The 57,671-nt window shown below is 64.6% G+C and carries 46 protein-coding genes (2 of these 46 running past the window's edge); 36 read left to right on the top strand and 10 right to left on the bottom strand.

Annotated features, from left to right (window positions below; genetic code table 11):
• Together ACFPPB_RS08285 and ACFPPB_RS08290 are read left to right on the top strand one after the other, a co-directional pair.
• Nucleotides 1-587, top strand: partial view of an ABC transporter permease gene (locus ACFPPB_RS08285; RefSeq protein WP_377326213.1) — the 3' portion only. The gene continues 727 nt to the left of window position 1, outside the view; only the last 587 of its 1,314 coding nucleotides appear in the window; its start codon lies off the left edge, out of view; it ends in the stop codon at nt 585-587.
• 10 nt (nt 588-597) lie between these two features.
• Nucleotides 598-1,824, top strand: coding sequence for an ABC transporter permease (locus ACFPPB_RS08290; RefSeq protein WP_377326216.1), 1,227 nt, complete (start codon nt 598-600; stop codon nt 1,822-1,824).
• A gap of 289 nt (nt 1,825-2,113) precedes the next feature.
• On the opposite strand, the gene ligD is transcribed toward ACFPPB_RS08290, so the two are convergent.
• Entirely contained in the window at nt 2,114-4,687 is a 2,574-nt protein-coding gene (ligD, locus tag ACFPPB_RS08295) for a DNA ligase D (protein ID WP_377326217.1), read from the bottom strand.
• Between the two features lie 515 nt (nt 4,688-5,202).
• On the opposite strand from ligD, the gene ku reads away from it, so the two are divergent.
• The 3 genes from ku to ACFPPB_RS08310 all read left to right on the top strand — a co-directional run bounded on the left by ku (nt 5,203) and on the right by ACFPPB_RS08310 (nt 7,342).
• The gene (gene ku, locus ACFPPB_RS08300; protein WP_377326219.1) at nt 5,203-6,144 is read left to right on the top strand and encodes a non-homologous end joining protein Ku; all 942 of its coding nucleotides are present in this window, start codon (nt 5,203-5,205) and stop codon (nt 6,142-6,144) included.
• Nucleotides 6,145-6,276: 132 nt separating this feature from the next.
• Complete coding sequence (locus ACFPPB_RS08305; protein ID WP_377326221.1) at nt 6,277-6,522, top strand: hypothetical protein; 246 nt, start codon at nt 6,277-6,279, stop codon at nt 6,520-6,522.
• A gap of 193 nt (nt 6,523-6,715) precedes the next feature.
• The gene (locus tag ACFPPB_RS08310; RefSeq protein WP_377326223.1) at nt 6,716-7,342 is read left to right on the top strand and encodes a GIY-YIG nuclease family protein; all 627 of its coding nucleotides are present in this window, start codon (nt 6,716-6,718) and stop codon (nt 7,340-7,342) included.
• A 981-nt stretch (nt 7,343-8,323) separates the two neighbouring features.
• Here ACFPPB_RS08310 and ACFPPB_RS08315 read toward each other — a convergent pair.
• On the bottom strand, nt 8,324-8,815 hold the full coding sequence (locus tag ACFPPB_RS08315) for a universal stress protein (RefSeq protein ID WP_377326225.1): 492 nt from the start codon (nt 8,813-8,815) through the stop codon (nt 8,324-8,326).
• A 287-nt stretch (nt 8,816-9,102) separates the two neighbouring features.
• Here ACFPPB_RS08315 and ACFPPB_RS08320 point away from each other — a divergent pair, with 287 nt between their 5' ends.
• A complete protein-coding gene (locus ACFPPB_RS08320; RefSeq protein WP_377326227.1) occupies nt 9,103-9,906 on the top strand; it encodes a universal stress protein in 804 nt (267 codons plus the stop codon).
• A 369-nt stretch (nt 9,907-10,275) separates the two neighbouring features.
• Complete coding sequence (locus ACFPPB_RS08325) at nt 10,276-10,956, top strand: Crp/Fnr family transcriptional regulator (RefSeq protein ID WP_377326229.1); 681 nt, start codon at nt 10,276-10,278, stop codon at nt 10,954-10,956.
• Between the two features lie 6 nt (nt 10,957-10,962).
• On the opposite strand, the gene ACFPPB_RS08330 is transcribed toward ACFPPB_RS08325, so the two are convergent.
• Together ACFPPB_RS08330 and ACFPPB_RS08335 are read right to left on the bottom strand one after the other, a co-directional pair.
• Nucleotides 10,963-12,996, bottom strand: coding sequence for a PAS domain S-box protein (locus ACFPPB_RS08330; RefSeq protein ID WP_377326231.1), 2,034 nt, complete (start codon nt 12,994-12,996; stop codon nt 10,963-10,965).
• A gap of 8 nt (nt 12,997-13,004) precedes the next feature.
• The gene (locus ACFPPB_RS08335) at nt 13,005-13,742 is read right to left on the bottom strand and encodes a response regulator (RefSeq protein ID WP_377326233.1); all 738 of its coding nucleotides are present in this window, start codon (nt 13,740-13,742) and stop codon (nt 13,005-13,007) included.
• A gap of 158 nt (nt 13,743-13,900) precedes the next feature.
• Between ACFPPB_RS08335 and ACFPPB_RS08340 the strand changes: the two genes are divergently transcribed.
• A complete protein-coding gene (locus tag ACFPPB_RS08340; protein ID WP_377326235.1) occupies nt 13,901-14,971 on the top strand; it encodes a zinc-dependent alcohol dehydrogenase family protein in 1,071 nt (356 codons plus the stop codon).
• Nucleotides 14,972-14,993: 22 nt separating this feature from the next.
• On the opposite strand, the gene ACFPPB_RS08345 is transcribed toward ACFPPB_RS08340, so the two are convergent.
• The gene (locus ACFPPB_RS08345) at nt 14,994-15,671 is read right to left on the bottom strand and encodes a host attachment protein (protein WP_377326237.1); all 678 of its coding nucleotides are present in this window, start codon (nt 15,669-15,671) and stop codon (nt 14,994-14,996) included.
• A 286-nt stretch (nt 15,672-15,957) separates the two neighbouring features.
• On the opposite strand from ACFPPB_RS08345, the gene ACFPPB_RS08350 reads away from it, so the two are divergent.
• From ACFPPB_RS08350 to ACFPPB_RS08375, 6 genes are all read left to right on the top strand, one after another.
• Entirely contained in the window at nt 15,958-16,611 is a 654-nt protein-coding gene (locus ACFPPB_RS08350) for a BON domain-containing protein (RefSeq protein ID WP_377326239.1), read from the top strand.
• A 267-nt stretch (nt 16,612-16,878) separates the two neighbouring features.
• Nucleotides 16,879-17,466 carry an OmpA family protein gene (locus tag ACFPPB_RS08355; RefSeq protein ID WP_377326241.1) on the top strand — a complete coding sequence of 196 codons (588 nt, stop codon included), beginning with the start codon at nt 16,879-16,881 and terminating at the stop codon, nt 17,464-17,466.
• A gap of 40 nt (nt 17,467-17,506) precedes the next feature.
• Nucleotides 17,507-18,904 (top strand): alpha/beta family hydrolase, encoded by a 1,398-nt coding sequence (locus ACFPPB_RS08360; RefSeq protein ID WP_377326243.1) that lies wholly within the window; start codon nt 17,507-17,509, stop codon nt 18,902-18,904.
• An 86-nt stretch (nt 18,905-18,990) separates the two neighbouring features.
• The gene (locus tag ACFPPB_RS08365) at nt 18,991-19,434 is read left to right on the top strand and encodes an Hsp20/alpha crystallin family protein (RefSeq protein WP_377326245.1); all 444 of its coding nucleotides are present in this window, start codon (nt 18,991-18,993) and stop codon (nt 19,432-19,434) included.
• Nucleotides 19,435-19,634: 200 nt separating this feature from the next.
• Nucleotides 19,635-20,834: an erythromycin esterase family protein gene (locus ACFPPB_RS08370; RefSeq protein ID WP_377326308.1), complete on the top strand. Its 1,200-nt coding sequence runs from the start codon at nt 19,635-19,637 to the stop codon at nt 20,832-20,834.
• 177 nt (nt 20,835-21,011) lie between these two features.
• Nucleotides 21,012-21,605, top strand: coding sequence for a hypothetical protein (locus ACFPPB_RS08375; protein WP_377326247.1), 594 nt, complete (start codon nt 21,012-21,014; stop codon nt 21,603-21,605).
• A gap of 150 nt (nt 21,606-21,755) precedes the next feature.
• On the opposite strand, the gene ACFPPB_RS08380 is transcribed toward ACFPPB_RS08375, so the two are convergent.
• Both ACFPPB_RS08380 and ACFPPB_RS08385 read right to left on the bottom strand, forming a co-directional pair.
• Nucleotides 21,756-22,175 carry a DUF3775 domain-containing protein gene (locus ACFPPB_RS08380; protein WP_377326249.1) on the bottom strand — a complete coding sequence of 140 codons (420 nt, stop codon included), beginning with the start codon at nt 22,173-22,175 and terminating at the stop codon, nt 21,756-21,758.
• Between the two features lie 39 nt (nt 22,176-22,214).
• Entirely contained in the window at nt 22,215-22,889 is a 675-nt protein-coding gene (locus ACFPPB_RS08385) for a nitroreductase family protein (RefSeq protein ID WP_377326250.1), read from the bottom strand.
• Nucleotides 22,890-23,343: 454 nt separating this feature from the next.
• On the opposite strand from ACFPPB_RS08385, the gene ACFPPB_RS08390 reads away from it, so the two are divergent.
• Together ACFPPB_RS08390 and ACFPPB_RS08395 are read left to right on the top strand one after the other, a co-directional pair.
• Complete coding sequence (locus ACFPPB_RS08390) at nt 23,344-24,888, top strand: thymidine phosphorylase family protein (RefSeq protein ID WP_377326252.1); 1,545 nt, start codon at nt 23,344-23,346, stop codon at nt 24,886-24,888.
• On the top strand, nt 24,885-25,796 hold the full coding sequence (locus ACFPPB_RS08395) for a ribose-phosphate diphosphokinase (protein ID WP_377326254.1): 912 nt from the start codon (nt 24,885-24,887) through the stop codon (nt 25,794-25,796). Before ACFPPB_RS08390 ends, ACFPPB_RS08395 begins: the two co-directional genes overlap by 4 nt.
• Before the next feature lie 125 nt (nt 25,797-25,921).
• Here the strand turns inward: ACFPPB_RS08395 and ACFPPB_RS08400 are convergent, their stop codons facing one another.
• The gene (locus ACFPPB_RS08400) at nt 25,922-26,338 is read right to left on the bottom strand and encodes a universal stress protein (RefSeq protein WP_377326256.1); all 417 of its coding nucleotides are present in this window, start codon (nt 26,336-26,338) and stop codon (nt 25,922-25,924) included.
• Between the two features lie 407 nt (nt 26,339-26,745).
• On the opposite strand from ACFPPB_RS08400, the gene ppsA reads away from it, so the two are divergent.
• The 13 genes from ppsA (at nt 26,746) to hypE (ending at nt 39,634) form a co-directional block, all read left to right on the top strand.
• Nucleotides 26,746-29,160 carry a phosphoenolpyruvate synthase gene (ppsA, locus tag ACFPPB_RS08405; protein ID WP_377326258.1) on the top strand — a complete coding sequence of 805 codons (2,415 nt, stop codon included), beginning with the start codon at nt 26,746-26,748 and terminating at the stop codon, nt 29,158-29,160.
• Between the two features lie 58 nt (nt 29,161-29,218).
• Nucleotides 29,219-29,482: an STAS/SEC14 domain-containing protein gene (locus ACFPPB_RS08410; protein ID WP_377326260.1), complete on the top strand. Its 264-nt coding sequence runs from the start codon at nt 29,219-29,221 to the stop codon at nt 29,480-29,482.
• A gap of 85 nt (nt 29,483-29,567) precedes the next feature.
• The gene (locus tag ACFPPB_RS08415; RefSeq protein ID WP_377326262.1) at nt 29,568-30,728 is read left to right on the top strand and encodes a 4Fe-4S dicluster domain-containing protein; all 1,161 of its coding nucleotides are present in this window, start codon (nt 29,568-29,570) and stop codon (nt 30,726-30,728) included.
• Nucleotides 30,715-31,173, top strand: coding sequence for a cyclic nucleotide-binding domain-containing protein (locus tag ACFPPB_RS08420; RefSeq protein ID WP_377326264.1), 459 nt, complete (start codon nt 30,715-30,717; stop codon nt 31,171-31,173). The genes ACFPPB_RS08415 and ACFPPB_RS08420 overlap by 14 nt, the downstream gene beginning before the upstream one ends.
• Before the next feature lies 1 nt (nt 31,174).
• Nucleotides 31,175-32,014, top strand: a complete 840-nt coding sequence (locus ACFPPB_RS08425; protein WP_377326266.1) for an FAD/NAD(P)-binding protein — start codon at nt 31,175-31,177, stop codon at nt 32,012-32,014.
• Nucleotide 32,015: 1 nt separating this feature from the next.
• A complete protein-coding gene (locus ACFPPB_RS08430; RefSeq protein ID WP_377326268.1) occupies nt 32,016-32,792 on the top strand; it encodes an NADH-quinone oxidoreductase subunit B family protein in 777 nt (258 codons plus the stop codon).
• Complete coding sequence (locus ACFPPB_RS08435; RefSeq protein WP_377326270.1) at nt 32,782-34,071, top strand: Ni/Fe hydrogenase subunit alpha; 1,290 nt, start codon at nt 32,782-32,784, stop codon at nt 34,069-34,071. The genes ACFPPB_RS08430 and ACFPPB_RS08435 overlap by 11 nt, the downstream gene beginning before the upstream one ends.
• Nucleotides 34,068-34,574 carry a hydrogenase maturation protease gene (locus ACFPPB_RS08440; RefSeq protein ID WP_377326271.1) on the top strand — a complete coding sequence of 169 codons (507 nt, stop codon included), beginning with the start codon at nt 34,068-34,070 and terminating at the stop codon, nt 34,572-34,574. The genes ACFPPB_RS08435 and ACFPPB_RS08440 overlap by 4 nt, the downstream gene beginning before the upstream one ends.
• A 56-nt stretch (nt 34,575-34,630) precedes the next feature.
• Entirely contained in the window at nt 34,631-34,909 is a 279-nt protein-coding gene (locus tag ACFPPB_RS08445; protein ID WP_377326272.1) for a hydrogenase/urease maturation nickel metallochaperone HypA, read from the top strand.
• Between the two features lie 9 nt (nt 34,910-34,918).
• On the top strand, nt 34,919-37,231 hold the full coding sequence (hypF, locus tag ACFPPB_RS08450; RefSeq protein ID WP_377326274.1) for a carbamoyltransferase HypF: 2,313 nt from the start codon (nt 34,919-34,921) through the stop codon (nt 37,229-37,231).
• Nucleotides 37,231-37,470 (top strand): HypC/HybG/HupF family hydrogenase formation chaperone, encoded by a 240-nt coding sequence (locus ACFPPB_RS08455; protein ID WP_377326276.1) that lies wholly within the window; start codon nt 37,231-37,233, stop codon nt 37,468-37,470. Before hypF ends, ACFPPB_RS08455 begins: the two co-directional genes overlap by 1 nt.
• Nucleotides 37,467-38,588, top strand: coding sequence for a hydrogenase formation protein HypD (hypD, locus tag ACFPPB_RS08460; RefSeq protein WP_377326278.1), 1,122 nt, complete (start codon nt 37,467-37,469; stop codon nt 38,586-38,588). Before ACFPPB_RS08455 ends, hypD begins: the two co-directional genes overlap by 4 nt.
• Complete coding sequence (gene hypE, locus ACFPPB_RS08465) at nt 38,585-39,634, top strand: hydrogenase expression/formation protein HypE (RefSeq protein WP_377326280.1); 1,050 nt, start codon at nt 38,585-38,587, stop codon at nt 39,632-39,634. The genes hypD and hypE overlap by 4 nt, the downstream gene beginning before the upstream one ends.
• Nucleotides 39,635-39,728: 94 nt before the next feature.
• On the opposite strand, the gene ACFPPB_RS08470 is transcribed toward hypE, so the two are convergent.
• Nucleotides 39,729-40,304, bottom strand: coding sequence for a GNAT family N-acetyltransferase (locus ACFPPB_RS08470; RefSeq protein WP_377326282.1), 576 nt, complete (start codon nt 40,302-40,304; stop codon nt 39,729-39,731).
• A 242-nt stretch (nt 40,305-40,546) separates the two neighbouring features.
• Here ACFPPB_RS08470 and ACFPPB_RS08475 point away from each other — a divergent pair, with 242 nt between their 5' ends.
• The 6 genes from ACFPPB_RS08475 (at nt 40,547) to ACFPPB_RS08500 (ending at nt 54,210) form a co-directional block, all read left to right on the top strand.
• Nucleotides 40,547-40,843, top strand: a complete 297-nt coding sequence (locus ACFPPB_RS08475; RefSeq protein ID WP_377326284.1) for a hypothetical protein — start codon at nt 40,547-40,549, stop codon at nt 40,841-40,843.
• Entirely contained in the window at nt 40,824-41,177 is a 354-nt protein-coding gene (locus tag ACFPPB_RS08480; protein ID WP_377326286.1) for a UBP-type zinc finger domain-containing protein, read from the top strand. Before ACFPPB_RS08475 ends, ACFPPB_RS08480 begins: the two co-directional genes overlap by 20 nt.
• A gap of 836 nt (nt 41,178-42,013) precedes the next feature.
• Entirely contained in the window at nt 42,014-45,208 is a 3,195-nt protein-coding gene (locus ACFPPB_RS08485; RefSeq protein ID WP_377326288.1) for a TonB-dependent receptor, read from the top strand.
• Nucleotides 45,209-45,519: 311 nt separating this feature from the next.
• On the top strand, nt 45,520-47,913 hold the full coding sequence (locus tag ACFPPB_RS08490) for a GH92 family glycosyl hydrolase (RefSeq protein ID WP_377326290.1): 2,394 nt from the start codon (nt 45,520-45,522) through the stop codon (nt 47,911-47,913).
• A gap of 37 nt (nt 47,914-47,950) precedes the next feature.
• Nucleotides 47,951-49,819 (top strand): glycoside hydrolase family 2 protein, encoded by a 1,869-nt coding sequence (locus ACFPPB_RS08495; protein ID WP_377326292.1) that lies wholly within the window; start codon nt 47,951-47,953, stop codon nt 49,817-49,819.
• 959 nt (nt 49,820-50,778) lie between these two features.
• Nucleotides 50,779-54,210, top strand: coding sequence for a hybrid sensor histidine kinase/response regulator (locus ACFPPB_RS08500; protein WP_377326294.1), 3,432 nt, complete (start codon nt 50,779-50,781; stop codon nt 54,208-54,210).
• A gap of 24 nt (nt 54,211-54,234) precedes the next feature.
• Here the strand turns inward: ACFPPB_RS08500 and ACFPPB_RS08505 are convergent, their stop codons facing one another.
• Nucleotides 54,235-55,008: a response regulator transcription factor gene (locus ACFPPB_RS08505; protein WP_377326296.1), complete on the bottom strand. Its 774-nt coding sequence runs from the start codon at nt 55,006-55,008 to the stop codon at nt 54,235-54,237.
• 280 nt (nt 55,009-55,288) lie between these two features.
• Here ACFPPB_RS08505 and ACFPPB_RS08510 point away from each other — a divergent pair, with 280 nt between their 5' ends.
• A protein-coding gene (locus tag ACFPPB_RS08510) for a YDG domain-containing protein (protein WP_377326298.1) crosses the window boundary here: on the top strand, nt 55,289-57,671 show its beginning. It continues 8,963 nt past the right edge of the window; the window shows 2,383 of its 11,346 coding nt (coding positions 1-2,383); its start codon is at nt 55,289-55,291; its stop codon lies beyond the right edge, outside the window.

Genomic DNA, 57,671 nt, shown 5'->3' on the forward strand with positions numbered 1-57,671 from the left:
TTCTGCGTTCAGAGTGTGTATGGCTCTCCTACATGGTTGAACTCGATAGTCCAGCCGGTGCGCGGGCGTATCGGCAATACCTCGATGCGTATGCCAGCGAGCAGCAACAGCTGGGCCGCTTTCAGTGGCGGCCGAACAATCGCCTGCGCGACGTGTCGGCATTTCTCGACTACCAGCACGTGGTACCCGACAACACGCGAGTGTCGCTATTGGTGGCGCAAGGCCTGCTGATCGTGTGCTTGGTCAATACGGTGGCGCTGCTGTTGGCCAAGTTCCTGCGGCGCAGCGGTGAGATCGCCGTGCGGCGCGCACTCGGCGCATCGCGGGCGTCGATCTATGCCCAATTCCTCACCGAGGCGGGATTGATCGGAGCCGGTGGCGGCATCCTCGGGCTGCTGTTCACTACCATCGGCGTGCTGGGTGTCGGCTTGGTGATGCCAGCACGGCTCGCCGCGCTGGCACGAATCGACCCCATCTTGCTTTTGCTCACGCTGCTGCTTGCCGTGACTGCCACCCTGCTTGCCGCTGTCTACCCTTCGTATCGGGCGTCGCGCGTGCCGCCTGCGTTGCAACTCAAAGCAGCATGAGGACCACGCCATGAACGTTTATCCAATCCTCGTGGCCTTGCGTCGACACAAGGCCGCTACGCTTCTCATCGTGTTGCAAATCGCACTGACGTTGGCGATCGTCGCCAATGCTTTCTTCATTATTGGCCATACCATCGAGCGAATGAGTCGCCCGACCGGCCTAGAGGAAGGTGGCCTGATCTGGATTTTGCAGAAATTGCCAGCCCCCTCTGGTGGCGATGATGCCGCCAAAATTGAGACGCTCGATGCCCTGCAACGTACAGATCTGGAAACGCTGCGGAATCTGCCGGACGTGCAGAATGTCGCGGCATCGACAAGTATTCCTCTCCTCCAAGGCGATGACGCGGGCGATATTTCTCGTGATGCGGATCGCAAAGGCAAAATCGTGCGTGCGGCCTACTATTACGGCGACGAGCACTTGCGGGCGACCTTCGGCCTGCACCTGATCGCCGGCCGCGACTTTTCCGCCAGCGAGATCCGGCACGGACAGGGTGGCCCCGGCTCACCTGTCGTGATCGTGAGCAAACCCGTCGCTGATCAACTCTTTCCAGGTAGCAACGCACTCGGCCAGACGGTGTACCAGGATGGCAAGCCGGCCAAGATTGTGGGCATCGTCCAGCGGTTGCAAACACCGACGTGGGCGGATAGCACATGGGCCTTCAACTCGGTGATCGAGCCGCTGCGAGATGATGTTCTTTGGGCGGGCTATGTGGCGCGCGCGCGCGTCGGCCGCACGACGGAGGCGATACGCGAAATCCACAAGGCACTTTTTGCAGTGAACCCAATGCGCCATATGCCGACCGGCATCCATTCGTTTTCCGAGATGCGCGCCAAGGCTTATGGCCAGGAGCGCGGCATCGCGCTGCTGATGAGCATCATTTGCGTCATTCTGCTGAGTGTTACCGCCGCGGGCATCGTCGGTCTGACCAGTTTCTGGGTGAGCCAGCGGACCCGGCAGATTGGTGTGCGGCGAGCACTTGGTGCCAGAAAGATCGACATACTGCATTACTTTCTTATTGAGAACCTGCTGATCGCCGGAGGCGGCGCGGTAGTCGGCGCTCTGTTTGCCTTTGGCCTCAACGAATGGTTGATGAGGCATTACGAAATGATGCATCTTCCGCTGTTCTACGTGGCCATAGGCGTAATTGCCATGCTCGTACTCGGTCAGGTAGCTGTACTGGTTCCGGCGCGCCGTGCTTCCAACGTGGCGCCGGTCGTGGCGACACGATCGGTTTGAGCACTGAATCCTCGATCAGCAGAGTTCGGTCTTTCTAGTCGAATTCATCAGCTCTACGCAGAGAGCGGCTTTCCAGAAAGCAGCCGTTCGTCACGGTCAGCGACGGGTCGACAATCGACCATCAGTCGGATGGCCGTCCGGTTGGCGATGGGGGGTCAAGTTGTTCGGCGAACCTGGTCAGCTGTGCTGGAAATCTGCAGAAGACATGGGATGACCTGCCATGCGGCTGTCGAAAATCGCGGGGACGACGAAGTCGAGGTTGATCAGACCATTCCTGGCGAGGCCTGATTCAGCGCAACTTCCGCGTCATGTTGTTGAGGTCCTGCCGCACGTCGTCGATGCCGACCCATGGATCCGAGCGCAGGCGTGCCATCCGTTTGGGCGCGGAACGGATATCGAAGTCGCGTCCGCTCCTGAGCTTGCCCAGCTCGCTCCAGCGCAACGGCATGGCCACCGGAGCCCCGCTGCGCGCGCGCAGCGAATACGACGCCACGCTGGTGGCGCCTCGGCTGTTGCGCAAGTAGTCCAGGTAGATCTTGCCGCCGCGTTGCGCCTTGGTCGCGGTCGCGATGAACTCCAGCGGATGCGCTTGCGCCACGGTCGCGGCAAAGGCTTGCGCAAAGTCTTTCACCTGCGGCCAGGCGCAGCCCGGGTTCAACGGAACGACGACGTGCAAGCCCTTGCCGCCGGTGGTGCGCAGGAATGATTCCAGGCCGAGCTGCGCGAGCAGCTTGCGCATCAATCGCGCGGCCGCCACGACACGCGGCCAGGCCACGTCGTCGCCGGGATCCAGGTCGAACACCACGCGGTCGGCCAGATCGGGTTGTGCGATGGTCGAACCCCAGGGGTGGAATTCCAGCACCCCGAACTGCACCAGCTCGATCACCGAATCGGCATCCAGCGGATAGATGTAAGTTGCTAGCGCACCGGACTCCTCCTTCAGCTCCGCACTGCCCACGTGTTTCAGACCCTGGATCATGTGCTTCTGGAAGAAACAGGCCTTTGCCGTGCCTTCGGGACAGCGGATCACCGAGGTCGGGCGATGCACCACGCCGGGCAGAAACCACTTCATGATGCTGGCGTAGTAGTCGGCCACGTCCTGCTTGGTGTAGCCATCGTCCGGAAACACCACGCGATCAGGATGCGTGATCTCGATACCGGCCGATCCCCGAGAGGACGGCTTCGAAGCGGATGGCTTGCGCCCCGCAATTGGAGCTTTCGTCGCCGGCTTGGGCTTGCCGCCGGCGCGATCGGAGTCGGCCAGATCCGCAGGTGTCTTGTCGGTACGCATGGTCTTCAGGCTCGGTTGGCGCAGCAAGTTCTTGTTGCCGATGCCGCGGTAATACACCTCGGCGACCGCCGCCGGCCTGACCCATCGCGCACCGCGCAGCAACGGATCGATGGCGGCTAGCTTCACTGTGGGTTGGGTGCTGCCCTTGTCGGCGATGGCCTCGCTCAGTTGCCGCAGCTGTTCGTTCGAAAAGCCCGTGCCCACCCGTCCGACATAGATCCAGCCGGACTTTACATGCGGATCGGGCCTGGCCAGCAGCAGCGAGCCGAAGCCGCTGCGGCTGCCCTTGGGAGGCGTGTAGCCCACCACGGCAAACTCGTCGCTCTCCAGCCGCTTGATCTTCAGCCAGTCGTCGCCGCGACCCGGATGGTAGGCCGCATCGATGCGCTTGGAGACAATGCCTTCCAGCCCCTGGTCGGTCGCCATCCGGAATATAGCCTTGCCGTCGCCGATCGCATGCGTGCTGAAGCCGAGATGTTTCGGTGCGTGCGCCAGCAGCTTCTGCAACAGCTGCTTGCGCTCCAGCAGGCCGACCCGTGACAAGTCGCTGCCTTCGAGGTAAGGGAGATCGAACAGCATGTAGACCAGCGGCAACTGCGCTTCGCCCGAAAGCGTCTGCTGCAGCCCGTTGAAGTCGCTGTGTCCGCGCGCATCCAGCGCGACAACTTCGCCATCGAAGCGGGCGGAGTGCAGGCCCAGCGATTCCAGCGATTGCACGACATCCGGCAGCTTGTCGTTCCATGGCAGCGCGTTGCGCGACCACAGCTTCACCTCGCCGTCCGCGATCGCCGCGAGGATGCGGTAGCCATCCCACTTCACTTCATGCAGCCATTGCGCTCCTTCGGGTGGAGATTCGCGCAGGCGCGCCAGCTCGGGTTTGAAGAATTTGCTGCTTGGCACCGCCGGCTGCGCGCCGCTCAAGGCGGCTGCCGCCCTGGCCAGGTGCAGGCGGGGCAGTTTCCTCATCCTGGGAACGGTCTTCTTGCGGGCGGTCGATTGCTTCACCGCCGCCCTGGCCGCCGGTGTCTTCGCCGCCTCGCGGGTGCTGCGCGTCATCTTCGCGTCGAGCAGGTCATCCGCCTCGACATCGCCGGCGAACGCGTCCTTGGCCTTGATCAGGAACCACGCGGGCTGACGCTCCCTGCGGCTGCTGCGTACCAGCCGCCAGCCGCCCTTGAGCCGCTTGCCGAACAGCTCGAAGCTCAGATGACCCTTCCGCAACTGGGCTTCCGCATCGCCTTGCGTGGTCCACACGCCGCGGTCGAACCGATCGACATGGCCCTTGCTGTAGCCGTGCTCGATGTCGCCTTCGAAGTCGGCGTACGAAACAGGATGATCCTCGACCTCGACTGCCAGCCGTTTTACTTGCGGGTCATAGCTGGGCCCCTTCGGCACCGCCCAGCTCTTCAGCACGTCGCCGACTTGCAGGCGGAAGTCGAAATGGCGCCGGCTGGCGTGATGCAGCTGCACCACGAAGATCGCGCGGCGGTCTCCTGCCGGAACGTCATCGGCCGCGGGTTCGCGTGTCCTGGAGAAATCGCGCTTGCGTCGGTAGTCCTGCAGGCTGTTCATCGCCGTCCATTCGCTGCAGAAGAAGAATCGTCGAATCGGCAATGCTAGCGAATGCGTCGTGCGTCCGGGGTGAAGCGTTCATCATCTAGGGACGCCCTGATCTATTCAACGCAGGCGTCACCGGCTCTGTCTGCCCGCAGATCAAGGTGCGTCGACGAAGGCAGGCTGGCCGCCTGTCGAGGAGGTGCGCCGCGGAGATGGGGGCAGACAGAACCGGCCCAACCGATTGAAAACAAATGACGGGGTGATGTCCAGAAGGCCCGCAGGCGGCAGCGCGCGGCTTGCCAAGGCAACCAGCCTTGGCGGCGCCACACACCACCACCTGCGAACCTTCTGGACATCATGCCGCCTGCGTTGAATAGACCAGGGCGTCCCTAGGTGTATTTGACAGCTCGTCGACGGCATAAGGGGAATAGTCCGCATACCGCTGCCGGTGGAGAGCTGCGGAGAAAGCAGTAACGACGCGCGCCAGGCACGCCTCCTGACCCAGGCGCCATCATCGGAGAACCTTCGCCATGGCACGTCCCATCTGGACCGGAACCCTTTCGTTCGGGCTGCTCAACGTACCGGTCTCGCTGATGTCGGGCGAGCGCAGCGTCGACCTGCATTTCCGCATGCTCGACAGCCGCAGCAACACGCCGGTGCGCTATGAGCGCGTCAATGCGGAAACCGGCGAGGAAGTGCCGTGGAAGGAGATCGTCAAGGCCTTCGAATACGAGAAGGGCAACTACGTCGTGCTGCAGCCCGAGGACATCAAGTCGGCCGACCCGGAGGGACGCGAGGCGGTCGAGGTCGAGGCCTTCGTCGATGCGCAGTCGATCGGGCCGGAATATTTCGAGAAGCCTTACGTGCTCGTACCGGGCAAGAAAGCCGAGAAGGGTTACGTACTTTTCCGCGAGACGCTCAAACGCAGCGGCAAGATAGGCATTGCGCGCGTGGTGATACGAACCCGCGAATACCTGTCGGCCGTCATGCCCAAGGGCGATGCGCTGATGCTGATGCTGATGCGCTATCCGCAGGAGCTGCTGGACACCGACGACTACAGGATTCCCGCAGGAGCGGCATCGAAATACCGGATCTCGGCGAAGGAGATGCAGATGGCCGAGCAGCTGATCGACTCGATGAGCGATGACTGGAAACCGGAAAACTATCGCGACGAATTCCGCGACCGCCTGCGCAAGGTCATCGAGAAGCGTCTCAAATCCAAAGGCGTGGTCACGCCGCCCCAAGACGAAACGAACACGCCGGAAAACACCGCGACCAACGTGGTGGATTTCATGGCCTTGCTGCAGAAGAGCCTGGCCAGCAGGAAACGCACGCCGGCGAAGGAAGCTGCCGCGAAGCCGCCTTCCAGGGCGGCCCCGAAGAAAGCCTCCGCCGCGAAGAAGCCTGCGGCGAAAAAACCGACCGCGAAGAAGGCCGCCAGGAAACGCGGACCGTCCCGCAAGGCAAGCTGACATGCAACCGGTGCGGCGCTTCGGAACGCGTGCCTAGGTGGGCGAACTCATCGGCAATCATGCTTGCACGCTCTGTAAACGCGAGCAGGAGAAGTATGGCCGAATCTTCGGCGGCAATGTACGGAGGACCTCATGGGCAAGACCAACCTTCCTCGGTTCGGCGCGATCGGTACCAGCGACAGCACGGATACACTGGTCGGCGATGCCCCGCTTGCCAAGGAACAGAAGAAGCGACGTGAAGCGCGGAAGCATGGTGTCGGGCCGGCACCCGGCCGTCCCGCGAACGCACCTGAGCGGATTCCCGGCCAGGACCGCGATCCGGACGCAGAAAGGCCTGCGAAAAAAAGTCGCACAAGCCGGCAGGCGCCTCCGGACTGAGCGAGCGCGAGGCCATGGGCGGCCATGCGAACAGCGGCCATTCACCTTCGGATGCCACCTGAGGTCGGTTCTGCGGCGGCCTCGCTCTGGAGCGGAGCAGGGTTGTTCTTTCGGCAGCGGGATGAGATGTATGGTGCGGCGATACCGGCCGTTAGGCCATCGATGACTCCACCGTTCGCATGCAGGTGTTCTTGTGGAAGAGGAAGGGTTTTATCCGCGTTTTGCCAGCCGCGGGCGCACATTCGTCTACGTGTTGCCTTGCCGCGACGAGGACATCCTCAAGGTCGGCTTTTCACGTGACCCGCCGAACCGGTTCCGCACGCTGCATCGGCGCTTTTTCGAATTCTTCGACCTGGATCGCGGGCTGCTCATCCAGACCGATCAACTGCGCGATGCGCGTCGCATCGAGCGCTTGTTCATCACCAGGTTTGCCGGGCACCGGGCGCCGGCGCCGCTGGTGGTGCGAGAAGCGGCGGCCGGATATACCGAATGGTTTCGCGGCGTTTCGCCGCCGGCCGAGGTGCTGGCGCGCGAGGTGTGCGCGGATCAGGGGTTCCCGCTGCATGCGCCGCTGAGTTCCTGGCTGCGCGAACGTTTTGTCGAACGCAGCACGCTGTTGTACAGCTGGTCGGCCCGCATGCTGGAAGCGCTGGAGTACGAATACTTCAATGTGCCGGGTCCGGCACGAAGCGGACATGGCGCGAAAGTGCTGCGCGATGTGCTCGACGCCTGCGCAGCGCTGGGCATGGAGATTCGGGCCCTGGTGCCGGCGCAGGTGCTTGACTGGTATCGCAGCGACGACTATTTCGGTGCGCACTGAACCGGATGCCCGCTACTTCTTCTTGCTTCCTTGCACATGGGTGGCCTCGCATTCCCGGTGCCCGCACCGGCAGCCTTCGGGCTCGCTGGAAGTCGAGCGCTTGCCGCTCAGCCGCATCATCCCCAGCAAGATGATGTAGCTCGTCGCCGGGATGCCGGTTTGCCCGTGGGAGCGACTTCAGTCGCGATGGCCGCGACAACGGCCTGCGGCATCTCGGCGTTGCGGCTGCGCGGTGCACAGCAGGAGGGCGCATCGCACCGCCACGCAGTCGCGACTGAAGTCGCTCCCACGAAACAGGCCGGGGCCGGTGTGCGCTTTTCTGCGAACTGCCTCGGACTTCGTCGTTTCGGGATGGTCTGAATAAGTCCGAATTTTCCAATGCCGGCCACCGGCGCGCCTGGGTATGCCGGCGTCGTCTCCGGCGAGCGAAGGAGATCGAGCTGCTGATCTGCGTATCGAAAAGTCCCGGCGATTCAATGGCGGAGTCGAGTCCATGATTCCGTTTGGCCACGCCCGCTCTCGTCTCTACGCCAGCGGCTTGAGCCGAACTCTTCATCCGGTGCTCGCTTTTCTTCAACAACATGGGCCGATAAGCTTTAGCCATGTACGTCGTCCCCGAGCTTGAAGCCCTCTTAGAGCGGTCCGGGCTGCTCCTGGCGCTGGCGGTGGAGCACCTGTAGCGGGTGCTTGCAGCAGGACTCGATGCGACGGACGCGCAGTGGACTGTCGACCGGCGTTGCCGTTATATCGAGCGCCTTGAACTGCAGCACGACCGGGTGCTCATGCATCGATTGGCCATGCATCGGGCTGGCATGATGACAGTCCGACCGCGACCAAGCCGGAGCTGGACGACCCGGATCACGCCTAGCTTCCTCGACGTGCGGAATCGGGCTCCAACACTTGATGCTGCCCGGAGCGGGAAAGTCGGGCCTGGACCGCATCCCGCCGCCAGGAAGCGTCGATCCTACGTCCGTGGGGGGCTTATCGGCAGACCAGCACCGGGATCTTGCTTTGCAGCAGAACCTTCTGCGTTTCGCTGCCCAGCATCAGCCGGTTCAGGCCATGCCAGCCATGGGTAGCCATGACGATGAGGTCGCAACGATGTTCGTTGACGGCTTCCAGAATGGCTTGATGGGGACGTTCGCCGAAGGCGTAGTGGCATTGGCAGGGCACTCCGGCGGCCTTGGCCAGTGCTTTGGCCTTATCCAGGTAGCGCGAGGCGCTTTGCACGGCTTGCTGGCTGTAGCTCAGCTCCGCTGCGGCAAGCACTTCAGCCATGTAGGCAATGGAGTTGAATGGCGGCACGACATGCAACGCCAGCACCTTGGCGCCGAAAGTTCCGGCCAGTTCCAGGCCCATGCCGAAAGCCCGCAGCGACAGATCCGATCCGTCGAGCGGCAGAAGCAAGTGCTGGAACAGCGCCTTTCGTTGCACATGGGCAGGTTCCGGACTCACGGCGGTTTCGGTGGACATGAACAGAGCCTTCTGCGTCTTGAGGTGTCGCGCCTGTACCCGGTCGCGTCAGGCGTCATGTTGGCTTGAGCGATTGCCGGGATATTGATCGCGGTCAACTTGTTGCGTAATAGCCAGTTGGACCGGATGTCGCCGTGCGGGGGTCCTGCACGGCGATCGGCTGAAACGGAGCGCGCCCTGGCAGCCCACGTGCCCGAGTCGCGTCGACGACGGTTGATCCAGATCAAGACGAATTCCCCGCGCCTGGATGAGTGTCGGTGCATAGAATCCAGTCGAGGGGCGCCGTCATGTTCGAGATCCTCGTCAACATGGAAGAAATGCGCGACGACAATCCCGTGATGCAAGCCGGCCTGGCGCTGGCGGGCCACCTCGACGCCTATGCGACGGGGCTGCATATCGTCGAGGTATTTCCCTCGACCATGGCCATGCCCGAAGTCATGACCGTGCTGGAGACCGAGGAACACGAAGCCAGGCAATACGATGCCTGGTGGATGAATCGATGCCGCGAACATGGTGTCCAGGGCAACTGGGAGGTGATTCGCGGTGTATACGTGCCGGTACTGGCGCGGCGTTCGTGCATGGCGGATATCACGGTAAGCCGTCTGCCGAATCGTGAAGCGGGCTATCCCACCGGCATGGACTATGTGACTCGGGTATTGCTCACGGCAGCTTCCCCGATGCTGCTGGTTCCGCCGAAGTGGGACGGGACATTCCGGCAGGCGAGAATTCTGGTGGCCTGGAACAGCACGCAGGAATCCATGCGTGCCTTGCGTGCGGCCTTGCCGCTTCTGCGCAAGGCCGAAATGGTATGCCTCGTCGATGGCGCCAGCGACGTCTTGCCCGGCATCACGCCGCCGCCGCTGCCGGTGCGTGACTGGCTCACGCGGCAAGGCGTCATCCTGCACGAGATGCGACAGTTTCCGGCGACAACCAGCGCCGGTGAAGCTTTGCTCGATCAGGCGCATGCCATGCATGCGGACCTGCTGGTGATGGGGGCATGGGGTCACTCGCGAGTGAGCGAACTGATGCTGGGCGGCACGACACGCCATGTGCTCCAGCACGCCCCATTGCCGGTGCTGACGGCGCATTGAGCTTGCGATGTATCGAGCGGTTACGGCCTCATTTGAGCGCGTGGTGCCGGCAAAAATAGCTGCTTGATCGAACGATCTCTCCCCCGGCGAGTGCGCTCGCCGCGGCGTCCTTCATCCATCGTGCCGCATGGCGATCCCTAGAACGGAATACGCGATGAGTCCTGGGCTGGCGCGATACGGGCGGCGATTCGAGCGTGCGTCGAGAGAGCGGGACGCTGTTACAAACCGTTACAGAACCGAACTATTGCCGTTACGGAACGGACCTAGAGTCACGCCTCAGTCAACATGGACTGCATCGCGGAGATACGTGTCATGACAGTGCTGGCAACAGACAATCGCGTCGCACAGGCAGGTGGGCTCCGCGCTTCCATGGCCCAACCGGCTTCCGGCAACGGCCTTGGCATCGACATCGAAGCGATCCGCGAATACGTTCAGGTGCAGCGCCGCAAGCACCTCGCCGGGCAGAGCATCTGCCATGCCGGCCAGCCGTTCCATGCGATCTATCTGGTGCATGCGGGCTCCTACAAGATCTGCGAGCTGGCTGACGATGGCCGCGAACAGATCTCCGGCTTCCGCATGCGCGGCGAACTCATCGGCGTGGAATCGATCGGCCTGAAGGCCTATGCGAGCGATGTGGTGGCCCTGGAAAACAGCGAGGCGTGGGAGCTCCCATACCCGGCTGTACTGCGTGCCTGCCTGCATGTGCCGGAACTGCAGTCGCACCTGACCTCGGCACTGGCCGCCGAAATCCGCTGCGATCGTTCATGGATGCTGATGCTGGGCACGCTGGCTGCGGAACGTCGCGTGGCCGCTTTCCTGCTCGACGTCGCCGCACGCTACGCCCGCCTGGGTTACAGCGCGAAACACTTCATCCTGCGCATGAGCCGCATCGACATGGCCAGCTTCCTGGCTCTCAAGCATGAAACCGTCAGCCGCGCGCTGTCGCACTTGCACGACATGAGCTACATCGACGTGCAGCGCCGCGAAGTTCGCGTGCTGGATGTCGACGGGCTGCGTTCGATGGCGGGGATGAGCACTGCGTTGAATTGAGCGGTGTCACGCGCTGTTGTCGCGATCGAGCACACGGCGGACGGCGGCGCCGAGCTGTTCGCGGCGATAAGGTTTGCGCAACAGTTCGAACGCACCGAAAGCACGGGTGTCGATATCCATCGATGCGTATTCGTAACCGGAAGTGAAAAGCACGGGAAGGTGCGGCTGTCGCTCGCGTGCCTTCGCCGCCAGTTCAAAACCAGTCATACCGCCGCCCAGCACGATATCCGTAAACAGCAGGTCGATGTTACGGTGCTTCCTCAGCTGCTCCAGCGCCGTGACGGCATCGCCGGCTTCGCTGGGCAGGTAACCCAGTGTGCGCAGAAAGGCGACGGAGACCCGCCTTACCTCCGGTTCGTCCTCCACGACCAGAATGGACTCGTGACCACGGCGCGAAGGGGAAGGCGCCGCTTCTTCCGCCGCCGCTGAAGGCGCGGCAGGCAGGAAAAGCTCGACACGCGTGCCGAAGCCTACCTGACTCTCGATATTGAAATGTCCGCCGGACTGCTTCACGAACCCGTAGACCATGCTCAGGCCGAGCCCGCTGCCCCGGCCGGCTTCTTTCGTGGTGAAAAAAGGCTCCAGCACATGCTCCAGAATATTCGGCGGGATGCCTTCGCCCTTGTCCGATACGGTGAACACGACATACGAGCCAGGCGCGAGCCGGGTGTCTTCCTCGGCATGGGCGACGTTGTACGAGCGTGCCGTGATCGCAAGGCGGCCGCCGCGCGGCATCGCATCGCGCGCATTGAGCGCCAGATTGATCAATGCCGCCTCCAGTTCTCCCTCGTCGGCGTATACCGCAGGCACCTCGTTCGTGCACTCGGCGGTCACGGCGATGCGTTCGCCCAGCGTGCGCCCCAGCATCTCGCTCAGATCGGCCAGCAGTTGCACGGTGTGCACGGCACGCGGCAACAGATGCTGGCGACGTGAGAAGGTAAGCAGCTTGCGGGTCAGCGCCGCGCCACGCTCGACCGCACGCGATGCGCTGGCAAGGGTTTTTCGTGGCGACGGATCATCGGGTATGTCGGCCTCCAGCAACTGCAGGTTGCCGGAAATGACCGTCAGCAGGTTGTTGAAATCGTGGGCAATGCCGCCGGTGAGTTGACCGAGCGCGTCCAGGCGCTGTGAGTGCCCCAATTGCTCTTCGCTGCGCCCGCGTTGAATGAATGCCGCCACGATGTTGCCGACCGATTGCAGAAAATTCAGCCGGTCCCGGTCGAAATAGTCCTTCTGGGGCGCCAGTGCCAATAGCAAGCCCATGGGGCCATGCCGATCGGGCAACGACACGAGGGCGGCGTCCTGGTAATCGCTGCTCAGGGATGGGCATATCTTGCGAAGGAACTCGATGGCGGCATTTTGCAAGGGTGGCTGCTCACCGACCTGCAGCGTCTCGTTGCGCACCGTGTCGCGCATGGCGGGGTCGCCCGACAACGTCTCCAGTACCGCCTGCGGCAGACCCGTCGACGCAAGGACGTGCAAGCTCCTGTGGTGTGGATGGCTCAGGATGATCGCCGCCGCGCGAATGCCGAGGGTGGTTGCCACTAGCTCGGTAACTTCGTCGATGGCTTTTTCGTTGATCGTCGCCACCAGCAGACGCCGGCTCATCTGGGCGATGGCGGTGTCGAAGCGGGCGCGCTCCAGGGCCTGGCGGGCGCGCTGTGTTTCGGAGATATCGCGAATCGACGCGGCGTACAGCGTCCCTTGCGATGCGACGATGGGACTCAGCCCGATCTCGACCGGAAACGATTGGCCGTCGGCGCGTACACCGGTCAATTCGTAGCCGGCGCCCATCGTGCGCTCGCGAGGATGAGACGTGTATCGGTCGCGATGGGCGATATGCGCCTGACGCAGAGCCGCCGGCAGCAGCGCTTCCACCTGCAATCCGGTAAGCGCATCGGCTTCGTAGCCGAACAGCCGCTCAGCATGCGCGTTGGTCAGCACGATGATGCCCCGCCGATCTACCACGATCATGGCGTCCGGTGCCGCTTCGAATAACGCGCGGAACAGATTCGCGTCGGGGGCTTGCTTGCTGAACACGTCGGCGCCTATATCCGCTGGACCGTCGGCGAAAAGAGATAGCCCGAGCCACGAATCGATTTGATCCGTTGCGGATGGGTCGGGTCGAGCTCGATCTTGCGGCGCAGGCGTCCGATCTGCACGTCGATCGAGCGATCGAACGGTCCCGCGTCGCGGCCGTGGATATGCGTCATCAGCTGGTCGCGGGTGAGCACCTGCTTGGAGTTCTCGACGAAAATCCGCAGCAAGGCGAATTCGCCGCTGGTCAGCGGGATGGGTTCGCCTTGCGGCCCGAACAGGCTATGCGATTGCAGATCGAGCACGCAGCCATCGAACGACAAGCGCCCGGTATCCGCCTTCGGAGGAGAAGCGGCCCGGCGCAGGACGCTGCGCACGCGGGCCAGCAACTCGCGCAGATCGAACGGCTTGATGATGTAGTCGTCCGCACCGAGCTCCAGCCCCACGACACGATCCACCGAGTCGCCGCGCCCGGTCACGATGATCACCGGACCATGCCAGTGCTCGCGAAGGCTTCGGGTCAGGCTGAAGCCGTCTTCACCGGGCAGCCCGATGTCGAGCATCACGATATCGACCGGGCCGCCGTCGAGGACGCGGCGCATCTGAACGCCGTCGCCGGCGGTACTGACGCGAAATCCTTGGCTGCCGAAGTAACGGCTGAGGATATGGGCAATCTCGGTGTCGTCATCGACCACCAGCAGATGTGCCGGCTCGATCGTAGATGACACAGGACTGGACGAGACGGCCATCTGAATCCTCTATCCGCGGTGGTGCCCGGTCAAGTGGGGCATGCAACTCGGAGCATACCCCGGCGCCGGTTGGCTTGCAGCAGCGGACCCGGGTGCCCGCCGGGTGACTCCGAATGCGAAATCACCGGATTTCGCTCGAATATGGCGGGAAGGCAGCGATGGCTCGAGCCGGCGTGTTGAGCCATGTCAATCCGGCCAGGCGCCGCTTGCGCGATGATGCGATCGTTCGGAACGAGGACGTGACCATGCGTGCCATGGTGCTGAACAAGATCGGCGAGCCGCTGACGCTCCAGACACTGCCCGATCCGTTGCCGCGCGACGGCGAGGTGCGGTTGCGGGTGGAGGCCTGTGGCGTATGCCGCACGGACCTGCACGTCGTCGATGGCGAGCTGCCGGATATCGTGACGCCGCTGATCCCGGGGCATGAGTGCGTCGGCATGGTCGAGGCGCTGGGCGCCGGTGTTGCCGGATTGAAGCTGGGGCAGCGGGTAGGTGTGCCCTGGCTGGGCGGCAGCTGCCATCATTGCGAGTACTGTCGCGAAGGTCGTGAAAACCTGTGCGACACGCCCGAGTTTACCGGCTATACGCGCCCTGGCGGTTTCGCGAGCCATATCGTCGCGCGGGCGGATTACTGCGTGCCGTTGCGCGACGATGCCGATCCCGTCGCCACCGCCCCGTTGCTGTGTGCGGGCCTGATCGGCTGGCGTTGCCTGGCGAAAACGGGGCGGGCGAAAAGTATCGGTCTCTACGGTTTCGGCGCGGCGGCGCACATCGTCACCCAGATCGCCTGCCGGCAGCAGCGCAGGATCTACGCCTTTACGCGAGCCGGAGATATCGCCGCGCAGACTTTTGCGCGCTCGCTCGGTGCCGAATGGGCCGGTTCATCCGGCGAGCCGCCGCCCGAGCCGCTGGACGCGGCGATCCTGTTCGCGCCCGTAGGCGATCTGGTTCCGCAGGCGCTCCGTGCCGTCAGGAAAGGCGGCAGGGTGGTATGCGGCGGCATCCATATGTCCGATATCCCCTCATTCCCTTATCGCTGGCTGTGGGAGGAACGCGAGGTGGTTTCCGTCGCCAATCTGACGCGTGCCGATGCACACGACTTCTTCGCGGCACCGGAGCGCAACGACATAAAGACCACCACGCGCATCTATCCGCTCGAACGGGCCAACCAGGCTCTGGACGATCTGCGCGCGGGACACTTCAGCGGTGCCGCGGTACTCGAACCATAGTGGGATGCAATGGCACGCCGGCTCAGGTCGGCAGGTACGCGCGAAGCTCGGTGGGGGAGAGCGCAAGCAGGTCGCTGCCGACCTCGGCCACGATGCACTTCAGCGCCTGCTCGTCGAGGCGGTCGCGCAGCACGCCGAGAAATCGCGGCGGCGCCATCAATACGAGATGGTCGTATTGTTTCTCTAGGCGTCCTTGCCGAATCGTGTTGCACAACAGGTCGGCAAACTGCATCGCATGTTTTTCACGCAATGAAGTATGCGGTTCGACGGCATGGCGCGCCGAGTTCGCGCTTTCGTTGGTGCGCCCCAGTCGCCCGTGCTCGGGATGCTGCCCCGGCGAGCGGGCATTGGGATGGGTGAAGCATGCGATCTCGATCAGATCCGCGCCTTTCTTGGGTATCCCGAACAGGCGTGCCTTGGCGGCATCGGCGACCAGCAACCAGGTCTTCGACATGTTGGCGTTCTCCACGTGACCATTACGACCGCGGCTACTCGAAGCAGCTGGCGGCATCGGTACCAGAAAGTTTTGTCTGATCCATCGCCCGGCTCTCACTGAAGCGACGATGCAGTTGAACTCTATGACCATGGCAAAGCATGCATCTTGACGCCGGTCAACAACCGCCGAAATCCATGCCACCCGCGATTCTTCGTTGGAATGTATCGCGCGGTTGACATGGATCAATACATGGGCGTGCGGCATTTCTACAGTGACAAAGGATGCTCTGATCCATTCGACGCAAGTGGCTCGATGTCCGGAAGGCCCGCTGGCGGCGCTGCCTGGCGCAGCCAGTGCAGATCGTCTTCCTTCTCCTCAAAGCCGAGTCCAACCGCGACCGCTCCCCGCATGCGTCGGCGCACGTTGGCAGACAGAGACCGCGATGCCTGCGTTGAATAGATCAGAGCATCCGTGAGCATCGATAGCCGCCTTTCCGCGTGCCTAACCTCGGTGTGTTGCACCTCCGCTCGTGAAATTTGAGGAAGAACTCATGAAAAATGATCGTCAACTTCAGAAAGACATCCTGAACGAACTCGACTGGGAGCCATCGGTGGACGCCAGCCGCATCGGCGTCGAGGTATCGGACGGAGTGGCCACCTTGTCGGGCCATGTCGACAGCTACACGCAGAAATGGGCCGCCGAACGCGTGGCACAGCGCGTCGCCGGGATCAAGAGCGTGGCGGTGGAACTGGATGTGATTCTGCCTGGGCCACATCAACGCAACGACACCGAGATTGCCCAGGCGGCCGCCAACGCCATCGACTGGAACGCTTCGATTCCGAAAGACACGGTCAGGCTCGTCGTCGAGAAGGGATGGGTGACGCTGTCCGGCGAAGTCGAATGGGCTTTCATTCGGACCGCCGCCGAAACCAGTGTCCGCAACTTGTATGGCGTCAAAGGCGTGGTCAACAACATTGCCATACACCCAAGAGTCGAGCCGCGCGGCGTCAAGACCAAGATCGAGGCGGCGCTCTACCGGCGCGCGCACCTCGACGCCACGGGCATCGTCGTTGACGTGAAAAGGGGGACGGTGACCTTGACGGGCGAGGTCGATTCGTTGGCCGAGCGCAATACGATCGAATGGGCGGCGTGGAGCGCACCCGGCGTACAGAAGGTCGTCGATAACCTGGTGGTCGCCAATTGACGCTGCTTGCGTGATGAGAGAGGTCGCTTCGACGCGACCTTCCTCTTCACGCGGGCGTCACTTGCCGAATCCATCGCCACGTTGTTCCACGCGGCAGGCTATTCGAGAGTCGATACGTACCGGGACGGTTATGCCTTTCGCGACCGAATTGACTTGAATCAACACGCCTCGCCGTTCTCTGCGTAAATTGGCAAATCCCGCAGGAGCGAGGTCATCGGTCCGTCGAGTATTCGCCGGCGCATGCATTCCATCCGGGAGAAACCCATCATGTATTCCTATCGCCGTATGGCTTATACGTCGCTTGGCGTGGCGCTGATTGCCCTGAGCGGATGTACTGGTTATGTGAAAAAGGCCGATTTCGATTCGGCGGTGAGCGAGTTGCGCGCCAACGACCAGAAACAGCAACAGGAGATCGACAATATTTCGCAGCAAATGCAGCAGCGTTTCGCTGCCTATGACGCCAGGATCGCCCAGATGGGCGGGCGCGTCCGCGTCGACGCCATTTCGCGTTTCGCTTTCAACGACGCGACCCTGCGCGACGAGGACAAGCCGCTGCTGGATGATTTCGCCAAAATCGTCTCGACGCATTACCCGCAGGCAGTGGTGACGGTGGAGGGTTTTGCCGACGCGGCAGGTGGCAGGCGCTACAACGTTCGACTCGGGCATGCACGCGCCGAAGCCGTACGCGACTATCTGGTGAAGAACGGCGGACTGGCTGCCGACAAGGTGCGTACCGTCAGCTACGGCAGGGCGGAGAACCGTCAGGTGCTCAAGGGCAAGTGGGGCGACGGCGCCGAACCGAATCGCCGGGTGACGCTGGTAGTCGATTTCGCGGGTTCTCCGACAGCACCCTGAACAAGAGCCGTCGATCGCATGGCTCGTGGAGTTGATGAAGATGGCGCACTGGCAAGCCGATCGTTTTCGCGACCGGATAGACGCGGGAAACAAGTTGGCGGATGCGCTGTCCTCGCTGCGTGGCCAGCATCCGCTGATACTGGCCATCCCACGAGGTGGCGTACCGATCGGCAGAATCGTCGCCGATCGGCTGGACGGCGAGCTCGATGTCGTGCTGGTGCGGAAAATCGGCGCGCCAGGCAACCCGGAGTACGCGATCGGCGCCATCGATGAGTCCGGCACGGCCCAGTGGTCCAGTGACGCACGCCTTGCCGGTGCCGATGACCGCTACATCAAGCGCGAAGCTGCCGAGCAGTTGGCCCTCATACGAGCCCGAAGACAGAGCTACGGTCTTGGCCAGCCTTCCATCGATCCCGCGGGACGTACCGTGGTCGTCGTCGACGACGGGTTGGCGACCGGGGCCACGATGCGTTCGGCGCTGTTGGCGGTACGTGCTCGCAAGCCGTCGCGGCTGGTTTGCGCCGTGCCCGTGGCATCGCCGCGCGGCCTGGTATTCGTGGAGGACGTGGTGGATGATCTGGTTTATCTGTCGGCACCCGAGCACTTTCGCGCGGTAGGTCAGTATTACGTGCAATTTCCGGCAGTCGACGACAGCGAAGTGGTGCGCCTGTTGATGCGATCTCCTTCCGGCTCGGCCGCATCTGCGGGCTCCGAGGACATCCAGATTTCCGTGGATGGGTTGCTGCTCGATGGCGACTTGCAGGTGCCGAAGGGAGCCTCCGGTCTGGTCATCTTTACGCATGGCAGCGGAAGCAATCGCAACAGCCCACGCAATCGCCGAGTGGCTCAGGCCATGCATGCGAAAGGCCTGGCGACCTTGCTGTTCGATTTGCTGAGCGAAGAGGAGGCCAGGAACACCTCCGCGCGTTTCGATATCCCCAGACTCGCGGCACGGCTCGACGCCGCCGTCCGGTGGGTGATGACTCATCCGCATGCGCAGTCTTTGTCCATCGGCCTGTTCGGTGCCAGTACGGGAGCAGCGGCGGCTCTGGTGCTTGCGGCACGTTATCCGATGGTGATCAAGGCCGTCGTGTCGCGCGGCGGCCGGCCCGATCTCGCCGGACGCGCGGCACTCGCGCGAGTGAAGGCGCCCACCTTGCTCATCGTCGGCGGTGCGGACAGTGACGTCGTCGCGCTGAACCGTTCCGCCTTGTCGATACTTCCCTGTCATGCCGAACTGGTGCTGGTTCCGAATGCCACGCATTTGTTCAAAGAGGAGGGTGCGATGGAGCGCGTGGAGGAGCTCGCCATAAGCTGGTTCCGGCAGTGGCTGCCGAACCGGAGCCGCGGCGTCACTACATCCACCGACTCCACGAGAAATTTTCCGAATCTTGCGCAGGGTGACCTGGGTCAACCGCGACCCGGTTCGCCCTCGTAAGCTTGTCGATGGACCCAGCTTGTCCGGACTGGCAGGCCGATGGCCCACCCCTGCGACATTGAAATCCCTGTGTGGAGGAATTGTTCATGGCAAACCTTACCCGTTGGAGTCCCTTCAAATCCCTGTCACGGTTCGAGCAAAACGCTCCATTCGACGACATTTTCCGCGGCTTCGGCCTGCGTCCGCAGTGGTCTGAGCTGGAGGCGCCGGATGTCCGCATCGACGTTTCCGAAAACGACGGCGCTTATCGCGTCAAGGCGGAAATGCCCGGCGTTGACAAGAACGATATCGACGTCTCGATCAATGGCAACCAGGTCGCCATCAGCGCCGAGATAAAACGCGAAAGCAAGAAAAAGGACGACGAGCGCGATATCTGCACGGAGCGTTATTACGGACAGGTCTATCGATCCTTCAGTCTTCCCGACGAGGTGGATAGCGGCAAGGCCAGTGCCCACTACGAAGGTGGTGTGCTCACCCTGGAACTGCCCAAGCAGAAGAGCAGCAGCGCACGCAAATTGACGGTCAGCTGATTGTCCCCGCGCTGCCCTCAGTTCGGTGATTCCTGCGGGAGGGCAGCGCGGGCTGTATCAATTATGCCGTCTTCGCGATAACGCCGATGCCGAAAACTTTCCACCCAGCGCCTGATGTCATTCGCAGCGAGGCCATTCGGCTGGATGGCGACGCGCGCGATTACGATGCACTGCTCGACAGCATCGGTGAGCAGAGCTTTGTGTTGCTGGGCGAGGCCACGCACGGCACGCAGGAGTTTTACCGGATGCGCGCCGAGCTGACGCTTCGCCTGGTGGTTGAGAAGGGATTCGATGCGATCGCCGTCGAAGCGGACTGGCCCGATGCCTACCGGCTGAACCTGTTCGTGCGCGGCGAGGGGAACGAGCAGGCTGACCGATCCGCATTCGACGATTTCCAGCGTTTCCCGCGATGGATGTGGCGCAATGAAGAGGTCTTGCGCTTCGTCCAGCGGCTTCGCGACATCAACATGACGCGCCAGGTCAGGGACCGCGTCGGCTTCTACGGTCTCGACATGTACAGCATGTATCGATCGGCCAACGCCGTTGTCGACTATCTTTCGACGGTAGACGAGAAGCAGGCGGCCATCGCCAGAGACCAATACGCTGCGCTCGATCATGTTCGCGATCCGCAGCGCTACGGCTATGAGGCCGTGCTTGGCCTTCGTCCGGATTGTCGCGAGGCGGTACGGCAGCGATTGCTGGATCTGTGGACGCTTGCTCCGGAATACCTGGCCGTTGACGGCCGGGCCGCCGCGGATGCGTATTTTTTCGCCGAGCGCAACGCCCACGTCGTGGCCAGCGCCGAGAGCTACTACCGTGCCATGTTCGGATCGAGGGCGGCGAGCTGGAATGTCCGCGACGACCATATGGTGCAGACCTTGTTCGCCCTGCAGGAGCACCTGCGCGCTCGCGGCGGTGCCGGCAACATAGTGGTCTGGGCGCACAACTCCCATCTGGGCGATGCGCGGGCCACGGAGATGTCCCGTGCCGGCGAATGGAATGTCGGTCAACTGGTGCGCGAGAGGGCCGGTGCCGACGCGGCCTTGCTGATTGGTTTCACCACCTATGCGGGCACGGTGACTGCAGCCTATGAGTGGGACGGCGAGGCCGAATGCCGTCAGGTGCGGGTGGCAAGACGGGACAGCTACGAGGGCTTGTTTCATCGCACCAGGCTGGACCGCTTTTACCTGCCCATGCGGGGAGACGCGGCGCGCCTGTTGCGCGAGCCCCTGCTCGAGAGGGCTATCGGCGTGCTGTACCGCCCGGACACCGAATACGAAAGCCACTATTTCATAGCGTCGATCGCCGCGCAGTTCGATGCGGTGTTTCACCTGGATGAAACCACCGCGGTCGAACCGCTGGATGCCGCGGCCGTAAGACCTGAAGCGCATCTTGCGTAATGTGCTTCGCGCGAGGCCTTCGATGCCACACCGGCAGTCGGGGCGGGTTTCTGGGGAAATTTCTCGGCGGCTCTACCCGGGATCCGTTCGGGGAGCCGGAGCAGGCCGGCCGGCTTGCGCACTACGAGGCGTCATACCCCGACAACTCCGCGCGCACGATTTCCAGGAAATATCCGCATGGATCCGAAGATCGAAAGCCTGCTGCAGCGCATCCGTCTGCTCGAAGACGAACTGGAAATGCATATGGCGCTCGCACGCGCGGAACTGGGCGTGCATATCGAGAACGGCAAGATCGAGTTCGAGGAGGCCGTGCGGCGACGCCACCGCGCGATAAAGAGCAGCCTCCTGCGCTATGTGGCGGGAGCGAGGCCGCTGGTCCTGCTGACGGCGTCGGTAATCTATCTGCTCATCGTGCCGTTCGCGCTGCTCGACGTGTTCACCACGATCTACCAGCAAGTGTGCTTCCCGATCTATGGCATCCCCAGGGTGAAGCGCAAGGACTATGTGATCTTCGATCGCCGCCATCTGGTCTATCTCAACCTCGTCGAGAAGATCAATTGCGCCTACTGCTCCTACGCGAATGGCGTGGCTGCCTATGTCCGCGAAATCGGTTCGCGTACCGAGCAATATTGGTGCCCCATCAAACATGCGCGCAAATTGCTCGGTGCACACCCGCGCTATGGGCACTTCGTCGCCTACGGCGACGCGCAGGGCTATCGGGACGAGCTCGACTCTTTGCGCGCCGAAGTGCGCAAGACGCATGATCAATGAGAAGAACGCCGAAACGTCAGCGATAAGAAGCTGCTCGCCCACTTGTATGCCGTCGGGAAATGGGAGTGTCGGACGCTTCGCCGACCATGAGGAAGCATTCCGTCATAGAGTCGATGCCTGCGCCGCCTCGATCGCGGCCAGTACGCTTGCTCAATCGTGGGTGTGCTCGCCGGCGAAACCGAGTGTCGACAAACCTACCTCGAGGAAATTCCCCACCATCGACATGCCGAGCAGATAGCGGCCCGTCTGCGCGTGATGCGCTTCGGCTGTGTCGCCACGGATAGCCGGCCAGTCGGCCGCCGAGCAATGGTCGCGGCCAAGCCAGGTCAACGCCACGAGATCGACTTGCTGATCCTCTCGCAAATCGTCGATGAGCGAATGGAGCTCCTGCAGCAAGGCTGCATAGGTATATTCGTTTGCCTGCCTGCGTAGCGCTTCGGCATCCTGGGAATCCGGCGGCCAATGATCTTGTACCGGTTTGACGAACATGCTGCCGCATTCGCGAAGCTTGCCGATGATGAAGTAGACGGTATCGACCGGTATCGACAACACCTGTTCGGGCTTGTTCATCGGTAGCTCGGCAACAGCACGGGTCATGGGGCTCTACCGCTACAGACCTGGATTTATGCGGGTTTTCGGGCGGCCGACCGTCTGGACGAAAGTGACAAACCGTTGGTCGTCCAGTTTCAGGGCGTCCGTGAGCTTTTTCTGGTCAAACGCGCCACGAAACACGGTGCCAAGACCTTCGGACGCGCAGAACAGGTAGACGTTCTGCCCGATGAAAGCGGCGTCGACCGATGCGAACAATCGCCGGTCTTCGGCGACAACGTCACGCATGCGATCGCCGTGCGCAACGTAGATGAGCTCCACGGGAGCCTCGCCCACAAATTCCTGCAGCCCGGTTGTCGCCCGAATATCCGTCGCTAGATAAGGCAGTAACTCATGCCGCTCAGGGGCATAGATCCATACGCCGTCGGTCATTGCCACATACACGTCGATGACCATGACATGCCGCCAATAGGGCGCTGTGCGATCGCCCGTCTCGATTCGATTGATTCCATACGCGGCCCACAGCAGTTCCGACAGCAATCTGGTGGGCAGTGCGCGGCTGTCGTATTCACGTGTCGAATGCCGTAGCCGCAGGGCATCGATCAGTAGCAGTCCGCCATGCGTGCGAACCGGCGGCAGTACGATGGCCTGCGATGCCGGCGTTGCCGGCTTGGGAACGGCGACTTCCATGCAGGCGATTGCTGTACTTTTTTCGGTCTTTTGCTCAAGCGTCATAACCCGCGCCCCGGCTCTTTGCCGTACCGTCCGGCGGCCGCCCCTGTGCGGCAATCAGGACAGACGTTTACTACGCTGAATGGCCGTGCTCGTTGACCTGGATCAATAATCCAGGAGGCGAACCATCCCCGGCTTTGGACACCTCTGCCGTGGATCAACTTGTGGGAGCGACTTCAGTCGCGACTGCGTGGCAGAGCATCGCGGCGCCAGGTTGCGCGTCGAGCGGCTGCAGCGTTGGGTGCCGGCTGCAAAGACGGCGGCTGCGGCCGATCGCGACTGAAGTCGCTCCCACAATTCCGGCGGTGCGCGGAGGCTTGTTCGGGCGGCGTCGCCGTCGATGACGCGTCGGGCTCGACCACACCGCTTTTCGCATCGAATTGATGGAGGTCAAAGCGACCGATCCGGATGGGCGTAAACAATCTCCTGAATACCACTCATGCCGGCCTGACCCATCATGTCCGCTCACGCAACAGAGTTCGAGACGTTCCCCAGACCGCGCCTTGAAGCCGGCCACCTGCGCCGGCTCGGCATCGATACCGGGCATGAGTATGTCGTCTACCTCAACAAGGATTCGCCGATCTGCCGCAGCGAGGGGTTCGGCGCGCATTCGCGCCTCGAGCTGCGCGTGGGGATGCAGCGGGTGCTGGCCACACTGAACATCGTGCAGGACGGATTGCTGGGCGTGGACGAAGCGGGACTGTCCGAGTCGGCATGGCTTTCCTTGGCGCCTGGCGCCGATGAGCGCGTGATCATCGCCCATCCGCCCAGCGTGGACTCGCTGGCTTCGGTGCGGGCGAAGATTTACGGCAAGAAACTGGACGAGTCCACCTTGCACGGCATCGTCCGGGATATCGTCGAACACCGTTATTCCACTATCGAAATGGCCGCGTTCATCACCGCCGCCGGCGGCGATCGCCTGAGTGTCGAGGAAGTCATCGCGCTGACGAAAGCCATGGTGCAGACCGGCACGCAGCTGCATTGGGCGCAGCCACTGGTAGTCGATAAACACTGCATCGGCGGCCTCGCCGGCAACCGCACGACACCCATCGTCGTGGCGATCGCCACGGAGCTGGGGCTGACGATGCCCAAGACGTCTTCGCGGGCGATTACTTCGGCGGCAGGTACCGCCGATACCATGGCGATGCTGGCGCCGGTCGATCTGAACGAAGCCCAGTTGCGCCGCGTGGTGGAAACGTGTGGCGGCTGCATCGCGTGGGGCGGCGCCATGAACCTGGCTCCGGCCGATGACACGCTGATCCGCATCGAGCGCGCACTGGACATCGATAGCGCCGGACAGATGGTAGCGTCGGTGCTGTCGAAGAAAATAGCCGCGGGTTCCACCCACGTGGTGATCGATGTACCGGTGGGACCGACCGCCAAGGTGCGCGCCCAGGCGGAAGCGGTGGCGCTGGCCGCGTTGATGCATCAGGTCGCCGGCGCTTTCGGCTTGCGGCTGCGCATTCTGATCAGCGACGGTACCCAGCCGGTGGGACGCGGCATCGGACCGGCTCTGGAAGCGCACGACGTACTGGCCGTACTGCGCAACGAAGTTCAGGCGCCGGCGGATCTGCGCGCGCACGCACTGACTGTCGCCGCTGCGGTACTGGAGCTGGGCGGTGTCGCAAGCGCGGACTCGTCGCTGGCGATGGCGACAACCTGCCTGGAGACGGGCAGGGCGTGGCGGCGCTTCCAGTCCATCTGCGTCGCACAGGGAGGCATGCGCACGCCGGGGAAGGCCGCTTATCGGCAAGCCGTTCCGGCGGCGCAGCCGGGGTGCGTGATCGCGATCGACAACCGCAGGCTGTCCCGGATCGCCAAGCTGGCCGGTGCGCCCGCCGCGCCGCTGGCGGGGCTGACGCTAGACGTCCACCTCGGTGAGACGGTGGCGGCGGGGCAGCCTCTTTTCACGCTCCACGCGCAAAGTCCCGGGGAGCTGGCTTACGCCATGGAATACGTATCCCGCCATGCCGGCATCGTTTCCGTCGAGGTATCTGCATGAACGCGCTCTATGCCATGCCCGGCAACGAGGCTTTTGCCGAATTGCTGTCGCTTCATACCGGCTATCAACGCCAGGAGCTGTTGCTGCACCATTTCCCCGATGGCGAAACGCTGATCCAGATGGCGCCGCCGCGAGGTGGCGACGCCGTGATCGTATGCACGCTGGATCGTCCCGATCCCAAGGTGCTGCCGCTGATGATGGCTGCAGCGACGGCACGCGAACTGGGTGCGGCGCGCGTCGGCCTGGTCGCGCCTTATCTGGCCTATATGCGCCAGGACATGCGGTTCAACCCGGGTGAGGCCCTTTCCGCCAAGATCTTCGGCGATTGGCTGGGCCACACCTTCGACTGGCTGGTCACGGTGGACCCGCATCTGCATCGCCACACGACGCTTGCCGAGGTGTATCCGAACGCTGCATGCATCGTGCACGCGGCGTCTCAGCTGGCCGTGTGGATCGACGCCCATGTGACCATGCCGCTGATCGTCGGGCCGGACAGCGAAAGCGCGCAGTGGGTCACCGCCGTGTCGAACCTGCTGTGCGCACCGGGCGTGGTTGCACGCAAGGAACGCCACGGCGATCGCGACGTGGCGGTATTCCTGCCGGAAATAGACAAATGGCGGGACCACACGCCTGTCCTGGTCGACGACATCATCGCCAGCGGCGCGACCATGATCCAGACGCTGCGCTGTCTGCAGGGGCGAACATCCAGGCCACCCGTCTGCGTGGCATTGCATGGGGTGTTCACCGAGGGAGTGCTGGACAATATGCGGGCCGAGGGAGCCGGGCTGATCGCCACCAGCAACAGCATCGTCACCACGGCATCGCAGATCGATATCAGCAAGCCGGTCGCCGAAGCGATGGTCGGCCTGAGCGTGGCTCGCCCGGCTGAAGCCGCGGCGTCGGCATAACAGGAAAGTTCGCCTGCAGCAGCCATGGACTGCCGGAACATCACCGGTTCATGCCGTTCGCCGGGGCAAAGGAGCCCGTCGAAAGGCATCGCTTGCTCCCGTCGGGTTCTGTTGGTCCGTCGGCTCTATCGGCAGACCAGCACCGGAAGACGGCCGTGGGCCAGGACTGCTCGTGTCTCGCTGCCGATGAGCAGCCCTTCCAGGCCTTTCCGGCGATGCGAGGCCATGACGATCAGATCGCAATCCAGCTCCTCGGCGACCCGGATGATTTCTTCGGACGGCGAGTCGCCGCGCGTCAACATCGCGTCGCAGTCGACGCTGTTGCCATTGGCAACGCGCTTGACGAAAAGAAGACGTCCCTCGACGCCGGTTGGCACGCCGGGCTCGCTCTCCAGCTCTTCCTCGTCGGATCGATGACGCCTGGGGATGACCGTCAACCCGGTGACTCTGGCGCCGATCGCCTTGGCGAGATGAACGCCCGTTCTTATCGCCGACTCCGATGACTCGGACCCATCGGTGGGCAAGAGAATGTGTTTGAACACGGATGGCTCCTCGAGATGGCCCGGATGGGATATGCCGGTGATCGGTCGGCGAGCGCGCGAACGCGATCGCGAGGATGTTTGGCCGGGATACAGAGTACTTCCGATCGCCCGGCAGCACTGGTGCCGCCCCGATAACCCGCTGGTGGCCACGCCCACGCCGCAAACCGGGCATGAGGCGCGGAATGCCGAATTGATCAGGATCAAGACGCATCACGGGCCAGGGGTCAGAATGAAGACCATCGATGTGACAAGGCAGATCCGATCGTCCCGTCATCGAGGACGCGCGACTTCCGCCAAGGCCGGATCTTGTGAAGTGGTGGCACACGACACTGTCGAGGTCCGGTCAGGACGGCGGGCACGCCGCACACGACAGGGCAACGGGAACGATCGGCACCCGGGAGGGTGGTATGGCCGCTGATATGCCGCTGGTGGTCTGGTTCGAAGAGCTGGGGCAACACGATGTGCCAAGAGTGGGCGGAAAGAACGCCTCGCTTGGCGAAATGGTGAGCCATCTGGGCAGCGTGGGCGTGCGCGTACCCTTCGGGTTCGCGACGACCGCGGCGGCTTATTGGCGCTTCATCGATGGCAACGGACTGGAGGAAACCATCACTTCGGCACTCGCCGACATGGACGGCGGCAAGGCGACGCTCGCCGAGACCGGCGACATCATTCGCCACGCTTTTCTGCGCGGCGAATGGTCGAAAGAGGCCGCCGGGGCGATCACCTCGAACTACCGCGAACTGTGCCGGCGCGCGGGCAGGATTGATGCCGATGTGGCAGTCCGCTCGAGCGCGACCGCCGAGGATTTGCCCAACGCCAGTTTTGCCGGGCAACAGGAGACCTACCTCAACGTCCGCGGCGAGCGCGCCTTGCTCGATGCCTGCCGTCGCTGCTACGCGTCGCTCTTCACGGACCGGGCCATCAGTTACCGCCAGACCCAGGGGTTCGACCACCTGAAGGTGGCCTTGTCGATCGGCATCCAGAACATGGTGCGGTCCGACCTCGGCGGCGCTGGCGTGATGTTCTCGATCGATACCGAGACCGGCTTCGACCGGGTGGTGCTGATCAACGCGGCGTGGGGGCTTGGCGAGAATGTCGTGCAAGGTGCCGTCGACCCGGACGAGTACGAGGTGTTCAAGCCATTCCTGGCCGTCCCCTCGCTGTCGCCGATCATCGAGATGAAACGCGGGGGGAAGGCGCAGAAGTTGATCTACGCGGAAGACGGCGATCAACCGACCAGGAACGTTCCGACCTCCAAGGCGGAGCGCGCCGCCTTCGTTCTGGACGAACCGGAAATATTGCAGCTGGCACGGTGGGCTTGCGTGATCGAAGACCACTACGGCCGACCGATGGACATGGAATGGGCCAGGGATGGCCGCAGCGGCGAGCTGTTCATCGTGCAGGCGCGTCCGGAAACGGTGCAGTCGCGACGCGAAGCGGGCGCGCTGAAGACCTATCGGATCAAGCGCAAGGGCCGCAAGCTTGCGGCCGGCCTCAGTGTCGGCGATGCCGTGGTGGCGGGACGCGTCTGCGTACTGGAGCGCGCGCGCGACATCGCCCGCTTCGTCGACGGCGCGGTCCTGGTCACCGGCACCACCGATCCGGACTGGGTACCGGTCATGAAGCGGGCGGCGGCGATCGTGACCGATCACGGCGGGCGTACCTCACACGCCGCCATCGTCAGCCGCGAACTGGGATTGCCCGCCATCGTCGGCACCGGCGACGCCACGCAGGTGCTGCACGACGGGCAGACGGTAACGGTGTCCTGCGCGGAGGGCGACGAGGGGTTCGTCTACGAAGGCGTGGCCGACTACGACGTCGAGGACATCGACCTGCACGGCATCGCCAGGACGCGTACCCGGGTGATGCTCAACCTGGCCAACCCGGCTGCGGCATTCCGCTGGTGGCGCCTGCCGGCCGACGGTGTCGGGCTGGCGCGCATGGAGTTCGTCATCAACAACGACATCAAGATCCATCCCATGGCGCTGGTCCGCTATGACACGCTGGAGGACCAGGACGCCAGGCGGCGGATTGCGGAACTGACCGCGGGTTACGCGGACAAGACGGCGTATTTCGTCGAGCGGCTCGCGCGCGCCCTGGCCAGGATCGCCGCCGCGCATCATCCGGCCCCGGTGATCGTGCGCATGAGCGACTTCAAGACCAACGAATACGCCAACCTCATCGGTGGCGCCGAATTCGAGCCGCAGGAGGCGAACCCGATGCTCGGCTTCCGCGGCGCCTCGCGCTACTACTCGCCGCGCTACCGCGAGGGCTTCGCCCTCGAATGCCGCGCCATCCGGCTGTTGCGTCAGCAGCTGGGATTCAAGAACGTGATCGTCATGATCCCGTTCTGCCGCTCGCCCAGAGAAGCGGACCGCGTGCTGGACGTGATGGAGGCGAACGGGCTCAAGCGGGGCCAGGACGAGTTGCAGGTCTATGTCATGTGCGAGATCCCGTCGAACGTGATCCTGGCCAAGGCATTCGCCCGGCGGTTCGACGGGTTTTCCATCGGCAGCAATGACCTGACCCAGCTCACTCTGGGCGTCGACCGCGACTCCGAGGCGCTGGCCGAACTGTTCGACGAGCAGGACGAAGCCGTCGAATGGATGATTCGGCGCGTCATCGACGAAGCGCATGCCGCCGGGGCCAAGGTCGGATTGTGCGGGCAGGCGCCCAGCGATCACCCGGCGTTCGCGGAGTTTTTGGTCACATGCGGGATCGACTCCGTATCGGTAAGCCCCGACAGTTTCATCACGGTCAAGCGCCATGTAGCCGCAGCCGAACAAGCCGCCGCGACCGTTGCAGGCGCGGTGCGCGCGTGAATTCCGGCATGCCATGCCCGGCTGGAACGGGCATCGCACCATTCCAGGGAGCAGCCCTATGATAGAGCATCTTCAAGGCTTTCCCGGCAACACGGTCGGCTTCGCCTGCAAAGGTCACGTCACGGCGCGCGAGTATGAATCCGTACTCGGCCCGCGCGTCGATCAGGCGCTGGAGGCGCACGACAAGGTCCGTGTCTATCACCGGATCGACGACGGCTTCGAAGGCATCGATCCGGGTGCAGTCCGGGACGACATCAAGACAGGCATGCAGCATCGCCGGCAGGAGATGACCCAGGCGTGCGAGTGGACCAGCGCCCGGTAGCGCCGGCGATGAAACGGCGAATCGCAACAGGTCCGGCCGCGCACGAACGCAGCGGTCGGCGACCGAACTCGGCGGAGTGAAGCTGATGGAGCAAGCCCTGGCGAAAGGTTCGAAGGTGGTGATTTCACGGGCGGCTCTGCAGGAGCTGATCGACGCGCTCGCGGCCCGCCGATACCAGGTGATGGGGCCGACGGTACGCGACGGCGCGATCGTCTACGACCGGATCGCGGGTGTCGCCGATCTGCCGGTCGGCTGGACCGACGAGCAGGAGGCGGGGCGCTATCGCCTGCAGCGCCGCGGGGACGATGCGTTGTTCGGCTTTGCCGTGGGGCCGCATTCGTGGAAGCGTTTCCTGCATCCGCCGGTCGAAACGCTGTGGACGGCGCACAAGGAGGGCGACGGGTTCGCCATCTCGCTCCGCGACGAGGCACCGCCCCGATTCGCCTTCATCGGCGTGCGCGCCTGCGAACTGCATGCCATGGCCATCCAGGACCGGGTCTTCTGCGAGGGAGATTATCCGGATCCGACCTACCAGTCGCGCCGCCGCGGCGCCTTCATCGTCGCGGTCAACTGCGGGCAGGCCGGCGGAACCTGTTTCTGCGTGTCCATGCAGACCGGGCCGAAAACGGAGTCGGGTTTCGACCTGGCGCTGACCGAGCTGTCGCACGATGGCGGCCAGGACCTGCTGGTCGAAGTGGGCAGCGCGGCCGGCGCCGAGGTGCTCGGGCCGCTGCCGCGGCGCGACGCGGACGACACCCAGCTTGCCGCCGCGGAAGCCGTCGTCGCCCGTACGGCGGGCCAGATGGGGCGTCATCTGGAAACCGAAGGCATCAAGGAATTGCTGCAAGAGAATCTCGAGCATCCGCGTTGGGACGAAGTCGCCGAGCGCTGCCTCTCCTGCGGCAACTGCACGATGGTATGCCCGACCTGTTTCTGCACGACGGTGGAGGATCACAGCGATCTGAGCGGTGCTTCCGCCGAACGGGTGCGCAGCTGGGACTCTTGTTTCACCATGGATTTCTCCTACCTCCACGGCGGCAGCGTGCGCCACACGACCCGCTCGCGCTACCGGCAGTGGATGACCCACAAGCTCGCCCACTGGATCGACCAGTTCGGTACCTCCGGCTGCGTCGGTTGCGGCCGCTGCATCACCTGGTGTCCGGTAGGGATCGACCTCACCGAGGAAGCGGCGGCGATCCGGGCGGCGCCCCACGCAAAGAAGGAGAAGCCGGGTGAACAGCCTTGAACCGATCCTGAAAGAGCATCCTTTCTTCGCCGGCTTCGCCGCCGAGCACGTGGAGCTGGTCGCCGGATGCGCCCGCAACCGCCGCTTCGAGACCGGCGAGTACTTGTACCGCGAAGGTGAGGCCGCGGACGAGTTTTTCCTGATACGTCACGGCAAGGTCGCCCTCGAAATCGTCGCACCCTGGCAGGCGCCGATCGTATTCGCCACCCTGGGCGTGGGCGAGATCGTCGGCGAGTCCTGGCTGGTGCCGCCGTACCGATGGATGTTCGACGCGCGCGCGGTGGAGCTGACCCGGGCACTGGGCATCGACGCCGCCTGCCTGCGCGGCAAGTGCGAGGCGGACCACCATCTCGGCTACGAGATGATGAAGCGTTTCCTGCCGGTCTTCGTCGAGCGCATGCACGCCACCCAGCTGCAGATCCTCGATGTGTACGGGAAACACTGACGTGGACGTGGCGGTTTCCTCCGACGGGTTCGTGCCGCAGGTTTACCGCGTCGCGCGGGTCCATCGCGAACTGCCCGACACGGTGACGCTGGAACTGGTGCCGCCGGCAGGCCCGCGCCCGCCGTTCGAACCCGGGCAGTTCAACATGCTCTACGCGTTCGGCGTCGGCGAGGCGGCGATCAGCATCAGCGGCGATCGTCGAGAGCAGGAAGCCTTCGTGCACACGGTCCGCGAGGTCGGTGCGGTCAGCGCCGCGATCACCAGACTCGAAAAGGGGGCGGCGATCGGGTTGCGCGGTCCGTTCGGAACGAACTGGCCGATGGCCGCCGCGGAGGGCGCCGACATCGTATTCGTGGCCGGCGGGCTCGGCCTGGCGCCGTTACGCCCGGCGATCTACCACGTTCTTGCCCATCGCCAGCGCTACGGCCGTGTCGTCGTCCTGTTCGGCAGCCGCCATCCCGCGGAGCTGCTCTATCGGCACGAGCTGGAGCACTGGCGCCAGCGGCTGGACGTGGACGTCGAGGTGACCGTCGACCACGCCGACGCGGACTGGCGCGGCAACGTCGGCGTGGTCCCGGCTCTGATTCCCCGGGTAGCGTTCGATCCCCGCGAAACCGTCGCCATGGTCTGCGGACCGGAGGTGATGATGCGCTTCACCGTGGGCGCGCTGCGCCAAGCCGGTGTGTCCGCGCAGCGCATTCACGTGTCGATGGAGCGCAACATGAAGTGCGCCATCGGCCTCTGCGGCCACTGCCAGTTCGGCCCGGGTTTCGTGTGCAAGGATGGGCCGGTGATGCGCTTCGATCGCATCGCCGGCATTTTCGCGGTGCGGGAGGCCTGAGATGGACGGATCGAGGCGGCCCCGGCTTGCGGTCTGGAAATTCGCTTCCTGCGATGGCTGCCAGCTCTCGCTGCTGGACTGCGAGGACGAGCTGCTCGCGCTCGCCGAAGTGATCGAGATCGCCAATTTTCCCGAGGCGTCCAGCGCCATCGGGGCCGGTCCGTACGACTTGTCGCTGGTGGAAGGATCGATCACCACGGCGCACGATGCCGAACGCATCCGCGAGGTGCGCCGACAGTCGCGCCACCTGGTCACGATCGGCGCCTGCGCCACCGCCGGCGGCGTCCAGGCGCTGCGCAATTTCGCCGACGTCGACGACTTCGTGGCCGCGGTGTATGCCTCGCCGCAATACATCCGGACGCTGGCCACGTCGACACCGATTTCCGCGCACGTGCCGGTGGACTTCGAGCTGCGCGGCTGCCCGATCAACAAGACGCAGTTGCTGGAAGTGATCTCGGCATTCCTCGCCGGGCGCAAGCCGGCGGTCGCCGCGCACAGCGTCTGCATCGAATGCAAGCGGCGCGGCACGGTATGCGTGATGGTGCAGGGCATACCGTGCCTCGGTCCGGTGACCCATGCCGGCTGCGGCGCGATCTGTCCGGCCTACCGGCGCGGCTGCTACGGCTGCTACGGGCCAATGGAGACACCAAACATGCCGGCGCTGGCGCGCGAGTGGCAGGCGCTGGGCGCCCGGCCGCGCGACATCCAGCGTGCCCTGCGCACCTTCAACGCGGCGACGGAACCGTTCCGCAAGGAGAGTGAGGCGCATGGCGACTAAGACCATCCGCGTCGACTACCTGACCCGCGTCGAGGGGGAGGGCGCGCTCGACCTGAACATCGTCGATGGCCGGATTGCCTCGGCACAGCTGCGCATCTTCGAGCCGCCGCGCTTCTTCGAGGCATTTTTGCGCGGTCGCGGCTATGCCGAAACGCCGGACATCGTCGCCCGGATCTGCGGCATCTGCCCGATCGCCTACCAGATGAGCGCGGTGCACGCGATCGAGAACGCCTTCGGCGTCGAGGTCGGCGGCCAGCTGCGGGCATTGCGCCGGCTGATCTATTGCGGCGAATGGATCGAGAGCCACGCGCTGCACGTGGTGATGCTGCACGCGCCGGACTTCCTCGGCTTCCCCGACGGCATCCAGATGGCGCGCGAGCATGGCGACATCGTCCGCGCCGGCCTGGCGCTGAAGAAGACCGGCAACGAGCTGATGGCACTGCTGGGCGGGCGCGAGATCCATCCGGTCAATGTCAGGCCCGGCGGCTTCTATCGCGTACCCAGTCGCGCCGAGCTGGCCCCGGTCGGCGAGAGCCTGAAGCGCGCCCGCGATCTCGCCGTAAGCCTGCTGCGCTGGGTGGCGACCTTTCCGTTTCCGGAGTTCGAGCGGGACTACGAATTCGTGGCGCTGCGTCATCCCGGCGAATATCCGTTCAACGAGGGCCGGATCGTTTCGAGTCGCGACATCGATATCGCCATTGCCGATTACGAGACCGAATTCGAGGAACGCCACGTCGCCCGTTCCACCGCGCTGCATTCGCTGCTGAAGCGGCGCGGCGCCTATCTGGTCGGGCCGCTGGCGCGTTATGCGCTGAATTTCGACCGGCTGCCAGCGTCGGTGCAGCAGCTTGCGCGCGAGGCGGGACTCGGGCCGGTCTGCCGCAACCCATTTCGCAGCATCGTGGTGCGCGCGCTAGAGATCGTCTATGCCTGCGAGGAAGCGCTGCGATTGATGGCCGACTACGAGCCGCCGGCCCTCGCGGCGGTGCCGGTGGAGCCGCGCGCCAGTACCGGCTTCGGCTGCACCGAGGCGCCCCGCGGCATCTGCTGGCACCGCTACGATTTCGAAGCGGATGGCAGCATCCGCACCGCGCGCATCGTGCCGCCGACGTCGCAGAACCAGCCCAGCATCGAGGCGGACCTGGCGGCCGTGGCCGCCTCGGTGCTGGACCAGTCCGACGAGGTGATACGCGACCGCTGCGAACAGAGCATCCGCAACTACGACCCATGCATTTCCTGCTCCGCCCATTTCCTCAAGCTTGCGGTGCAACGGACATGAATGCGCCGGACCTCGATGGCATCGTGGCGTGCAAGGTGTTGGTGGTCGGTATCGGCAACCCGGACCGCGGCGACGACGGCATCGGTGCCGCCGTGCTCGAGCGCCTCGCAGGCCGGTTGCCGGCGGACGTCGGCACGCTGGCCCGCCGCGGCGACATGCTCGCCTTGATCGACGACTGTGCCGGCGTCGACGCGCTGGTCTGCGTGGATGCGACTGCGCCGACGGGCATGCCTGGCCGGATCCGCCGCATCGATGCGGTCGCCGAAACCGTGCCGCACGATGTGTCCTTCGCCTCCAGCCATGCCCTGGGCCTGGCCGAGGCGATCGAGCTGGCCCGCACGCTGGGAACCGCGCCGCCGGCGATGGTGGTCTACGCGGTCGAGGGCATGCGTTTCGACGACGGGGTAGGGTTGAGTCCTCCCGTCATGCGTGTGGTCGAGGAAGTGGCGGACCGGGTCGTGGCCGACGTCGAGCGGTTGAGGCGAGGCCCGGCGGGTTCCTAGGTTCGACGACGGAGTTGTACGGATGGCTTTGCGGCATTCAGAGGAGGCTTTGTCCCATGCATGAAACAGGTATCGTCCGTGACCTGGTCCGCCGGCTGGAGCAGGCTGCGCAGGAAGCCGGCGCCGAGCACGTTTCCGGCGTCGTGGTCTGGCTCGGCGCGCTGAGCCAGTTTTCGCCGGCGCATTTTCGCGAGCACTTCGACGACGAAGCGCTCGGCACGCTGGCGGAGAGAGCGGAGTTGCGCATCGTGGCGTCGGAGGATCCGTTGGATCCGCAAGCCCAGTATGTCGTGCTGCAGAGCGCCGATTTCGCCGTGCCGGACGAGGACGGATGAGGTGAGCGCATGAGCGCGCCGACGTCCTCGATGGCAGAAGATCGGCAGCGGTTGCGGCTGGACGTGAGCGGCGCCGTGCAAGGCGTCGGGTTTCGTCCGTTCGTCCATCGACTGGCGACCAGCGAAGGGCTGGGCGGCTTCGTGCGCAACACCGGTGCAGGCGTGTCGCTGGAGATCGAAGGACCGGCGCAGGCGATCGAACGCTTTCTCGATCGCCTCGACGCGGAAATCGCACCGCCCGCCGCCATTCATGCCCGGCAGTTGCACCGGCTTTCCGTGCGCGAAGAACGCGCATTCGCCATCGTGGCGAGCGCGAGCGACGGCGAATGTTCGGCGCTGGTCATGCCCGATCTGGCGACCTGTGCGGCCTGCCTGGCCGAACTCCTCGATCCGGCGGACCGTCGCTACCGTTATCCGTTCACTACCTGCATGCACTGTGGTCCACGCTACAGCATCATCGAGGCGGTTCCCTACGACCGCCACCGCACCACGATGCGACGCTTCGCCATGTGCACGCGCTGCCGCGACGAGTACGAGGATCCGGCATCGCGCCGCTTCCACGCCGAAACCAACGCCTGCCCGGACTGCGGCCCGCAGCTCGCACTGTGGAACCGGCAGGGCGAAGTGGTGGCGACGGCGCATCAGGCCCTGCTCCAGGTGGCCGATGCACTGCGCCGTGGCGACATCGTGGCGCTGAAGGGACTGGGCGGTTTCCAGTTGCTCGTCGATGCGCGCAACGAAGCGGCGGTGCGCCGGCTGCGCGAGCGCAAGGCCCGGCCGGGCAAGCCCTTCGCGCTGATGGTGCCCTCGCTAGGCGAGGCGCGTGCCATCGCGCAGATCGGCCACGGGGAGGAGCAACGGTTGGTCTCCGGCGCCGCGCCGATCGTGTTGTTGCGCGCGAGCCCGGCGCCGACATCGATCGCCCCTGGCGTGGCGCCGGCGAATCCGCTGCTCGGAATCATGCTGCCGTACACGCCGCTGCATCATCTGCTGATGCATGAGCTGGGCTTTCCGCTGGTGGCCACCAGCGGCAATCGTGGCGAAGAGCCCATCGTGATCGACGAAGCGCAGGCGCTGGCGCGGCTGGACGGTCTCGCCGACAGCTTCCTGGTGCACGACAGGCCGATTCTTCATCGGGTGGACGACTCCGTGGTGCGGCTCATCGCCGGGCAGGAAACCGTGCTGCGCCGCGCCCGCGGTTACGCGCCGCTGTCGCTCGATGCACCTGCGATTTCCGCGCCGCTGCTGGCGCTGGGCGGGCACCAGAAGAACACGGTGGCGCTGGGCGTCAACGGGCGGATCGTGCTCGGCCCGCATGTGGGCGATCTCGGCGACGCCGAAACACGCGCCGCCTATGCAAGCAGCGTCGAGGACTTGCTCCAGCTCTACCGCGTGCAACCGCAGGCCGTGGCCTGCGACCGCCATCCCGATTACTACAGCACGCGCCTGGCCGAAGGCTTCGGGCTGCCGGTGCGGCGCGTGCCGCATCATCTGGCCCACGTGCTGGCCGGCATGCTGGACAACGGCCTCGATGGTCCCGTGCTGGGCGTGGCCTGGGACGGCAACGGCTACGGCGACGACGGCACGCTGTGGGGCGGGGAGTTCATCGTGGTGGACGAAGCAGGCTACCGGCGCGTCGCCCAGCTGTGGCCGTTCCGCCTGCCGGGCGGCGAGGTGGCGATGCGCGAGCCGCGCCGCGCGGCGCTGGGCGCGCTGCATGCGGTTTTCGGAGAGGCCGCGCTGTCGATGGACGCGCTGGCTCCCGTCGCCTCGCTTGCGCCGGCCGAACGGCCGGTGCTGGCCCGCATGCTGGCGCGCGGCGTGAACGCGCCCGCGACCTCCAGCGCCGGCCGCCTGTTCGATGCGGTGGCATCGATTCTCGGCCTGTGCCAGAAGGCCAGCTTCGAGGGCGAGGCCGCGATGGCCGTCGAGTTCGCCGCGACCCGCGCCGAAAGCGCCGTGTCGCTGCCCACGCCCACTGTTTCCGAAGCGGGCGATGCATGCCTGGTCGACTGGCGGCCGATGCTCGCAGCGATCGTCGAGGCCCACCGCGCGGGCGTGCCGGCCGAGGCGCTCGCGGCGGCATTTCACGAAGCGCTTGCCGGCGCCATCGTCGCCATGGCGATGCGTGTCGGCCAGCCCCGCGTCCTGCTGACCGGCGGCTGTTTCCAGAACGCCCGGCTCACCGAGCGGTCGGTGCAGCGGCTGCGCGACGCCAGCCTGATACCGTACTGGCATCACCGCATTCCGCCCAACGACGGCGGCCTCGCGGCGGGCCAGATCGCGTTCGCCGCCGGCTTTCCGACCGAGGAGAGAGACTGATGTGCCTTGCCGTTCCCGGACAGCTGCTGAGCATCGATGACGGCGACGCGCTGACCCGGCTGGGCCGGGTCTCGTTCGCCGGTGTGGTCAAGCAGGCCAGCCTCGCCTACGTGCCGGAGGCCGAACCCGGCGACTACGTGCTGGTGCATGCCGGCTTTGCCATCACCGTGCTCGACGAAGCCGAGGCGCTGCGCACGCTCGCCTACCTGGCCGAAATCGAGCCGGAGGAACTGCCATGAAATACGTCGACGAATTCCGCGACCCGGCGGCCGCCCGCCGCTGCGCCGAGGCCATCGCCCGCATCGCCACGCGGCCGTGGACCATCATGGAGATCTGCGGCGGACAGACCCATGCGATCGTGCGGCATGGCATCGACCGCATGCTTCCCGACGGGATCGCCTTGCTGCACGGGCCGGGCTGCCCGGTGTGCGTGACCCCGGCCGGCATCATCGACGCGGCGATAGCCATCGCCAGCCGGTCCGACGTGATCTTCTGCTCGTTCGGCGACATGCTGCGGGTGCCCGGCGACGGCGGCAGTCTGCTGGCGGCCAAGGCCCGCGGCGCCGACGTGCGCATGGTCTACTCGCCGCTCGATGCGCTGGCGATCGCCCGTGCGCATCCCGCCTGCGAAGTCGTGTTCTTCGCCATCGGTTTCGAGACCACCGCGCCGGCTACCGCCATGGCCGTGCTGCAGGCCGAACGCGAAGGGCTGCGGAATTTCTCGCTGCTGGTCTCGCATGTGCTGGTGCCGCCGGCGATCGAGGCCTTGCTCGGCGCGCCTGACAACGGCGTGCAGGGTTTCCTGGCCGCCGGCCATGTTTGCACCGTGATGGGTTACCGGGAGTACGAGCCGATCGCACGCCGCTACGGCATCCCCATCGTGGTGACGGGTTTTGAACCGCTGGACCTGCTGCAAGGCCTCTATCTGTGCATACGGCAGTTGGAGGAGGGCCGCGCCGAGGTGGAAAACCAGTACAGCCGGTCGGTGCAGCGCGACGGCAACCGTACGGCACAGGAAGTCCTGACGCGTGTGTTCGCCGTGCAACCGCAGCGTTGGCGCGGTCTCGGCGAAATTCCGGCCAGCGGTCTCGGCCTCGCGCCGGCCTATGCGGGTTACGACGCACTGCTTCGATTCGCCGACGTCGCCGTGCCGCCCGAGCGCCACGACGAGTGCATCAGCGGCGAGATCCTGCGCGGCGTGAAGAAACCTGCGGACTGCCCCGCCTTCGGCACGCGCTGCACGCCGGAACATCCGCTGGGGGCGACGATGGTGTCGTCCGAAGGCGCCTGCGCGGCGTATTACCGCTATCGCCGGCCGCGCGCCGCCGCGCTGGCCGCCACCGGGAGAACGCCATGAGCGGCACCTCGCCCATCGCCCCGCAATGTCCGATCCCGGCGGCAACCGGCGACACCATCGAACTGGCCCACGGTGGCGGCGGACTGCTAACCCATCGCTTGATCGAGCGGTTGTTTCGCCCGGCCTTCGCCGAAGCCCCGGAAGATCTCACCCATGACGGTGCCGTGTTCGAGATCGACGGCACCCGGCTGGCCTTCAGTACCGATTCCTATGTAGTGCGCCCGCTGTTCTTTCCCGGCGGCGACATCGGTACGCTGGCCGTCAACGGCACAGTGAACGACCTGGCGATGTGCGGCGCCGAGCCGCTTTATCTCAGCGTCGGGTTGGTGCTCGAGGAGGGCTTCGCCATCGCGGACCTGCGCCGCGTGGTCGACTCCATGCGGCAGGCGGCCAAGGCGGCGGGCGTGAGGTTGGTCACCGGTGACACCAAGGTCGTCGAACACGGCAAGGGCGACGGGTTGTACATCAACACCTCGGGCGTCGGGCGTCTGCTCGCGGCGTTACCGATTGCACCGGGACGGGTCCGGCCGGGCGATGCGGTGATCCTCAGCGGCGACATCGGTCGCCACGGCATCGCCATCATGGCCGCGCGCGAGGGGCTCGGCTTCGAGGCGCCGATCCACAGCGACTGCGCGCCGCTGGCCATGCCGGTGCGCCGGTTGATCGAGGCCGGCGTCGAGCTGCATTGCCTGCGCGACCTTACCCGTGGCGGCCTCGCCACGGCGCTGATCGAGATTGCCGAGACCGGCAACGTGGGCATCCAGTTGGACGAAGCGGCCATCGTCGTGGCGGAACCGGTGCGTGGAGCCTGCGAGATTCTCGGACTCGATCCGCTCTACGTCGCCAACGAGGGGCGCTTCGTCGCGCTGGTACCGGCCGCCGACGCCGAACGTACCGTCGCCATCCTGCGTCGCTGCGGCGAGTCGGCGGTGGCGATCGGCAACGTGGAAGCGGCAAACGGCGCCGCGGCGGTCCGCCTGGGCACCATCGGCGGCACGCGTGTCCTGGACATGCTGACCGGGGAGCAGTTGCCGCGCATCTGCTAGCTTCCGCCAGCTTCGCCAGGTGAGGCGTGGACGGTCACTTTTCCGCGAGCGTACCCGGCGGACCGCGTCGTTTCCTGCCGGTAACGACGCAACCTCAGGCTGCGACTGAACCGATGTCCGTGCCTGGCCGGGTTGTCAAATGCGTCCGGTCGATCGCCTGCGCCTGCGCCTGGGGTGTCAGACGATACGCGAGGTGTATCTGCCCGAATCGCGGCGTGTCCTCGGCACCGGCCAGCTCGGCGCCCAGCTTTTCGACGGCTCGCCGCGATCGGGCATTGCCCTCGGCGACAAGGAAAAGGACTTCCGATACGTCCGTGAAGGCGTGCTGCAGCATCAGTCGCTTCATCTCGCCGTTCGTCGCGCCGCCCCAATAAGATCTGGACAGGAATGTATATCCAATGATGACCCTCAGACCCGGCACATAGCTGTGATACCGCGTGCATCCGATCACGGCCTTTCGATCGCTGTCGATGGCGACCAGGCAGCCCTTTGACTGGAGGGCGGCATGGAAAAACTGATCGAATCCTTCAAGTGTGCTGCGGGACGGATCCGGATGTTGGGCCCACAACAAAGGGTCCGATGCGATCGCGAACAACGCGCCATGGTCCTCCGCCGTCATGGGCCGCAATACAAGATTTGTCCCGGCTAAGGTCGGCTGCAGATCCAACATCGAGAATGGCTTCAGTGGGGAGCGGGGTGCCCGCGTGTTTATACACTGGATGGCCCAGGGCGTTTGCGCCATCCGATTCTTGCGCTTGTACCGGTTTCGACGGTCGACGCTCGCAAGCCCGATCGGCCGGAATCAAACGGCAGCGGCGGATCGAGATGAGCGAAAGCCGTGGCTCCCTGTCCCGGCCCTGATCGTCGCGCGGCTGTGATCCACTTGTCTTCGTTTTGATTTCGTGTCCGACGATGGGTGGCCAGATCGGGAATTTTGACCAGTCGGGCGTCGACAGCGAGGGCATGCCTACCTCCGTACCATTTGCCACCAGCAGGCCCGGCATCTTTGCGGTCGGGGATGTGCGCCGCGGATCGGTCAAACGTGTGGCCTCGGGTGTGGGCGAAGGGTCGGTGGTGATCCACGCCGTGCACAAATTCCTGAATCCCGACGGGGGGGGTGAGGCGCCGATGGTCGTCACCCATCGACTATCTTTGGATGTGGTTTCCGCAGCGATCGCAGGAGCAGGGTATGACGCGAATCTCTCTTGAAATCGACGCATCCGTGCCTCCCAGCGGCCGCGGATGCGTCGAATGCTTGAAAGAAGGTGGCTGGTGGCTGCACCTGAGACGATGCGCTCAGTGCGGTCATATTGGATGTTGTGATGCGTCGCCGAGACAGCATGCGACGAAACATTTTCATGAGACGGGTCACCCGTTCATAGCGAGCTACGAGCCTGACGAAGCGTGGTTCTACGATTATCGCCAGAACGCCTTCTTCGACGGCCCCGAACTGGCGCCTCCGTCGTCACATCCTCGCCATCAGTCTGTTCCCGGCCCCGCAGGCGCTGTTCCTTCGAACTGGATGGATCTATTGCATGACTGAAGGTCTACGTACGAACACCTCGAATACGTACCCCTCCATTCTCCAATTCGCGATATGTGCCGGACATGCTGATCCGGCGTTTTCACACAGCCATGACCCATGGCGGACACTGTCCGCTTTTTGACGATCCGGCCGTCGCGATACCCATCGATCGCAATCTGTTTTTTGCGCCGCAGCGTGACACCTTGCGTCTTCAGCGTATTAATGGCACCAGGGTTTTAGATCGATCCAAATCAAGAGCAAGTCAGGTCCGTCACCGCTGCGAAGGATCTGAATGATTTGGAGTGAGGTGGGAGGGCCATGGGATGCGCGTCAAGCGCCGCCCGGGATGTCGCTGCTTTCCGCCAAACCGGTTGCGAGGAATGGGAAGCACCGCATGAAACCAGAAACCGTCCGAATTCCCGTGATGACGAGCCCAAGCCCAGGCGCAGCGCGCGTGCCCGCATTCGAGGGGGCTGTCGCCGGCAGTTGGGATGGCCGCCGCCGTGTTTCCCGCACGAGTCATGGCATGGGGCTGGACGGCCGCCATCACTACAGCGTGCGCGTTCGTGGCTCCGGCCTTGCCCATTTATCCGGCTCCGGCTGCGCCGGGGCACGCGCCGACGTGCCGCTTTGGCGAGGCCAGACCTGGGCTTTCGCAGCAGCGCAACAGGGGCTTTAAAACTTCCACCGATGACGAGCCGAGGGCCCGTTTGGCTGTCGAAAATTTAGATCGATCTAAATCGATCGAAGGGAGGACGCCTTCCGCCATAAATCGCGTATCGCAGCAGTGATCAAACGGGGGGTCACCGCGCCGGCTTCCGCACGGCGCACACCATGTATGGGAATCAAGAAAAATGACTTATCTGCCTCACGTGTTTACGCGCAAGCCGCTGTACGCGGCGCTTGCCTCGGCGATCCTGTCATTTGGCGGCTGCCTGGGAATACCCGCGGTCGCTTTTGCACAGACATCGGCGCCCGCTGCAACCTCGACGACGACCCCGGCGCCGGCATCGGCATCCGATAGTGCAAAGGCGAAGGAGGACGACAAGGACAAGAAAGCCGATAAACAGAAAACCGGGGACGCCACCCATCCCACTACGCTCCAAACGGTCGTCGTCACGAGTTTTCGCCAGTCGATCGACCAGAACCTCCAGGACAAGCGCAATTCCAATGCCATCGTCGAGGTCATCAACGCGCAGAACATCGCGCAGTTCCCCGCCAAGAACATCGCCGATGCGCTGGCGCACGTGCCCGGCGTGGTCATCACCCGCGAATCCGGCGAGGGCAAGACGGTCAGCATCCGCGGCCTCGCGCCCGAGCTGACGCTGACCGAATTGAACGGCAACTACGTGGCCTCGGCCGATACCTCGGCCGGCCTGACGCGCTCGTTCAACTACTCGATGATGCCGGCCAACATGTTCTCTGACATCAAGCTCTACAAGAGCCTGGAGGCGCGCCTGGACGAAGGCGGCATCGGCGGCAACGTGGACCTGCGCACGCGCCGCCCGCTGGAGATGAAGGCGAACGACGGTTTCGTGTCCGTCAACGGTGCGGGTTCCGACAACAGCGGCAAGATTACGCCCCAGGTCTCGGCGCTGTGGTCGTGGAAGAACAAGGACGAGACCTTCGGCGTGCTGCTCGCGGGCACGTACCAGAAGCGCCGGGATATCGATTACACGGCCAACGCGTCGAGCTGGCACTGGTGGGCCGACAACTGCGCCGACCACGCAACGTGCACCCAGCCGCCCACGGATGTGCATGGCAATCAGTACGACCCCGCCGTGGCCTCCAACATCGACCTGTGGGGCAACGGCGAGGTCGACCAGGCCGGCAGACAGTATTCGGGCTACTGGATGCCGCAGCAGTTCTCCACCAGCCGCAACCAACTGGACCTGAAGACCAAGGGTGTCCAGGCCACCATGCAGCTCAAGCCCAGCGACCATTTCCTGCTGACGGGCAACTACTTCCGCTTCCAGCGGCAGCAGACCCAGATCACCAATACCCTCGAGGTTCCCGAATGGGGCCTGCCCAGCAACAACAATTATGACGACCAGCAAGGCCGGTTGCTCGCGCCCAATGGCCTGACCTTCGATCCGTCGGGTACCGTCGTCACCGGTGCGAACTACGTGCTGCCGCCCGCGGGCCAGGGCTGCAACTCGACGACGAACCCCAGCACCGGCGCGCAACGGCAGCCGGTGGACGTCTGCTCCACCGAGATACCGTGGCTCAACGGCAACTACTCCGTCGAGAAGGCCACCTCGCAAACCCTCAACCTCGAAGGCGAGTGGGATAACGGCGGCAACCTCAGCGGATCGTTCAACATCGGCCGCACGTGGGCGACGGGCGGTCCGTCGGTGGAGCTGGGCATGGCCGCCAAGCCGCGCAACTTCGTCAATGGCCAGTGGGTGGACGGCAGCAACGGCGCAGCGTGGACGCTGAACGGCACGCCGACCATCACGGCCACGCCAGAGGTGCTGCAGAACATGCTGGCCGGCCGGGGCCAGGTGGACCTGGGCTCGACCGGCTCCAACATGGTCAACACCGATACCTCGCAGAATTTCGCCCAGGCGGACTTCACCTGGGCCTTCGACAACGGCTGGCTGCAATCGCTGCAGTTCGGCGCGAAGTTCCGCGACAACCACGCCGAGCAGCAAGGCAACGAACTGCGCTGGTACTGCAAGGGCACCACGCTGCAGTTCCAGTCCTGCGATCCGAATGCCGGCCAGCTGCCGGCGGGCTTCCTCGAGCCGGCCATGCTCGACGGCCACACCGAGGCCTACAACGACAACGTCTTCCCGGCGATCAACTTCCCTGCCTACTACAACCACCTCAACTCGACCTACGACCGGGTGCTCTACAACCATCCCGAAAACAAATCCTCCATCCAGGAAAAGATCTCGGCCGCGTACGTGCAGGCGAACTTCGATACGGGCTCGCTGCGGGGCAACGTGGGCCTGCGCTTCGTCAGCACGCAGCAGGACCTCACCGTCGCCGACGAGATCACCACCAACAACGCGGTGTACTACCACGACGCGAACGGCAACATCCTGATCTGCCCGGCCAGCGGCGTGAATGCCGGCGGCGGCCCGTGCGCGCCGGGCGACTTCCAGTACCTGCCGCGCGAGCAGTCGGTGGTGCAGACCTTCTCCAACGCATCCACCAGCAAGCGCTACAACAAGCTGCTGCCCAGCTTCAACGTCGCGTGGACCATCGCGGACAACTTCGTGCTGCGTGCCGCCGGTTCGCAGGCGATGGCCCGCGCCAACTACACCGACCTGGCGCAGCTGGGCAGCCTCACCGACAACACGCAGGCGTACTACAACGACCGCAAGCAGTTCGGCGCGCCCCCGCCGGGCTGGTACGGCAGCGGCGCCAACGCCGGCCTGAAACCGTTCACGGCCACCCAGTTCGACCTGGCGGGCGAGTGGTACTACGCGCCCGAATCGGTGGTCGGCCTGGATCTGTTCGAGAAGAAGGTGAAGAACTTCGTCGTGCCGGTCACCGTCAACAACATCAACGTGGACGTCGGCGGCACCCAGGAGAACTTCCTGCAGTACAGCACCAACGCCAACGGCCGCTCGGGCACCTCCAAGGGCGTGGAGCTCTACACGCAGCACACCTTCAAGTGGGGCTTCGGCTACATCGCCAACTACACGCTCAACAAGACCAACGAAACCGCGGTTTCGCTCGGCGACACCCAGGTGGGCAAGTCGGAACTGATCGGCAGCGCCAAGTACGCGGCGAACGTGTCGCTGTTCTACGAGAAGCACGGCCTGCTGCTGCGTGCCACCAGCAACTGGACGGGCCGCACCATGCAGGGGCTGGCCGCCGGCCTTCCGGTCTATACGGAGCCTTACAACCAGATCGATCTGAACGGCGACTACGAGTTCAACAAGCACCTGATGGTGACCGCGTCGATCATCAACCTGACGCGCGCCAAGCCCCGCTCGTACCTGGGTGGCGACACGACGGCGCGGCTGAACCAGCTCGAATATGCCGGACGCCAGTACTACATGGGCGTGACGTACAAGTTCGGTTCCGGCGATTGAGCATCACGGGCGGGACGAGCCTCGACCCCTCTCTCCTCCGGGACGCGGAGCAGGGCCATGGATGGCCCTGCTTTGAGGAGCGAGGCAGAGGGTCGGGAAGGGGCTGGCCTCGCGGGAAAACTTCGTCGAAGTGCGTTTCCTGACGCTGCGTTCCCGCGAGCACCCGCCCCCTCATCCCGGCCTTCTCCTCGCGCCTCAGGGCCGTGCACATCCATGTGCGTTCCCCGCGTACCTCGGCGGGAAAAAGGAGAAAAGCGCCGCCGGCGTGCCAGATGACGCGCCTTCATTCATTGCACGCACCGGAGCGGACCATGCATCCATTTCCCGCACTCTCTTGCCACCGCGCTTCGTCGATCCGCAAGCACGTTGCACAGGTCTTCGCGTTGGCGGCCCTCGCGCTTGGAACCATGGGCGCGGTCCATGCTCAAGGCGGCAACACACCGCAGCGCGCGATTCAGGCCGTCGACGAAGCCAACCCGCTGGTCGGTACCGCACCACTGGATCGGCAGGTACTGATCGGCAACGCGCCGCCGCCGGGCGAGCCGCTGTATTCGGGCATGACGTCGCCGGGTGCGAGCCTGCCGCAAAGCTCGACCGAGGCGACGCCGGTCAACCTCAATGTCGATCTCAGCTATCCCGCGGGCGTCGGCATGTCGTACTACTACCCCAATCCGACCATGATCGGCTTCACCGGCGGCGGCTCGACCTATGGCGGACAGGCCTCGCCGATGATCATGCCGGTGGTGGGCGACTGGACCGTGCCGCCCGACTACGCGCAGTCCTACTACGACAAGGCGAGCGAGAAGGCATCGCCCGGCTACTACACAGTCGACCTCGCCACGTTCCGCACAAGGGTCGAGCTGACGGCGACAGCGCGGACCAGCCTGATGCGCTTCACCTTCCCGGCGAGCCATCGTTCGAACGTGATCGTCAACCTGCGGCGCCCGGGCGGCGACGTGGAAGTGGTCGATGACCACACCATTCGCGGCGTCACCGCGGGCAGGCGCCCGCAGCGCGACCCGGATGGCTCCTGGTTCGTCGCCGAGTTCTCGCGGCCGTTTGCCGGCTTCGGCACCTTCCGCGCCAATCGCGATCAAGAGGGCTACGGCATCGGCGACGCGGACGTGCAACAGAACCGACGTACCGTGTCCGGCAGCTATGCCGGTGCCTACGTCACCTTCGATACGAAGGCCGGCGAGCAGGTGCTGGTGAAGATCGCCCACGGTCACAGTGCCGAAGAAGCCGAACAGCGCTTGCGCGAAGAAGATCCGGACTGGGACTTCGAGCACCTGCACAGCGCAGCGCGCGAGGCCTGGGCGCAAGTGTTCAGCCGCGTCGAAGTCACCGGCGGCACGCCGAAGCAGCGCATGCTGTTCTATTCGACGCTGTACCACTCCTTCGCCAGTCCACGACTGATCGCGCGCAAGGGCGACCGCTTCACCGACGCGGACGGCCGCGTCCAGGTCGCCGCCCACGACCGCTACGGGCCGGTGCCTTTCTGGGATACCGGCCGCAACCAGGTCACGCTGCTGATGCTGCTGGAGCCGGATGTTGTGCAGGACATCATGCGCTCCGAACTGGACCGGGCGCGCGAACGCGGCTACATGGACACCTCGTTCCACGGCGACCATGCGGTGTTCCTCTACGACGGCGCGTGGCAGCGCGGCATTCCGTTCGACTACGCCGCCGCCTACGAGTATCTGCGCAAGAACGCGACCGACCCGAAAGGGCCGCGCAGTTACCTGGCCGAATACATGAAGAACGGCTGGATCGCCGACATCGTGCCGCCGGGCAATCCCAGCCCGCCCTACGCCGGCGGCAAGGCGGGCGTCGCCACCACGCTCGAATACGCCTGGGACGATCACGCGCTGGCCGACATCGCGCGCCGGCTCGGCAAGACGGACGACGCCAGGATGTTCCTGCGCCGCGCCGCGAACTACCGCCACGTGTTCGATCCGTCGGTGGGCTTCATGCGCGGGCGCACCGCGGACGGCAAGTGGATCTCGCCGTTCGATCCGGGCGAGCCGTACTACAACTTCATGATGAAGGAAGCCTCCGGCTGGTCCACGCTGTGGCTGGTGCCGCACGACGTGCAAGGCTTGATCGGCCTGCTCGGCGGACGCACCGCGTTCAACGCCAAGCTCGATGCATTCTTCTCCACGCCGTACCGGGCCAAGGGCATCTGCCGCGACTGCACCGGCCTGATCGGCCAGTACGTGCAGGGCAACCAGCCGGACCAGCAGGCGGCCTATCTCTATGCGTGGAGCGGCCAGCCGTGGAAGACGCAGGCGCTGATACACCGCATCCTCGCCGAGTTGTACGGCAGCGACGCCAGCGGCTACGGCTTCCCCGGCATGGACGACCAGGGCTCGACCTCTTCGTGGTATGTGCTCAGCGCGATGGGTTTCTACCCGGTCGACCCTTCGAGCCCCGACTACGTCATCGGCAGTCCGATCTTCGACCGGGTCCGGTTGCGCATGGGCAACGGCAAGATCTTCGAGATCGTCGCGCGCAACAATTCGGCCCGGAACATATACATCCAGTCCGCTACGCTCGACGGCAAACCGTGGACCAAGCCATGGTTCAGCCATGCCGACATCGCCAGCGGCGCCACGCTGGTACTCACGATGGGACCCGAGCCGAACAAGGCCTGGGGTGCGGACCCGCGCGATGCGCCGCCATCGATGTCGGTGGAGCGGCCATGATTACCGGGGTATTGCACCATCTGATGAGGAAAAGCGAATGACGGGAAACGGCAGGGTACGTGGCGCCGGCATCTTGATGGGCATGGCGACGGCGATGAGCTTCGCCTCGATGGCGATGGCGGCGCCGCATCAGGCAACGGTCTGGAACGGCAAGGTGGCGCCATTGGCGACGCGGTGGACGGCTGAGGTGTCGCCCGGCAACGCGTTGCCCGAGTATCCACGCCCGCAGCTGGCGCGTCCGTCGCTGGAGCATCCGCAATGGATGAACCTCAACGGGCTGTGGCAGTACGCGCCGGGCGACGGGCAGGGCGCGCCGCCGTTCGGCCAGACGCTGAAGGGCCAGGTGCTGGTGCCGTATCCGATCGAGTCGGTGCTCTCGGGCGTGCAGAAGCATGCGGACTTCATGTTCTACCGCCGGCTGGTGAATGTCCCGGCTGCCTTCACCGCGCATGGCCAACACGTGCGACTGAATTTCGGTGCGGTGGACCACGACGCCACGGTATACGTCAACGGTACGCAAGTCGCGCGCCATACAGGCGGCTATACGTCCTTCAGCGCGGACATCACGCCGGCGCTTCGCCCGCACGGCCCGCAGGAGATCATCGTCGCCGTGCATGCACCGGTGGACGGCGCCAACGTGATGGTCGGCAAGCAGCGCCTGAAACCTGAAGGCATCTTCTATACCGCGGCCTCGGGGATCTGGCAGTCGGTGTGGCTGGAGCCGGTGCCTGCCGCCAGTCTGGCGCAACTGAACTTCATCCCGGCCCGCGGCCTGGACGCCTTCACCGTCACTTCAAGGCTGCACGGCCGCCGCGAAGACACCACGCTGCATGTCATCGCCTACGCGGATGGCAGGACGGTGGGCGAGGCGAGTGGACCGGCCGGCCAACCGCTGCATCTGGCCATCGCGCATCCGCGCCTGTGGAGCCCGCAAGATCCCTTCCTGTACACCTTCAAGGCCACGCTTACACAGGGCGATCAACGCGACGAGGCGACCAGCTATGCCGGCCTGCGCACCATCGCCGTCGAGAAGGTGGGCGGGCGCAATCGCATCGTGCTGAACGGCAAGCCGACCTTCTTGCTGGCCACGCTGGACCAGGGCTACTGGCCGGACGGCATCTACACCGCGCCCACCGACGCGGCGCTCAAGTTCGACATACAGAAGACCAGGGACCTGGGCTTCAACACCATCCGCAAGCACATCAAGGTGGAGCCGGCGCGCTGGTACTACTGGGCCGACCGCATCGGCCTGATGGTATGGCAGGACATGCCGGCGCTGCCGACCGATCGCAACGACAAGCTCAGCGATGCCGACAAGGCTGCCTTCCGCGCCGATGTCTCGTCCATCGTCGAGCATCTCAAGGGCGAAACCTCGATCATCGGCTGGATCCCGTTCAACGAGGGTTGGGGCCAGTGGAGCATTCCGGCCGCCGCCGAACTGGCCGCGCAGATCAAGCAACTCGACCCTTCGCGCCTGGTCGACGCGCGCAGCGGCGCCAACTGCTGCGACACCAAGGGCGACCCGCACGCCGGCGACGTCTACGACGTGCATGACTACCAGGGCCCCGGCCTGCCCAGCCCGGATGCAGAGCGCGCCGCCATCGACGGCGAACACGGCGGCCTGACCCTGGGCATTCCCGGCCATGTCTGGCCCAACACGCCGATCAACCCCTACGGCGCAGTGAAGGACCGCGCCGCGCTGAACGCCGGCTATGTCGCCAATACCGCCGTGCTGCGCGACAAAGGCGTGGCCAGGGGCATGTCCGGAAGCGTCTACACCCAGATCACCGACGTCGAGGGCGAGCACAACGGCTTGTTCACCTACGACCGCAAGATCGAAAAGGTGGACGAGGCCAAGGTGCGCGCGATCAACGAGGCGACGATACGCGCAGGCGGACAGCCCTGAGGTCTGCGCGTGGCGGGGCGATGAGGTTGCGAGTCATCCGACAGCTCCCGCGTCGTACACGGCGACGTCCTTCCGGTCATGCCGGGACTTCATGTCGTGACCAAGGGCGGACGCCGGACATGGTGATCAGGGTCGATTATCCGGGGTACGACCCCTGCAGGCCTGAAAAGCACGACACGCCACCTCCCGCCTCGGCTGCACAAGATAATCCCACGCAGCCTTCGATGGTTCGACGGCAAGGTCGGCTTCTCCCGCGCGAAAGAAGTCGATGTCCACATCCACTCATGCCAAGCCTTTCCTTTGTCAAAGGCATATTGCAGACTGTTGTTTCGCCACCGTTAGAGCAAAGTAAGCGAGATCGACTTTCAACGCATCGCCGAACTGATGCTTAAGGATGCCGTGATTAGCCTCTGTTTTTGTCATTCCCGCGAAAGCGGGAACCCAGTGGCTTTTATGTAACACGTTGATACACACAGGCACTGGGTCCCGAAGATCGCTTCGCGATTCGGGATGACGGGCAAGATCAGAGCATTCTTAGAGAGACGTCCGTTCCGGCGGTGCCTCTTTCGTCCGGAATTTCAGCGGGAGCATCGCAAAACCATGACGTTTGAGGAGCGGCTGAAGCAGTGGTGGTCGCGAAGCCATAGTGCAGAAGCAGCTGCAGTTTCCAAACACCAGGAAGCCTGGCCAATGGCGAGGCACGTCGCTGGCGACCCTATGGCTATCGCTGCAACGAGTAACCCAAGGCCGTGGAACTCCTTCGATCCCACGCGATGCATGGCTATTGATTCAATCTCTGCAGGCCACTTGTCCAATACAAGGGAGTCAGCAGCGAAGGCGCAGACCGCGTATTTCGAGCAGATCCGGCTATAGCCATGCGCTGCCCCGTCGCTTTGTTTGAAAGGATTGTGCAATGGCGCGCCATCGCATCGGTGATCGTTCTGCTGTGTGGATTGCTGATGGCGCGCGCGGCAACGGCCGTGGATTTGCCGATCGCCATCCTTGGACGCGACGTCAGCCTCGACCGGCAGGGCATTCGCGTCCTTCATCAGGATCGCGGTGGACTGGTATGGGCCGGTACGAACACGGGCTTGTACGTGTTCGATGGCGTGGGCTTCCTGCGCATGGACCGCGCGGAGGGATTCGAGCCTTCTGCGGTTATCGGCATCGTCGAGGATGGTACCGGCGATCTCTGGGTCGCCACACAAGCCGGCATGCAGGTGCGCCATCAGGGCAGCTTTGCCACCGCCGCGCCCGCAGGGCGTCCGCTGCTTGCCGACCGTGGCCAGACGCTGGCGATGCAGGCCAACGGCGATCTGCTGGTGATCAGCCACCATCGCCTGATGGTCGTGGCAAGGCAGGCCAATGAGCGCTGGACGGCGCTGCCGCTCTTCTCGCTGCAGCAGCGCCGGCAAGACCCGTCGCTGGACCGGATCGGCAGCGTGGCCGTGCAGGGGGATGCCACCTGGTTCGGCTGCGGCGATGAGCTGTGCCGGCTCCAGCAGGCACGAATCCAGCATTTCGGGATCCGCGAAGGCGTAACCGCGGATGCATGGCAAGACATCCTGCCCGCGCGCGACGGCAGCCTGTGGGTGCAAGGGCGGCACAAACTGCTGCGCCAGGCGGTCGGCGCGCCGGGTTTCGTAGAGCAACGCCTACCCGGCGAACCCGCGTGGGTCGCTGGAGCCAGTGGACTGCTGGTGCAGGATGCCAGCGGCAACATCGTCGTCGGCACGAAGACCGGCCTGCTGCGTCTCGAAGGAGACAGCTGGAAGGTTTACGACAGCAGGCAAGGCATCATGCCCCAGCCCATCCAGTCGGTCTCGACCGTGCTGGCCGACCGCGACGGCAGCCTGTGGATGGGCGTCCCCGGTTGGGGCGTACTGCATTGGGTGGCGAGCAAGGCCATCGAAAGCTGGAGTTTGTGGCTCGGATCGAGCCAGCCGGGACGCGCGACGCTCGATCGCATCAATGCACTCACGCTTTGGACTCCCGACGACAGCCGCCTACCGTCCACCGCCGGCGTCCCGAGCAATCAACGCTGGCCCCTGACCGCGCTGCCGCCCGAGGAGGCGCACATCGAGCACGCCTCGCCGGATGGTTCCAGGTGGAATTTCCATTTCGACGGACGGATCACGCGGCAACTGCCGGGAGCCAGCCGCCCGACGACGGTGGCCGTCCTCAAGAACTACATCCGTGGCGTGCTGGTCAGCCGCACGAGCAGGTTCTGGATCTACACCCAAGGCGGCGTCGACTCGCTGGATCCGAAAACCGCCCTGGTGAAGCACACCGACGAGTTCCAGACGGGGACCAGCTGTTCCGATGCCGTCGAAGACAATGCCGGCCGCATTTGGGTGGCCTGCAATACCGGCCTTTACCGTTACAGCGGGCAGTGGGAGAACGTCCTGATGTCTCTCGCGGGCAGTCGCCAGCGCGTTCCAATTACGCCCGAGCGCATTGCCATCACGCCCGATGGGCGACTGTGGGTCGGCACCATCGATGCCCAATTGCTGGTGTCGCAGATCAGCATGTCCGACAAGTTGCTCATGCAGCCGGCCAACGATGTCTTGCAGGCGGGCACTCGGCTGGATTTCCTGGGAACGGACAAACGCGGATGGCTGTGGGCCGGCAATGCCACGGGAGTAGGTGTTTTCGACGGCATCCACTGGTCGCGCCTCACATCCCGCGACGGCTTGCTGCTGGACGAGGCGGGCAACCTCGCTTTCCACGCAGACGACGACGGCTCCGTCTGGATCGCCACCAAAACCGGCCTGTCGCATCTGCTCCATCCCATACGACTGCTTGTTTCGCCTGTCTGGCAGGCCGAAGTGGTTGCGGCAGACTACGGCGGCAAGGATCTTTTCCCCGATTCCACGGCGCCCTTCGATCAGCACAAGGTCGCCACCTTGCACCTGGCCACGATCGGCAACAGCAGGGCCGACCCGGTGCGCTATCGCTACCGGCTGGAAGGCGTCGACAAGGGCTGGCACGAGACCGGCGAGCGCAGCGTGGCCTACCCATTGGCCGGCCCCGGCACCTATCGTTTCGAAGTGCAGGCGATAGACGTGAACCATGAGCGCACGTCGGCGACGGCAACATGGACATTTGCCTTGACGGCGCCATGGTGGCGTTCGCCCTGGGCGTCGTTGCTGGCGCTGCCCTTGCTGATTGGCGCGGGCGCGACGTTGGCGTGGCGTTGGCGCAACACCGCCCTGATCGCCAGGAACCGGCAACTCGAGCAAACGGTGGATCGGCGCACCGCGCAGCTCAAGCTGGCGCTGCATGCGCGCAACGACTTGCTCGCGCGGATCAGCCACGACCTGCGCTCGCCGCTGGCCAACATCATCGAATGCGTGAACCAGTGGCGTGCCGGCGACGCCAAGCGCGATTATCCGCGCATCATCGAGCAGAGCATCTGGCAGCAGATCGGGCTCATCGACGATCTGCTGGAATTCTCGCGGGACGAACACGCCAGCACCGGGCTGGAAGAGACAGCGGGCTACCTGCATGCCTTCCTTGCCGAGATCGTTGCGCAGGCCGCGCTGATGGCGGAGCGCGGCGGAAACCGGTTCGCCCATCGCTTCGACGACAAGCTGCCGGTGCTGGTCAAGGCGGATTTCCGCCGCCTGCGGCAGGTGCTGCTCAACCTGCTCGGCAACGCCGCCAAATTCACCCACGGTGGCCTGGTCGAGTTCGAGGTGGCCGTGGGGCAGGGCGGCGACAGGGACGTCCGAATGCGCTTCGCCATCCGCGACAACGGCATAGGCATCGAGGAAGAAAAGCTCGAATCGCTGCTGAAACCGTTCGTCCGCGGCAGCAACGTCGAACACCGTGAAGGCAAGGGACTGGGTTTGTCCATCGTGGCGCATTGGTTGGGTCGCATGCGCTCCCGACTGCAGGCGCACCGGCTGGACAGCGGCGGCAGCGAATTCTCCTTTACGGTGGATCTCGACACGGCCAGCGAATCCGAGGCGGACTTGAACCCGCTCGACGACACCTCGATGGACGCGGGCCACGACGGTGGCGGCCGAACCATCGTCGTGGTCGACGATCAAGCGCAGAACCGCGACATGCTCTGCGACCTGCTCGACAGCTACGGCTTCGCGAGCTTCCCCGCCGGAACTGGCCGTGAGGCCTTGAAGATCGTGGAGGAACAGCGTCCTGCCATGGTCATCACCGATCAATACATGGACGGCATGGATGGCTGGGGGCTGCTGAAGGAACTGCGCAGGACCCACGCGGACCTTCCCGTGATTCTTTGTTCCGCCACGCCGCCCCGGCGTCCCGCCGCGTACGAGCCCGAACTGGACTTCGACGCGGCCTTGCTCAAGCCCGTCAGCGTTCGGCAGCTGTTGCTGCTGGTCGCCGCCCAGCTCGTGAAGACAGCCTGACGCCGGAATGGCGGGCGTGCCAGCTCAATCGTCGCCGTCGCTCCTGGCTTGCATGCTCAGGCGATACGCCGTGGGCGTCACGCCCATGCGCTCGCGAAAGGCGGTGGCGAAGTTGCCTGCGTCGCGAAAGCCGATCTGGTCGGCGATGTCCTGCATGCCCAGGTGTGAATCGGCCAACAGTTCGCGGCCGCGACGCAGGCGTTCTTCTCTGATCCAGTGGAACACCGTGACGCCCAGGTTCTCGCGGAAAATCGCCGACAGTCGCTTGCCGTGCGTACCGGCCTTGCTCGCTATCTCGCCCAGTTCGGGCAAGTCGCCCAGGTTCGCCTGGATGAAGCGCATGGCCGCGCGCAAGGTCACCTCTTCCGGCGACAGCAGGGTCTCCGGCTCTGGCGATGCCTCGTCCCTGGCGCGGCGTGAACTCAGCTTCAGGTGGATGCGTACGCGCGCCAGTACCTCCATGGGCAGGCACGGTTTGAGTATGTAGTCGACGCCGCCGTTGACCAGGCCTTCCAGTCTCTCCGCGTCGGCATTGGCCGAACTCAGGAAGATCACCGGGATGTCCTGCGTTTGCGGATCTGCCTTCAGGATGCGGCAGGCCGCGAAACCATCCGCGCCCGGCATGCGCACGTCCAGCAGGATGAGATTCGGCTGCAGCGCCTGCGCGCGCTGGCAGCCCTGCCGGGCATCGGTGGCGAGGTTGATGCGCATACCCTCGGCGCGCAGCAGTTCAATGGTGCCGCGGATGTCTTCGGGGTAGTCGTCGATGACCAGAACAAACGGTTGCTTCGGAGTCATGCCATGTCCATGTGGATGCCCGTGGTCGCCGGCGCGGGGGCAGGCGCTGCGGATTTCGATTATAGATGCAGCCGCCGATCGCTCCAGCAAAGCCAACGTACCCTCCGGCAAAAGTCCGCGCCGGCTGGCGCAGGTAGGCTGGCGGTACAGGGTGGCTCGGGCGTGATGGTCCCGCCATACAGATCAAAATCTTGACTTGCCGCGCGCGCATGCGCGCGGATGAAACGATCAGGTTGCGAAGCCGCCCTTTCATTTGCTGAAAGCCAGGAGGCGCTTCGCCATGAACCACATTTATCGACTCTGCTGGAACCGCTCGCTGTGCGCCTGGGTTCCGGCTTCCGAACTGGCGAAGAGCAAAGGCGCCGGCACAAGCCGCAGCCGCGGCGGCGCGGTGGTGCGCGTACCGTTGATGCTTTCGCTATTGTCGGCGTCGCTGGGCATGAGCGGTTTCGCCTGGGCGGGCAATGCGCCCACGGGCGGCCAGATCGTGAGCGGCTCGGGCCAGATCACGCAATCCGGCAACGTCACCACCATCCAGCAGGACAGCCAGACGCTCTCGATCAACTGGCAGAACTTCGGCATCGGCGCCAGCCAGACGGTCGACTTCCTGCAGCCGGGCAGCAGCTCCATCGCAGTCAACCGCGTCCTTGGCAACACCGCCAGCGACATCGAAGGCCACCTCAACGCCAACGGCCAGGTGTGGCTGATCAATCCCAACGGAGTGCTGTTCGGCAAGGACGCGCAGGTGAACGTGGGCGGCATCGTCGCCTCCACGCTGGATCTCGACAGCGGCACGCCGGGCACCGGCAACGTGCACTTCGCCGGCAACGGTCGCGGCAGCGTGGTCAACCTGGGCAGCATCACCGTCACGCCGGGCGGTTACGCGGCGCTGCTGGGCAATTCCGTCTCCAACCAGGGCGTGATCCGCGCGCAGCTGGGCACGGTGGCGTTGGCCGGCGGCACCGCGATGACGCTGACCTTCGCCGACAACCACCTGATGCGCCTGGTGGTGGATGCCAACACCGTTCGAAGCCTCGTCGAGAACCGCCAGCTGATCGTCGCCGACGGCGGCAATGTGCTGATGACGGCGGGCGCGCGCAACTCGCTGATCGACAGCGCGGTCAACAACACCGGCACGGTGCAGGCGCAAACCGTGGCCGAGCACAACGGCACCATCACCTTGCTGGGCGGCATGGATGCGGGCACGGTGAACGTGGGCGGCAGGCTGGACGCCAGCGCGCCGAACGGCGGCGATGGCGGCTTCATAGAAACTTCCGGCGCGCAGGCCCATATCGCCAATGACGCCGCCATCACCACCAGGGCGACCAGCGGCAAGACCGGCGAGTGGCTGGTCGATCCCACCGACTTCACCATCGCCGCCAGCGGCGGCGACATCACCGGCAGCCAGCTTTCCAGCGAACTCGCCAGCAGCAGCATCACGCTGAGCAGCGCGGATGGCGCCAGCGGGACATCCGGCAACGTCAACGTCGACGACGCGGTGTCGTGGAGTGCCGCAAACACGCTCACGCTGACCGCAAGCAACAACGTCGTCATCAACAGCGGCGGCTCCATCGCCAATACGAACGCCGGCGGCAAGACGGTGTTGCAGGCGGGCAACGCCTTCGTCAACAACGTCGGCGCTTCGGCGTTGAGCGGCAACTGGGCGATCTACAGCTCCAGCCCCACGGCCACGGGCGCCAATCTGGGCGGCCTCGCGCCTGCTTTCATCCAGTACAACGCCACGACGGGCACCACGCCCGCAGCCAGCGGCAACGGCGTGTTCTACAGCACCAGGCCCGTGCTCTCGGTCACCGGCCTCAGCGGCACCGTGACAAAGAGCTACGACGGCACCGCCACCGCGCCGCTCGCCGGCAGCAACTTCACCGACTCCGGCCTGATCAACGGCGACACCATCGGTTCGACCTCGGGTACATACAGCCAGTCCGACGTGGGCACCAGCCTCACGGTGACCTCGCCGTCGTCCATCAACGGTTTCAACATCGTCAACGGCAGCATCCCGGTTTACGGCTACACCTTGTCCGGCACGGGCAAGACGACCACCGGTTCGATCACCGCGGCGCAGTTGTACGCCACCATCGTCGGCGACCCCACCAAGGTCTACGACGGCACCACCACCGCACCGCTGGCTTCGTCGAACTACTACATCACCGGTCTTGCCACGGGGCAGAGCATCACGGTGAACCAGCCCAGTTCGGTGGGCTACGCCAGCGCCGACGTCAATACCAACGGCGGCACGACCCAGAATGGCGGCCTGGTGGCGGTCGGCGCCACGTTCGCCAGCACCAACTTCGCGGCCGGTTCGGGCACCAAGCTTTCCAACTACGTCCTGCCTGCAGCCACGTCGATCACGTCCGCCGCGCTCGCTGTGGACTCGACAGCCGGCTATGGCACGATCACGCCCGCGCCGGTTTACCTGAGCGGCGTGCAGGTCACCAGCAAGACCTACGACGCCAGCACCAGCGATGCGCTGAACATCAGCAACGCCAGCATTTACGGCGTGGTCAACGGCGACAACGTCACGCTCGACACGAGCGGCGCCATCGGCAACTTCGCCAACCCCGATGCCGGCAACAACCTCGCTGTTGCCCTCAGCGGCTTCACCCTGACGGGCAGCAACGCCACCAAGGTCGCCGACTACGCGC

The sequence above is a fragment of the Rhodanobacter terrae genome (genome assembly GCF_042657005.1).
Classification (GTDB): Bacteria; Pseudomonadota; Gammaproteobacteria; order Xanthomonadales; family Rhodanobacteraceae; genus Rhodanobacter; species Rhodanobacter terrae.

Excerpts from the sequence above, each read along its gene's own strand:
- ACFPPB_RS08290 (WP_377326216.1), top strand. The coding sequence starts at position 598 with ATGAACGTTTATCCAATCCTCGTGGCCTTGCGTCGACACAAGGCCGCT.
- ligD (WP_377326217.1), bottom strand. The coding sequence starts at position 4,687 with ATGAACAGCCTGCAGGACTACCGACGCAAGCGCGATTTCTCCAGGACA.
- ku (WP_377326219.1), top strand. The coding sequence starts at position 5,203 with ATGGCACGTCCCATCTGGACCGGAACCCTTTCGTTCGGGCTGCTCAAC.
- ACFPPB_RS08305 (WP_377326221.1), top strand. The coding sequence starts at position 6,277 with ATGGGCAAGACCAACCTTCCTCGGTTCGGCGCGATCGGTACCAGCGAC.
- ACFPPB_RS08315 (WP_377326225.1), bottom strand. The coding sequence starts at position 8,815 with ATGTCCACCGAAACCGCCGTGAGTCCGGAACCTGCCCATGTGCAACGA.
- ACFPPB_RS08320 (WP_377326227.1), top strand. The coding sequence starts at position 9,103 with ATGTTCGAGATCCTCGTCAACATGGAAGAAATGCGCGACGACAATCCC.
- ACFPPB_RS08325 (WP_377326229.1), top strand. The coding sequence starts at position 10,276 with ATGGCCCAACCGGCTTCCGGCAACGGCCTTGGCATCGACATCGAAGCG.
- ACFPPB_RS08335 (WP_377326233.1), bottom strand. The coding sequence starts at position 13,742 with ATGGCCGTCTCGTCCAGTCCTGTGTCATCTACGATCGAGCCGGCACAT.
- ACFPPB_RS08340 (WP_377326235.1), top strand. The coding sequence starts at position 13,901 with ATGGCTCGAGCCGGCGTGTTGAGCCATGTCAATCCGGCCAGGCGCCGC.
- ACFPPB_RS08345 (WP_377326237.1), bottom strand. The coding sequence starts at position 15,671 with ATGCCGCACGCCCATGTATTGATCCATGTCAACCGCGCGATACATTCC.
- ACFPPB_RS08350 (WP_377326239.1), top strand. The coding sequence starts at position 15,958 with ATGAAAAATGATCGTCAACTTCAGAAAGACATCCTGAACGAACTCGAC.
- ACFPPB_RS08355 (WP_377326241.1), top strand. The coding sequence starts at position 16,879 with ATGTATTCCTATCGCCGTATGGCTTATACGTCGCTTGGCGTGGCGCTG.
- ACFPPB_RS08360 (WP_377326243.1), top strand. The coding sequence starts at position 17,507 with ATGGCGCACTGGCAAGCCGATCGTTTTCGCGACCGGATAGACGCGGGA.
- ACFPPB_RS08365 (WP_377326245.1), top strand. The coding sequence starts at position 18,991 with ATGGCAAACCTTACCCGTTGGAGTCCCTTCAAATCCCTGTCACGGTTC.
- ACFPPB_RS08375 (WP_377326247.1), top strand. The coding sequence starts at position 21,012 with ATGGATCCGAAGATCGAAAGCCTGCTGCAGCGCATCCGTCTGCTCGAA.
- ACFPPB_RS08380 (WP_377326249.1), bottom strand. The coding sequence starts at position 22,175 with ATGAACAAGCCCGAACAGGTGTTGTCGATACCGGTCGATACCGTCTAC.
- ACFPPB_RS08385 (WP_377326250.1), bottom strand. The coding sequence starts at position 22,889 with ATGACGCTTGAGCAAAAGACCGAAAAAAGTACAGCAATCGCCTGCATG.
- ACFPPB_RS08390 (WP_377326252.1), top strand. The coding sequence starts at position 23,344 with ATGTCCGCTCACGCAACAGAGTTCGAGACGTTCCCCAGACCGCGCCTT.
- ACFPPB_RS08395 (WP_377326254.1), top strand. The coding sequence starts at position 24,885 with ATGAACGCGCTCTATGCCATGCCCGGCAACGAGGCTTTTGCCGAATTG.
- ppsA (WP_377326258.1), top strand. The coding sequence starts at position 26,746 with ATGGCCGCTGATATGCCGCTGGTGGTCTGGTTCGAAGAGCTGGGGCAA.
- ACFPPB_RS08410 (WP_377326260.1), top strand. The coding sequence starts at position 29,219 with ATGATAGAGCATCTTCAAGGCTTTCCCGGCAACACGGTCGGCTTCGCC.
- ACFPPB_RS08415 (WP_377326262.1), top strand. The coding sequence starts at position 29,568 with ATGGAGCAAGCCCTGGCGAAAGGTTCGAAGGTGGTGATTTCACGGGCG.
- ACFPPB_RS08430 (WP_377326268.1), top strand. The coding sequence starts at position 32,016 with ATGGACGGATCGAGGCGGCCCCGGCTTGCGGTCTGGAAATTCGCTTCC.
- ACFPPB_RS08435 (WP_377326270.1), top strand. The coding sequence starts at position 32,782 with ATGGCGACTAAGACCATCCGCGTCGACTACCTGACCCGCGTCGAGGGG.
- ACFPPB_RS08440 (WP_377326271.1), top strand. The coding sequence starts at position 34,068 with ATGAATGCGCCGGACCTCGATGGCATCGTGGCGTGCAAGGTGTTGGTG.
- ACFPPB_RS08445 (WP_377326272.1), top strand. The coding sequence starts at position 34,631 with ATGCATGAAACAGGTATCGTCCGTGACCTGGTCCGCCGGCTGGAGCAG.
- hypF (WP_377326274.1), top strand. The coding sequence starts at position 34,919 with ATGAGCGCGCCGACGTCCTCGATGGCAGAAGATCGGCAGCGGTTGCGG.
- ACFPPB_RS08455 (WP_377326276.1), top strand. The coding sequence starts at position 37,231 with ATGTGCCTTGCCGTTCCCGGACAGCTGCTGAGCATCGATGACGGCGAC.
- hypD (WP_377326278.1), top strand. The coding sequence starts at position 37,467 with ATGAAATACGTCGACGAATTCCGCGACCCGGCGGCCGCCCGCCGCTGC.
- hypE (WP_377326280.1), top strand. The coding sequence starts at position 38,585 with ATGAGCGGCACCTCGCCCATCGCCCCGCAATGTCCGATCCCGGCGGCA.
- ACFPPB_RS08470 (WP_377326282.1), bottom strand. The coding sequence starts at position 40,304 with ATGTTGGATCTGCAGCCGACCTTAGCCGGGACAAATCTTGTATTGCGG.
- ACFPPB_RS08475 (WP_377326284.1), top strand. The coding sequence starts at position 40,547 with ATGGGTGGCCAGATCGGGAATTTTGACCAGTCGGGCGTCGACAGCGAG.
- ACFPPB_RS08480 (WP_377326286.1), top strand. The coding sequence starts at position 40,824 with ATGACGCGAATCTCTCTTGAAATCGACGCATCCGTGCCTCCCAGCGGC.
- ACFPPB_RS08485 (WP_377326288.1), top strand. The coding sequence starts at position 42,014 with ATGACTTATCTGCCTCACGTGTTTACGCGCAAGCCGCTGTACGCGGCG.
- ACFPPB_RS08490 (WP_377326290.1), top strand. The coding sequence starts at position 45,520 with ATGCATCCATTTCCCGCACTCTCTTGCCACCGCGCTTCGTCGATCCGC.
- ACFPPB_RS08495 (WP_377326292.1), top strand. The coding sequence starts at position 47,951 with ATGACGGGAAACGGCAGGGTACGTGGCGCCGGCATCTTGATGGGCATG.
- ACFPPB_RS08500 (WP_377326294.1), top strand. The coding sequence starts at position 50,779 with ATGGCGCGCGCGGCAACGGCCGTGGATTTGCCGATCGCCATCCTTGGA.
- ACFPPB_RS08505 (WP_377326296.1), bottom strand. The coding sequence starts at position 55,008 with ATGACTCCGAAGCAACCGTTTGTTCTGGTCATCGACGACTACCCCGAA.